This is a genomic window from Paenibacillus gyeongsangnamensis (assembly GCF_027533625.1).
Classification (GTDB): Bacteria; Bacillota; Bacilli; order Paenibacillales; family NBRC-103111; genus Paenibacillus_G; species Paenibacillus_G gyeongsangnamensis.
In genome coordinates, this window is record NZ_JAQAGZ010000030.1 from 1 (window position 1) to 57,671 (window position 57,671).

The following is a 57,671-nucleotide window of genomic DNA, read 5'->3' on the forward strand; positions in this document are numbered from 1 at the left end:
CCTGAAAATGCAGGTCATTCCTGATGTCAAAGGCAGTACGCTCGTTGACTTTGCAACAAAGTACATCGAAGCTGGCTCAACGATAGCAAGCGATAAGTATAGCTCTTATAAAGTCTTGGCCAAGGAAGGCTTCCAGCATGAAGCCCACAAGTACGATCTGAAAGAAAATCCAGATCATCTGAGATGGCTTCACACGATTATTTCAAATGCAAAAGTTTTTATTGGCGGAACTTATCACGGATTAGATTCAAAACATTTACAGGCGTATCTCGATGAATTTTGCTATCGGTTTAACCGACGTGAGGTCAAGAGTGAATTATTCAACCGGCTAGTTCATTGTTGTCTTTCGGCAACGACGATCACCTATCCTGAGCTAGTTGGATAATCAAATTATTTTATTATTTCTCAAGAGCAGAAATGTAAATGGGCAAGCCACTTTTAGTTGATAAACTTTCGTCAATCTTGGGGAAGACAACTTTTTTTACTTTAGGCCATTTTTCTTTAACATATTCTGCAAGCTCAATTTGACGCTCAGGACACTCTTTTATGGATTTAATAACTAACATCTAGCCGCCCCTTCTTGAGTTGGATATTTGAAACCATCAAAAAAACTTGGTAAAATAACCAAAAAGCTTGCAGCCGGATAGTGAATTTTTATAATTAACCGCCTTCCACTATAAAGACCCCTTATTTAAATGAGGGGTCTTCGCTGCTTTTTTATGCGGTTTCAGTTTGCTGCCTGATAGTGTTGTTTCCTTTAGTCGAATAACTCAAGACTATTATTCATTGTATAACCTAGACAATAAGTTAAATGTTGGATTTACTTCCCATGTTTCATATGGAATAAATTCCGTGCTTTTTAGGATGGTTCTTTGCCATGCACTTCTTTAAGTATATCACCTCCTGAACTGATCATTAATAAAAAATATTGACAAGCTATTAGCTGGAATAGCTTAATAACTCTCTGTATTTTTAAGCTTTATATTCGGCCAAATTCCGCCGTGGCAGCCGATTGACAAGAACTTGATGTCATAAATGACAAGAACTTTATTCTATTCCCGTCTGAGAAAATAAAAAACATCGCCTAAGCGGCGATGTAAAAATCTAATATTGTCAGCCTGGATACATATTCATAAACATAATCACGGATTGATTTATTTTCATCGCTAAACCGGCATGACCTACCCTCGAACCTTCTCCAGCTGCGGCCAATCCGCTTTGTCGGCATTGCTTTGCGTGGCACCGGGCGTACTGCGTCCGTTCTCGATATATGAAATGAGCAGTGACCGAAGCCGTTCTACCACCTCAGGGTGCTGATCCCATACATTGCGGCGTTCCCCGATATCCAGCTCAAGATCGTACAGCTGGGTCGGCGGCAGGTCAGCCTCCTCCTTACCCGGTACAGGATCACTCCATCCGCCTGAGCCCGGACAAAGCTCAAGCTTCCAATTCCCTTGCCGTATGGAGAACGAACCGTCTATGGAATGGTGCACAACCGCTTCACGAAGCGGTGCAGCGGGTGGCTCCCCCAGCCATAACGGGAGATTGCTTACACTATCCTCGCCTGCACTATCAGGGAGCTTGTAACCGACCAGTTCCGCTGCCGTACGCATGAAATCGACGAGACATACCGTCTCGTCGCAGACGGCTCCCGCCGGAATGCGTGCCGGCCACTTAATAATTAGCGGAATGCGATGCCCGCCTTCAAATATATCCGCCTTCGTGCCGCGGAATATATAGCTTGGATTGTGCCCGTGCTGCGCGAGCTCCGGATAATTGGCCTTCGGCGAGCAGCCGTTGTCGCTTGTAAAGATGACGATCGTATTATCGCTTAATCCCAGATCTTCCAGCTTGGCATTGATTTGTCCGACAACATCGTCGCACATTAATACAAAATCACCATATATATTGGTGCCTGATTTCCCCTTAAATTCATAGGACGGAAGGATTGGCGTATGCGGAGCCGTGAGCGGAAAGTAGATGTAGAACGGCTCCTCCCGATACGCCTTCAGCGTGTTCAAGACTTTCTGTGTCAATGTCTGCAGCACCTGCTCATGCTTGAAGTCCGGCGCGGTGGGACCTGAACGCCACATCATCATGGAATCGCGGTTCTCCGTCACCTTATCCGGCAATGCCGTCACCCGATCGTTCTCGATATACACATACGGCGCCATATCCAAGGAGGCGCTGATGCCGAAGAAATAATCAAAGCCATATTCCGTCGGTCCTCCGCCTACCGGTTGGGTAAAATCGACATCCTCCTTGTTCTCGCCATTGCGGGCCCAATCCAGACCGAGATGCCATTTGCCGATGCAGGCTGTCCGGTAGCCGGCCTCCTTCAGCATCGAAGCCACAGTCATGCGCCCCCGCTCAATTAGCGGAGCATCATAGCCGAACAGCACGGACCGCTTTAACGTGGAGCGCCAATTGTATCTCCCGGTGAGGATACTGTATCGTGATGGCGTACAGACGGCCGAGGACGAATGCGCATCCGTGAACGCCATCCCCTCGCGGGCCATCCGGTCAAGATATTGCGTATTCAATTTTGATTGTTCATTCAAATAAGAGATATCTCCATATCCCATATCGTCAGCCAAAATGTAGACAATATTCGGCCGGTTTGCGATCGTCATCCGGAACCTCTCCTTCGATTATCAGTGTATACGTGATGCCCCGTACTACCCTTTAACGGAGCCTAACAGCACGCCTTGTGCAAAATGCTTTTGCAAGAACGGATAAACGAGCATGATCGGGACGGTCGATATGACGATAACCGCCATCTTAACCGTTTGACCGGGCGGAACGACATCCGACCCTCCCGTGCTCTCAAAAACGCCGGAGGAAATAATAACAACCTGCCGAAGCAGCACTTGAATCGGCCATTTACCGGAATCGTTAATAAACATAATGGCATGAAAAAAGGTGTTCCAGTGCATCACCGCATAAAACAGCGAGAACGTTGCGATAGCCGGAAGCGATAGTGGAAGCACGATTCGAAACAGGATTTGCAGCTCGTTACAGCCGTCGATTTTCGCAGACTCCTCAATGCCGTCGGGCAGCTGCTGGAAGAAGTTTTTCAAAATGATTAAATAGAACGGACTGATGGCGACGGGAAGCATAAGCGACCAAAGGGAGTTGATCAGCCCCAGACCCTTGATCACCAGAAACAAGGGAATGATGCCGCCGTTGAACAGCATCGTGAAGAGCACCCCCAGCATGATGACGCGGCGGTGACGCAAGTCGCGGCGGGCAAGCGGATACGCCATCGTTACCGTAAAGAATAAATTCACCACCGTACCGACCACGGTAACATAGATGCTGACCAGCAGGCTCGAAACGAACGTACTGGAGGAAAAAATAAACGTATACGCATCAAACGATAACTGGGTCGGAAATAAAAGTAACGTCTTATTCAAATATTCACTGGGAGAAGCGAACGACCCCGCGATAATATACAGAAATGGGATGGCTGTTACCAGGGCGAGAATAAACAGCGTCCCGTAAATCGCCACGTCAATGATCCGGTAGGACAAGGCTTTAGATTCGATCAATCTAATACACTCCTTCCTCTCCGAGCCGTTTCGCGCAATAATTTGCGCCCGCGAGCATGATGAGGCCGATTGCAGATTTGAATAAGCCTATGGCAGTGCTGTAGCTATAGCGGCCCTCCTGCAGGCCAAGCCGGTAGACATAGGTGTCAAACACCTCGCCGACTTCACGGTTCGTTGCATTCAGGCTTAAGAAAATTTGCTCGAAGCCGGTATCCAGGAAGTTGCCCAGTCGCAGAATCAGCAGAATCACGATGGTGCTTCGGATGGCGGGAAGAGTCACATGCCATAGCTGCCGGAACCGGCCCGCGCCATCCATACGCGCAGCTTCATAGAGCTGGGGATCGACGCCGGCGATCGCAGCGAGAAAAATGATCGTGCCCCACCCGCTTTCCTTCCAAACAATTTCCGACAGGATCATGCTTCGAAACCACCCCGTACTCGTGAGGAACGGAATTTTGTCCCCGCCGAGCCAGGCGATCAATTCATTCACTAAGCCGCCTTCCGTAGTAAAGAAAATGTAGGCGATGCCGATGACGATCACCCACGACACAAAATGCGGTACATAGACGACCGTTTGCACGAACCGCTTGTAAAGCGAATGTCTGACCTCATGCAGCAGCAGCGCAACGATAATCGGCAGCGGGAGTAGAACACGATGTTATAAACAGCAAGAATCAGTGTATTGCGAAACAGCATTGAAAATGCCGGATCGGTAAGGAACATTTCAAAATGCTCGAGCCCTACCCAGGGGCTCCCCATTAAACCGACAAAGGGTTGATAATCCTTGAACGCAATAATAATGCCCCACATCGGGACGTATTTGAACAATATGAAGTACAAAATTCCAGGCAGCAGCAACAGGTACAGACAGCGATTCTTCACGTAGTAGCCAAACCGGGATGAACCCGGCTTGACTACCGCCGAAGTGACCGCCGCCTTCAACGTTTGGCTCAAGCAGCTCCCTCCTTTTGTGTGGCTGGACTATCTGTTATTTCCGGTTGGCTTGAGCTGAATCGTACTGCTTCTGGAAATCCTCGATCAATTGGTCGCCGCGGTTCGTGCGCCACTTCTGGATTGCCGCCTTCCAGCCGTTCTCGTCAAGCTCGCCGATAATATATTTCGTCCGGGCATCCTCGATAATTTTGTCGTCCACAATCAGCTTGGAGGTAAACGGAAACGCCGGGTCGGAGACATACGTTATATCCTAGTCCTGCTCTGCTTTTGTAATCCGCTCGTCTAAAGGCGTCAAGCCTACGGCAATGCGGTCGCTGATTCCGTCAGCAACCATAATCCAGCGGAGCGGAATGACCTCGTCGCTGAATTTTTCCGGGTTGATCACGACGGGCTTGCCGTTTTCCATTTTATAATGCTTACCTTCGATGCCCAATTTCACAAGTGTCCGCATCTTGTCGTCCGCCAGCTTCTCGAAGAATGCGAGGATACTCTTCAGCTGAGCCTCGCTCTTCACTCTGCTCTTCGGGAACATGAAGACGCCGTTGTAACCTCCGCCCGCCTGCTTATAATACTTGCCGTCCGCGCTTTTAATTTTATAGATGAAATCCAGATTCGCATTCGGATTAGCCTTCTGCAGCGGCGTATGCCATCCGTTCGAAAACTGCGCGAACGCGCCGGCATATCCGCCGCCACGGCCCTTGCCCAAATAATCGAGCATTTGGTTTTGCTTGGTTACCGGGAAATCTTGGTTAATGAGCTTCTCCTGATACAGCTTACGTGTAAAATCCATCGCTTTCTTATATTCATCGGTCATAAACTCGGGGACGAGCTTACCGTTCTTGACAGCCCATTTGTTGGGACCGCCCATCCAGATCTTAACCCGGTTGAAGATGTTGCTGCTGTCATCCTCAATCAGCCCGAACGTATCGTCCTTGCCGTTCTTATCCGGATCCTTCTGTGTGAAGGCTTTCATCATGTCGTACAGCTCATCGAGCGTAGTCGGGGGCTTCATCCCAAGGCTATCCAGCCAATCCTTGCGGTAAATGAGTGCGGATTCGCTAAGGTCGCGTGCGGAAGGTATGCCGTACACCTTGCCGTTCTGAGATACGTTATAAAAACGAACGTCGCCAACCGCCATGGAAATATTCGGATAGTTTTTCAGGTAGGGACCGATCTCCCAGAACGCGCCTGATTTCACGGCGGAAACGATGTTGTCCGCCCGATCGCCGGAGACAAGGATGACTTGAGGAACATTGCCTGCGGCAAGCGTTGTATTCACTTTCTCGTCATAGGATGGACTTGGCGCCCAACTGATCTCCAGCTTCGTATGGGTGTAATCCTCGATCGCTTTGAAGGCCTCCGCAGCTTTGGTCGGTGGCTCGGTGCTGTAGTACTTGAGCAGCATACTAATTTTGAGTGGCTCGTTCTTCACCTCGGCGGACACAGCCGAATCTTTCCCGGTACCTGAGGAGCCGGTTTGGCAGCCTGCAAGAAGTACCGCTCCCCCAGCCAGTAAAGCCGCCACATTTTTCAGCTTCACATAGTCTTTCAATCGAATTCCCCCTCATTTGAAATTATCAGGCACACGCTCAGATTATCCGGCAGCCCATTTATCCGTCATCAATCTTTGGGGGGTTATCCTATCTTACTTCGTCCATCAATCATTGCAGGACCTCATCAATCATTTCAGACTTGAAACTTCGTACGGTATTCGGAGGGCGTCATCGTCTCCATCTTGCGAAAATATCTGCTGAAATTTTGAATATTGCTGTACTGCAGCTTCTCGGCGATTTCGGACACCGACATCTCCGTGTATGCGAGCCATTCCTTGGCCAGCTTGAGCCGGTAATGGGCGACATAATCACTGAAACTGACTCCCGTCTCCTTGCGGAACACCCTCTTAATATAATCGGGGCTGTAATGAAGTTGAGCGGAGCAAATTTCCAAGCTGATCGGCTTGTCATAATAGGTTTCAATCAATCGGATGACATCGGCTGATATACTCCGATATTGGTTGGTAAGCCTCTCTTCATATTGCCGGCATAGAGGCGTCAGTACTTGGTGCTCGAACCAATATTCCGTCTCCTTGGCCGTCTTGAGCTCCATAATGGTGCCCTGCAGGGACTTGCTATCCGTTGCAAAAGCTAGCGCCGCCTCCGAGGAGCCGAGCACCTCGCGGGCAATATCCATCACGACAAGCAGCAGCGCGAGCCGGTCATCCTGCTGGGTTCGGCTGCCTTCCACCAAATGGCTGAGCAGCAGCCGGAAGGCGGCTTTGGCCGTTGTATCATCGCCCATTTTGATGGCCTGGGTCAGCTCCCGTTTATGCTCCTCCACCCTCGTCGGCGGCCGGCTGCGCGAAGGCTCAAGATCGTCTATGTAAAGTAATGCGCCGCCCCCGACCCTCATCCTATATTTCAATGCCTCCACGCTTTCCCTGTATGCCGCAGCACATCGGGCCATAGCGTAGAAGATTCGGCTCAAGCCGATGCTGACGCTAAGCTGTAAAAACCGCTCCACCTGCTCCTGTATGATCTTGACGTACTCGAACACCAGCTTCAGGAACGTATCCTGCGAGGAATCGTCGAAGCGCAATATCACAACGAGCAAGTGCTGATAGGAGAACTGGTGATACAGCCGGTTTTGAGGGACGATCTCCTGAATCATATTGCTGATGCCATATAGAAGAAGGTGATAATCCTGCTCGTTGTACCTAGTCTCGGCCAGTGTATCGATATCGATCGCCATGACGCACAGCTGCTTCCAATCCGAAGGCAAGCCGTATAATGCGATTTTCTGATCAAGCTCCCGTTCCTGCAGCTTGCCTTGAATCAGCTCAATCAAGAAAAGATCACGCAGCTGTACCGTCTGCGATTGCATCCGATGGCTTAGATGCTCTTCCGTATAACGAAGAGAGTTGAACTCTTGCGCAATCGTCTCCAGCTCATCATAAGTGCGTTTTCGTTCAGGGCGTATCTTCGCCCTTTGGACTGCTTCATATAACTTTCGGACCGGTACATAAAGCGTTCGGGTCATAATTAAGGATACGACTGTCATACAGAGCAATACGGAAATACAAGTATAAAAAGCAAGCCAGCCGATCCCGGCCGATTCCTTAGCCATCTGACTGCGGCTGACCGTTGAAACGTAGGTCCACCGGTTCAGCGCCGATTTTCGGTAAAACAACCATTCTTGGTTAGCCTCCGTACCGGCAATAACGCCGTAAACGTCAGTCTCAGACGTCAGCTTCACTTCCGCCAGCTGATGGAGCTCACTTGTGCCGATCCCTCCGCTTGAGCGAATAATCGGCTGCTGCTTGGCGTCGAGCACCTGGAATTTCCCGAGGCTCGAATGATCGGTCATCCACCGGTTAACATCGTCCGCCAGCATCTCCACCACCAGTAGTCCTTCAGGCTCGCTGAAGGAATCCGGAATCGGGTAAGCGAAGACGATCATTTCGGCGGGCGAGCCATTCGGTAATTCGATTTGGTTTAACGTCCAGGGCTCCACTTCCCGCATGCGTTTATAATCATCAAACCGTCCGCTATTGAGGTTAAAGCCGGTATTATCGATGAGCCAGTTGCCGTTAAATCCGAGCAATAAAGCATTATGAATCGGCAGATCAATCGTCTGCAGCCGATTCAAATCCTGCTCGAGCTCGCGGATAAACGCAAAATCCCGATGCGACAGCGTATCACGTACGGCAAGCAGCACCCGCTGCGATTGTGCAAGCTGAAATACCTGCCTCTCCACGGAGCGAAGCATGCTCTCCGCACGCATCTGGTACTGCTGCAGCACCCGTTCATTGGCAGAACGAGCCTGCTCCTCCGTCATTGAAAGCGATTTCAAATAGGAAAGCCAGCCAAGAATGGCTACAGAAAGCGCAGCAACACAAATATTCGCAAGCACCAGCTTCAGCCAAAAGGAAGGAAAGCTCAGCTTCATCACAATACCCCTTCCATAAGCTTTGTCAAATTCCTACGGATTCTCGTCTACTCTAAATTTTATTAATATTCTGAAAACGAAATAAATATCTAAAGCTCAGTTAAATTTGGACAATCCTAAGGAATACTTTAAATGCCGTATTCCTTATTCATCTAAATACATCATCCAGGATACGATATTTAACTTGCAAAGTTTTAATGAAAACGAATAGGATCATGAAAAAGGTAAAACCCGGCCCGGGTTTTACCTTTTCAAATAAGCGGTATTGACATGACCTATTTATAAATCTCTTGACCAAATTCGGTACCAAGCCATGACGACTTCAGCGGCACCATAGATTCTTCGGGAACGTAATATTTGAAACAATTGCTGCTGATGTCGCCGAGGAGCTGACGCCGGATCGGATCAGCCTTCTCCAACAATTTCTCCGATGCCTTGTGATAATCGATGGGACGCATCCAGATCGGACTGTACCCGATGAAGAGCTGCCTTCTGGTATGATCAGAACGGTTGGGAGCTCCGGCGTGCCAAAGATTTTGCGGAAAAATGAACACGTCCCCCGGATTGCCGCATACTTGAAGCTCCCCTTCGACGGGCACATCCACATTCGTTTGGACCGGGGTAAAGCCGGCCTTCAAGTGGCTTCCGGGGATGATTTTTGTATTTCCACGATCGGGCCCGGACATGTCGCTTAAGATGTAGCAGATTTTCACGTAATACATTGAAGTAAGTCCATTGATGCTAGGAAACTCAGGGTGCGGACCGTCCTGATGCCAATGGATGAAGCTCTGTGAATCGGTCTTGATATCGTTCGGGTTCGGCCTCCGTACGGTTAAATGCGAAATGTGAAGCTGGATATTGTATCCCAAAATATTAACCATTAGAGGCAGCAGCGCCGGTTCATCCATCAGGTCCGCAATTTCCGGATGCCTCTCCACGCTGTTATAAATATTGTAGGAAAGCGCCTCCGGTTCACCGGCCAGGATTTCATCGATGGCCCGATTGAGCCTCGCGACCTTCTCCTCCGGCACGACGTTCCGCAGGATCAAATAACCGTCCTGATGAAATTGCCGGACCAATTCAGCGATTTCAAGCTGCTGTGTCATCGGATCTTCCCCCTCTTATTTGCCGTAACCAAGATCCTGCAGCTGTTTGGTTGCGGAATCAACATAGATTTTGAAATTCATGCTCGATTCAAGCGTCTTAAGGAAATTGTCGTACCCGGTTAGCGGACTTTTCCCATAAACGAATTTCACCAGTTCTTCTTCAATAAAGCGGGAGGCGTCCGCCGGATTATAGCCTTCCGGGTTGGTCAAGAATCCGTTTAATGTTTTGATTCTCGGCTGGTTGTTGGCAAACTCGATATATTTGGATTGCGGCGCAAATTTGGTCTGCAAATAAGACATTTCCGGACGTCCGGTAAATTGGTAAAGCCAAGTGAAGCCGGCTTCTTTGCCCATCAGCTCCGTCGGGACAATCTTGTCGCCTTCCTGGTTGTAGTGTTTTCCTTTAATGCCGAACTGTACCAGCATGGACCCGTCCTTGCCGGAAACGTAGTTTAGCAGGTCGATTACCTTTTGCAATTTATCCTTGTTTTTCTCCAGGGCCTTAGGAATCGCATAAATGCCGGAGGTTCCGCCAATATCAATCGGGCCGTCGTACTGCCCGCCGGGTCCTTTCGGAGGGGCCAGTTGTATCCAATTGGCGTTCGGGTTGACTTTCTTGATCTGCTCGACAAATTGGTCCTTACTCATGTTCGGCCAGTCAATCCAAATGATGCCCGCTTGACCCTTGATCGCCTTTTCCTGGTGCTGCAGTCCGGTATTGGCCATAAGCTCCGGATCTACGGCGCCGGTGTCAACCAGCTTCTTGATAAAAGCAAGCGCGTCCTTCATTGCCGGATCATAGAGGGAATTTATGACCTTGCCGTTTTTTACATAGAAGGTATTCGGATCCCCTACGCCGTAAGCGCCAAAGACAGGAGCGAACGCGGCAAGCTTGCTTCCGGTGAGTCCGAGGGTATCCTTCTTGCCGTTGCCGTCCGGATCCTGTTCGGTAAAAGCCTTCACGACATTCAGAAGCTCGTCGGTTGTGGCCGGCTGCTGAAGACCGAGCTTATCCAGCCAATCCTTACGGATCCAATAAGTGTTATACGGGATGTTAGGAGCTTTCGGAATGGCGTACACTTTGCCGTCCATCGTTGTCTTCTTCAAGCTGTCGGCGCCGATAAAATCTTTAACCGGTTGCAGCTTATCCATATAAGGAGTCAAATCGAGCAGCAATCCCTGCTGTACAAATTGCTTCAGCGCGGCACGGTCCGGCACCTGGAACAAATCGGGGAAATTGCCGGACGCCAAACGAACGTTCAACTGATTTTTATAATCGTCCCCCGATGCGTATACGGTTAGATTCAGATCCGAATGAATTGCTTTGTCAATTTCCTGTTTGATAAAATCTTTGTCAGGCGACGGCAAGTTGTTGCCCGTTTCAATCACATCCAATTTAACGTTCTTAGCCGATTCGTTTGAACCCGCGGCGCCGCTGCCCGAAGTTTTAGCTTCGTTCGTTGGATTGCTGCTAGACGAGCAGCCTGCGAGCATACTGCCGGATAGCACTGCGGTTGCGAAAATCACGGATAACGACTTTTGTTTCATGTTTTAGATCCCCTCCCTAATTTTGCATGTCCATCTATTGAACCGGCATCCGCTGTTCCTGCAGTAAACAGGGTACCGAGCTTCAACCTTTGACAGATCCAAGCAGCATGCCTTTCGTAAAGTGCTTCTGCAAAAATGGATAAACGATGATAATGGGCAGACTGGCCATAATCACGGAAGCCATTTGCAGCGTTTCCGTCGGCGTAATGTTCTCGGCATTTTCTAGAGGCTGCTGGGTTTGAACCAAAATTTCGCGTACGATGACCTGAAGCGGAAACAGCTTGCGATCGGTCACATACATGATCGCTTGGAAAAATTCATTCCAATGGCCTACGGCGTAAAACAACCCGATGGTCAGCGTTACCGGAATGGATAACGGCGCAACGATTTGCCGCAGGATACGGAATTCTTGCGCCCCGTCGATTCTGGCCGATTCGAACAGCTCTTCCGGAAGATTCTCGTAGAAGCTTTTCATAATGAGAACGTTGAAGCTCCAGACGAGATTCGGTAAAATCATCGCCCAAATTGAGTTCAGCAGTCCGAGCGCCTTGACGACTAAATAAGTCGGAATCATCCCGCCGGTAAACAGCAGGGTGAACACCACCATCATCAGAAAAAAGCTTCGGCCGGGCAGCTGCTTACGGCTAAGCGGATAAGCCATTAACGCGGTAATCGCTATATTGAGAAGCGTACCGACAACCGTTACCAGAACCGTGACGCCGAAAGCCCGGGGAATGTTCGATACCGTAAGCAGCTTATGGTAAGCGTCAAACGTTAATGTTCGCGGTATGAGGATGAAGCCGCCGTTTTTAAGCACTTCGCTGAACGGCGTGATGGAAACGGAAAGCACATAGAGCAGCGGGAACACCGCCGCCATCCCGCAAAGCAGCAATACGACAAAGACAACGATGTTTGCGATGCGGTCATCCAAGCTTTTTACCATATGCCTTCCCCCCAACGCTTCGCGATGTTGTTCGATCCGAGCACCAGAATAAAACCGATGGCCGCCTTGAATAACCCCACTGCCGATGCCAAGCTGAAATTAAGCTGCTGCAAGCCGGTACGGAACACCCAGGTATCGAGAATATCCGCTACGGAATAGACTTGAACATTGTACATGATGTAAATTTGCTCGAAGCCGGCATCCAGTATATGGCCCAAGTTCAAGATGAGCAGCATAATAATGACGCCCCGGATACCGGGAAGCGTAATGTTCCAAATCATCCGAAGCCGGCCGGCACCGTCCGCCCGCGCGGCTTCATAAAGGGTGGGATCGATTCCCGCGATGGCCGCTAAATAAATAATGGCGCCCCATCCGAGGTTTTGCCAGATTTCCGAACCGACAAGCAAGGACCGGAAGTAAGTAGTCGAGGTAAGGAACGGGATGGTCTGCCCCCCATACTCCTTGATCCAGTGATTCACTAATCCGGAACTCTGGGACAAGAGGGCCAGCAGAATGCCGTAGATGATGACCCAGGATAGAAAATGCGGCATATAGGTTAACGTTTGGATTAACGATTTAAACCATTTCACGCGGCATTCGTTCAAGAGCAGCGCCATGACAATCGGCGGAATCATACCGAAAACCAACTTGTACACGCTGATCAGAAACGTATTGGCAAGTAGCTGAGAAAAATACGGGGAATGAAAAAATGTTAGAAAATGCTTGTTCCACGGACTTGCCCACGGGCTGGACCAAATGCCGTCCGACATGTTGAAATTCTTGAACGCAATGATGACGCCGTACATCGGGATATATTTAAATAGAAGGTAATAAATGACTCCCGGTAAAAGCATCAGATAAAAGGCCCGAAAGCGCCAAATTTTTTTGCCCAGTGCGGCTAGGACACCTGATTTCGGCTTGGCGTCTTGTACGGAATGGATCGTAATCCGTTGGTCCATGCGCTGTTCACCCCACTTGTTATTGTAAGCGAATTCAAATGATTGACGTACACCTACTATAGCAAGCCGGAAGTGAATTTAACTATGCATAATCCTTGCGAAATGATGAACAAATTCAACAATTCACGCACCCGTGCGGTGAACGGGAATCGTAATCCGGACGACGGTTCCCGCATTCGGCACGCTTCCGATCCGCAGCCCGTAGGTGGCGCCGTAATGAAGCACCAACCGATGATGGACATTGGGCATCCCGATGCCGGAGAAGTGTCCTTTGTGCTCTTCGGCCGTCCGACCGTCAAGAAGCTTGTGAAGCTTTGAAGTCTCGATGCCTATCCCGTTATCGCGGATGAAAAAGCGAATCTTCCCCTTACGAATGGACCCCCTGATAGAGATAACTCCATCTTCGCGGCGGCTGGGCGTAATGCCGTGGAAGATGGCGTTCTCCAGTATGGGCTGCAGCGTCAATTTTAAAATTTTGCACGGCAAAACGTCCTCATCGATCTCTTGGATATATTTGAATTTGTCCCCATAACGTACTTTTTGGATCTGCATATACATGTTAAGCCCATCCAGCTCTTCTTTAACCAATATGAATTCCGATGTTTTATCAAAGCTAAGCGACAACACGCCAACCAATGCTCTAATCGTCTCTTTGACCTCTTCCGTACGGTGCTGTTTAGCCAAGCTGCCGATGCACGCGAGCGTGTTGTAAAGAAAATGAGGCGCAATCTGGCTTTGCAGCACCTTCAGCTCCAGCTGTTTTTTCCGCACTTCCATTTGTTTCGTCTCTTGAAGCAGGTTGCGGATGCGCTCCATCATGGCGTTAAAGCTTTGGGCAAGCCGTCCGATTTCGTCCTCCCTTTTTACATAGAGGCTTGGGACCACCTCCATGTCGTAAACCCTGTCCATCTTGGCGGCGAGCGTGCGGATTGATTTGGTCAAATAGCGCGACATCACAAAGGCCATAAACAAGAGGATCAGGACCCAGATGAATGCGGCGGCTTTATAATTATCAAACAGTCGGGAGACGTTCTGATAAAAATAATGCTCCTTGATCAGGACAATCAAGGTCCAGCCGAGCCGATTTTGCCCGGATTTGATTACCACGAGCTTGCCGGTTGATTCTTGCAGCTCGCTGGCCGTGACCGGCAGGTCCGCCAAACGTCCGACGAAATCTTCGGGGGGCTCTTCATGAAAGCTTCTTGGCTTTTGCGGCAGCATCTCGCTGTCTCTATCGAACGTGACTACCTTGTTTTTATCGGACAGGATGACGAACGTTTTGTCCGAATTGGAAGTGAGCTCACTGATCTTCCGGTTAAGCTTCTCAAGATCCAGCTCAACCACGGCAACCCCTAAAATCTCGCCGCCGTCTCCGATGACAGGCCGGGATATAGCCACCGTCGAGCCGGAAAGAGGGGATACATAAGGTTGGCTTACGACCGACGCTCCGTAATTTTGCTGCGACTTTTCGTAAATCGCCGGAAGCATCGGATTGCCGATGATATCGTAGTTGACCTGGGCGCTTGAATATACTTTTCCGTCATTACGGATCAGATACAGCGTTTTGACGAAGGTGCTGTTATTTTCCGCAATGAAACGGAGCGAATCCGAGAATTTCTTATCGCTCCCTTCAGCGTGCAGCTTAGCGCTTGACGACAGAAGCAGCAGGACATTCTGGCTATTGTCCAGATACGTATCGAGAAACTGGTTCGTACGCGCGATCAATACCTCGGAGTCCGTAACCGTCTGGTTTTTGAACAAATCGGCCGCTCTGTAGTAATTGTTCCAAGCCAATAAGATAAAAAACGTGAAAGTAACGAAAAACAAAAAAAGGAACTGTCTTGTCGCTAAGCTCCAGTTCCTGTACCAACGATACATTCGATTCATTCGAAATCATCCTTTGGCTAATCTTGTTCGGCCAATCGCGATGCTTTGTGCGGAGGATTTTTTCAGTTCCGTAGGCGCCGCTCCCGTCCATTCGCGAAATATGGCGGAGAAATAACGGTAACTGGGAATGCCGACCTCCAGCGCAACCTCATAAACCCTTAGCGACGTATTCTGCAGTAAATAGGCCGCTTTTTCTATCCTTTTTTTCGTAATAAAGTCGTTAAAGGAAATCCCGGTCTCTTCCCGGAACAGCCTGCTCAAATAGTGCGGACTCAGCCCCACCTGCTCGGAAACCGTCGTAAGCGTCATCGGCTTTTCCAGGTTCGCCGCAATGAAAACCTTCGCTTCGGCAATCTCTCTTCGGAGCTTCTTCTTACCGCTGAGAGATTCGATTTCATGGATGAACGCCGCCGCAAGCTCGTTGACCGTGGCAGCGTTTACAATTCGCTGCGCTACCCTCCATCCTTTTACCTGGACGGCATGCTCCCTCTGCCAGTCGCGAAGCCAATTAGTGACGAATTCCCGCAGCTCCTCCGGTACAATCCGGTATTTCATCGCCCATTTGACGAAATCTTCGCGAATCACCTTCGCCAGCTGCTCCCGGTCCCATTGCGCTTTGCGCAGCTTGCCGGATATTTCATTCTCCATCTGTTCCTCAAGCGTTGCCGGTCCGGTCCATTGCTTCGTGAACACCCTGCCTAAGCTCTCGTAAAAGACGGCTGCCGGCTTCTCGCAAACGCTCCGGTAAACGGCGGCGAAATCGGCACTCTTCCGCACGGGTTCGCTAATGACGGAATACAGCCGAAACGTGTCGCTGAGAAAGGAGAGGCTGCGATCCAACGACTTATACAGCTCCTCCATAATCGTTTCCAATTTGCCTCGCAAATACGGCAAATTATCGCTCTCCGTGTGGAACATCAGCAAATAAACGCCGTCCCCGGCCGGGACCCATGTAAAAAAATACGGACGCTCCAACGAGGTTAGCACGTCTTCGATTTCATGGAGAACGAATAAACGGCCCTCCACTCGCGTCTCCACATGAAGCGCGGCGAGACGAAACGGCGGCTTGAGCGGGAGAGAAGCTTGCAGGAAATTTTCCGGATCGCTGTCGACATCCGTTTCATGAACATAGGAATGCTGCTGCTCCATAACCTTCTGAAATCGCTCGAGTAGGCTTTTGGATACTTGCCAGCGCAACCGTTCCGCCTCTCCCCGCTGCAGCGATTTTGCCCGATAGGCGTCCTCTTTTGCTTTCAGCAATGCTTGTTCGAGATCATGGTCGTCCATCGTTACTTTTACAAGATACTCAACCGCACCGAGCTTGAGCGCTTCTTGCGCATAGGCGAATTCCGAATGGCAGGTAAGCAGGATGATTTGGGTATTCGGGAACTCCGACTTCAGGCTTCGTGAAAGCTCGAGACCGTTCATCACCGGCATTGTAATGTCCGTGATCACAATATCCGGGGAGAAGTTGCGGCAAAACCGCAGCGCCTCCTCGCCGTTTTCCGCTTCGCCGATCAATTCCGTATGATGCTCTCCCCAAGAAAACAAACGAAGCTCCTGACGGATAGGCAGCTCATCATCTACAACCAATACGGTTAACGCATCGTGATTCATGCCGCACCCCCCTATGGAAACGCTTTAATTATATCACTTTTTTGACAAGTGAGCATTTGGATCATTTCCTAAAAAGTGTACACGGTTTGATACAGAAACAGAAGATGGCCACGCAAACCGATGCATGAACCATCTTCCGACACGTTAAGGAGCTATTCGTATACCCGGACCTCTACGATTTCAGCTCGCGAGCAGCCGTTGGTCGAATCTGCCACGATGCGAAGCTTATCGGCTGCGATAACGGAATCCAGCGTATGCACCTGTTTGCGCTTATGATTGTTATGTCCCTCGGCTGCCGTGATCCAGTCGCCGTTCGCATGAACCTGCACGCTGTAATTTTTGATTAATTCCGGGATTACCTCGAACGGCGTGCGGTGATGATGGAGGTTAATCAAGTCTTCGTTCACGTCGTCATTAAAGGTGATGTGGACCGTTCGGACATTCACCGGTTTCGGCCAACTCAGCTCCAGCCATTCCGGCGAGCCTTCCCGCACGACTGCGGAAGACCACAGATGCGGGCCTGCATATGGACGCGAGTAACCGTCAACCACTTTCTCCGGAGCGAATGCCTTTGTTTGAGACAGCAGCCGGAAGCAGAAAGGCTTTCGCGCAACCGAACGCATGCTCCACTGGATGACAGGCTGGTGCGGTTGATGATCCTCGAGATCCGCAGATACGATGGGTCTTGGGCCTTTCACGAAGGCGAGGACCCCCGATTGCGGCTGTCCGGACAAATGCAGCGCCAGCGTTTCGTTCGCTTTAATAATAATAAAGGCATTCTGAGGGGCCGCCGGCTTCCAGCTCAAATTCAGCTTCACCCATTGCTTGAGTCCTTTGCCGACTTGAGCTGTTGCTGCCGTCTGCAATGCATGCGGGACATAATTCTCGCCGCGGCCGGTACTCCACAGTTCCGCCTTCAGCATCGAGGCTTCTGCGGCGTCCACCAATAGTTCAATGCCGTCGATCTCCGGGTCTACCGGCAGGAGCAAGCCGACATCGGCCTTAAGCGGATAGGTCTCCGCCGGCGTTTCCACAACCAGCTGTGTATTGGTGCTGGATGCCGTTACATTAGCTTGCAGCGCCAGGTCGGCCGGATCCTCGTTGCGCAAGCCCACGATCGAAGCATCCTGCCGCAGCATGATTTGCTGCAGCTCGCGCAGGTGGCTGTTATGCAGCTCGCGCGGCGTGATGCCCTTCTCTACACACAATGCGGCCCCGGTGCCTGCTGCTTCACCGATTACGGCACAGGTAGCCATCACGCGGGTCGTTCCGAAAGCAACGTGCGAAGCGCTGATATTGCGACCGGCCATGAGCAGATTATTTACATTCACAGAATACAGGGAGCGGAACGGGATATGGTACACGCCATCTATGTGCAGATGCTTGGATCCACTTTCTGCCGAATACATGCCTTGCGGCGGATGAAGATCGATGGACCAGCCTCCGAACGCAATGCGGTCTTCAAATTCGCGTTGCGCGACGATATCGTTCTGATTGAGCACATAATCGCCGATGAAACGGCGAAACTCTCGTTTCCCCGGGATGGAGCCGACCCATTCCAGGGTCATATGATCGGCATCGAATTTGCCTGAGTTTTTGATATAATCCCAAATCCCGTAAATCACGGACCACAGTTCATCGCGAATCCGCTCATTTTCGTGGACCGTATCGATTTCCCCGCCCCATTCGATCCACCAATAAGCGCATCCATTATCACCGCTGCGGATGACCCGCTTCATCGGAATCGTCGTTTGCATAATGTCTTTGGCAAAGCCGGGCGGGATGTATTTAACAGGATGACCCGCATCCTTCGTATAAAAAAGCAGGGTACTGCCCAGTGTGATGTCGTCCGGTACCAATGACGCCCAATCTTCGTTATACTCTTCCTTGGCCTCACGGCCGATTCGATATTTGGCGCCCGCAAGAAATCCGACCAATCCATCGCCGGTGCAGTCGAGGAACATTGCGCTTTCAAAACGGATCCGCCGTTCCGATCCCATCATCCAGCCGGTAACGGAGCGAATGGACCGGTGATTTTCATCTCCTTCCGCCTCGACTTCATGCACATCCGTGTTCAAGAACAAGCTAATATTTTTTTCCGTCCGTACTTTCTCCAGCACAACCAAATCCCAAAAATACGGGTTTCCATCTATATTGCGATACTGGTTCTCGACGAACATTTCTCCCATAATGCCGGTTTCCCTTGCATAACGGTGAGTTCCGTGTGCGGTAGCTCCGCAAACCCATACCCTCACCTCGCTGCTGGAATTACCGCCAAGTACAGGCCGATTCTGAATCAGCGAAACCGTTCTGCCCAGACGGGCCGCAGCCACAGCAGCACAAACTCCGGCCAATCCGCCGCCGACAACCGTAATATCGGATCTAACAACCTCCTGTCTCATGTTCCAACACTCCTTCCATAGGAAATAAATATCTTAAGTTTCATCATATAACACGATCTTTTCAAATGACATGCATCGTATTACGATAAGCTATATACTTTATTTCAATTTCAGGAGTGTCGGAGCGAATGAAACCTGAATCTTTCCTACGGCTGGTTACGCACGTTTACTGGTATCAAAAGGAGTGCTTCTCCCTTGAACGCGACATCTACCCTTACTGGACGATGTTCGCCGTTGAAGACGGCCGGTTTGCTTATTCCATTAGCGATCGCGAAGGGGAAGCGGGGTTTGGCGACTTAGTGGTTTGTCCCCCGAACACCTGGTTTCATAGAAGGACGCTCAGCCCGCTGACTTTTCACTTTCTTCATTTCATTTGGGAGTCAGAGCCGGAGCTCACGATGGAACAAGGATGGACAGAGAAGCTTAGAGTTTCGGATACGGAACGGTTGTCTTCCGATTATCGGTATTTGAAACGGCTGGCATCGGAACGGGACCAGACCTCTCTATCGCATAAACAGCATCTATTAAACGACTTGCTCCGATTAGTGGAGATGGAGCGGGGGCTTCAAAAGGATACTGTACAGGCTGCCCTACATCCCGAGGTACAGCAGGCGCATCAATTCATGCTGGCTCATGCATACGGCCCTATCGATTTGCGCTATTTGGCGCATTCCCTGCGTTTGACTCCGGTTCAGCTGACCCGGCGGTTTCGCTCGGTTTATGGGGTGACGCCCACCGAATTTATTACGGAGCTGAGGCTGAGCCGCGCCTGCCGTTTGCTCGAGGAAACCTTGCTCAGTATCGACAAAATCGCGCAGCGGTGCGGTTACGAGAATGGGTTTTATTTAAGCCGAGTTTTCCGGCAAAAGAGGGGAATGACTCCCTCCTTTTACCGGAAGACTCATCGCGTGTAGAATGGCACAAAGCATGGGAAACCTAAAAATTTTTTATTCCACTCTACTATCCGTTACTTCAACGACCGGGAGCAGGTCGCCTCGGGCATTCTTGCCATGTTGGACCGTAAGGAATGAACCAAAGTGCATTTAACCCTGGTACCGCCGCGTTGTCTGTAACGGCAAGATTCCGAAGATTTAGCCATCCACCCTCAGTACAACCGTTCTTGCTCCTAACAGCACGGTGCGCTGGAAGTGTACAAAAGCCACTTTGAGCTACTCATTGTTGTTTCCCCACTTCATGGCCCATCTCTCCATCTCCTTAAGAGCCATCTGAAAATCCATTCCTTTTTCTGTCAATGAATATTCAACCGTCACCGGTACAGTAGGAAATACTTGACTTAGAACAATCCCATTTTGTTCTAAGTGCCGCAGTGCATCGGTTAAAGATTGCGTCTTGATGATGGCTAAATCTCTATGGAGCTGTTTAAATCGTTTCGGCCCTTTAGATAGTTCAGCGATCACCAGGAATGCCCATTTTGCACCAAGTATTTGCAGCACTGAACAGATGTTGGAGAAACCCTGTACCTCTTCCTGCTTAGGATCCATACGTCTTCACCCACCTACTTAAAGTTAGTAAGTCAAAACATTTGGACAATATCCAAATACTTTGCCTTCTTACATTATTTATGTAACTTAATTATAATTCGATAAAGAGATCTCGAAAAGACCATGAAAGGAAGTAATCGAATGAATCGAATGTCAATATACGTTCTTGCTCTAGGGGTATTTCTAACGGCAACTTCTGAGCTCGTTATCTCTGGAATTCTTCACGTCATTGCCAAAGACTTAAATATTTCCATCGCCCTTGCCGGGCAATTGATCACGGCATATTCTCTTGCTTTTTCGATGGGAACTCCTATCATGGTATCACTCACTTCCCACATAGGACGCAGAAAAGTGTTGGTAGGTTCTTTGGCTGTTTTTATCTTGGGTTGCTTGGCTTCTTTTGGTAGCTCAAATATTTCGATCTTAATGGTTTCTCGAATGATCCTAGGTAAGCGCAGGCGTCTATCTTGTCGTAGCGTTCGCTACGGTTGCACATCGCACTGCCTAGTTTCTCGGCAGGCACTAATTCGGCACGATCGTTCTCGGATTTAGCAGCGCTATGGTCTTAGGCGTTCCAATCGGGATAGCCATTACCAACTGGTTGAGTTGGCATGCGATTTTCATCATTCTAGGCTTAATCAGCCTTTTGATTACATTCGTTATCTTCCGCCATCTGCCGGAGATCGAAGGGGACGCACCGATATCTTTCCAACAACAATTCAAAGTGCTGGGAAGCTTCGTCATCGTAAGTGGTTTGCTTCTTACCTTTTTTAGGGAATCAGGCAATTCGATCCTGTTTACTTATCTAACGCCATTTATTAAAGACATCCTTCATATGAAAGCCACCAATATTAGTATCATCATGCTTGTATTCGGTATTTTCGGTACAATCGGTTCACGTTTGGGCGGTTATGGCGTCGATAGATTGGGAGCCCCACGAATCATTATTTCTAGTATCATCGTTCATGTGGCATCCCTAGCCCTTCTACCCTTGTTTTCTAAATCGTTAGTGATCGGATTAATGTTGATCGCCCTCATGGTGTTCTCTATGTTCATAACGGCTTTAGAGTCATTTCGATACGGCAGTATGGATGAGAGCAAGCTCCACGGCAATAATATCGTGAAAGAAGCGACTACTCCTCGGCGTCGACGAGATCTCGATCAAAGAGTCGAATTTTTTATATAATTTTTCGATCTTATGTGATCAAATTGCCATGTCTCGCATAGAACCAGAAGGTATTTTCCATTTTTTTGTCGAATTACGGTGGAGGTATACACTCTCAATGACTTAGGAGGCAATTCATGAAAAAATGGTTTCTTGGACTCGCAGTATTATTATTCGTCAACAGCTCAGCTATATCAATGGCATATGCCGATTCTGCAGAGCTATTAGAGCAAGATCCGGTTGTTCTACCCATGAAAGACGATCATGGCCAGAACTGGGTATTGAAGAACCAAAATGCTAAGTATCGCCTGAAATGGTCATTTAGCAGTGATAGTCCGTATGATCATTTTGATGCAATGAAAGTCGATAATCAAACAGTCATCTTACATAATTTTAGCGAGGTTTTTGCGGTTAGCAACAACGGTCAAGTTTTGTGGAAGCGGCAAAATAAAAGCCGCGACATCAAGATCGGTGCTGATGGAAGTCTATATACGTTTACTGACGATTTTTCCTATCTTGACAAGAATAAAACTTCTTCAAAAATAACTGCAACCCGTTTCAACATGAATGGTACCGTACTTAGCCAGTATAAAGATTTATCGCTTGCAATAGTTCGGAATACCAATTCCATTTTACCGGAATTGTTCTATACTTTTGACTGGAAAGGTAACTTGATTGCTCTATTGGATAATGGACTGACCTCGCTTCGGACTGACGGAACGGTAAAATGGCAAGCGAAAGAGTTGAAATATAACGATACATCCTACAATGTCTTTGCAATGAATGCACTGCTTGCTTATCCGCAGGGCAATTTGTTGGTGGGCATTGATAACCAGCTCCTTTGCCTGAATGATGACGGGAAGGTGGTGTGGGCAATTCCTACCGTATTATCGAAATCTGGAGCAAAAGTAACAAGGAACTACGTGGTGTTCAATGGGAAAATTTATACGGTTACCTCAACCGGACTTAAAGAAGAGACAGATCCCGATATTGTAGCTTCTCTTAGCGGAAAAACAATAGATCATCATGGAGGTTATTTTCAGGTCGATGGGAAAACGTCCACTTTATCGGACATTGACGCCCAATCGGGCAAAGCTAAATGGAGCTATACCTTAAGTGCTTCTGAACGTTCTGCAGGTTATAATTTGACCGGGAAATTCAAACAAAACCTTGCTTCTGACGATCAAGGAAATGTATACATTTCGACAAATGGCGGTACCATACATTCTTTAGATCCTCAAGGCAATCCGCGGTTTTCGCTGCAGATCACAAATAAAATCATAGGCTATTCACAGATTATTCCTCTCACAAAGAAAACCATTATCATTACTAACAACAGACATGCAATCTGTCTTGAAAGGGTAGATGACATTTCCTTAAGTCTGAACGGGGAAGAGCAATCTCTACAGCATCAGCTTTTCAAGCAGGATGGTCGGGTGATGATCTCACTCCGTGAAATTTTTGAAATGCTTGAAGCCAAAGTTACCTGGATTGCAGATCAAAATGAAATCATTGCCGAGAAAAATGGCAAGAAGATCATCATGCAATTAGGATCAAATGAGGGCACCGTCAACGGAATTGCCACAATTTTTGATACGGCGCCGGTTCTGCTTGATAACGTGACCTACGTGCCAATCCGTTTTGTTAGCGAATCCCTAGGCAGTCAAGTAGAATGGGACGATGTAAATGAGATCGTTCGAATTACGGACACTACCACAAATGGATCGAAGTAAATGCTTTAACTACAAATGCCATTACAAATAAGAGGTGATGGCATTTTTTAATGGCGCAGTTTCTGCAGTTGTAATCGTCAACTTTTGAGAATTATATTTTGGACTGATCCGATAAAACAGTCGTGGCGGACTAGGATAAAAAAACAAAGTCCTAAACTGTCACGACTGTGCTATCATTGAACTCCCTCGGCACCCGTTCAATTCCCTAGAGTAAAATATCTTTGAATTGCATACGGGCATAGTTCCTGAAGGCGAGAAGGTTAGTTTTGTCCCATTCCTTTCCACCTGTTCTTCTTTGCTCCTCATTTACTATATCTGAAGAACGATAAACATCAAGTGCTCGTTGAATCAATTGATAATACTCCTGTGGTAAATGTTCGATTCCCCATTCACCGCCTTCATCTTTACTTGTGGACTTTCTGATTATCTTCTCTAAACAGTTGAAATACACGGCAAATGTTCAAAACACTATAAAAGGGCGTCTCTAGAATATGCTCATCATGAAGTATCCATTTAAAGTCGTCCATAACAGATTCTATAAAATACTGCCATTTTACTTTGCCAAATATATCTGATATGAGTTTACCATATAAACAAATGCCACGCTGCGTTACATAGGTCAAATGAGAGGGTAAGTCAACGTCTGTTTTCTCTTTACTATAGTCTATTTCATCTTTGAGTATCTTCTCTTGCCATCCCGAGCTGTAATGAACTTCAAAGGGTATCGGGACGGGTACTTGCCTTGCTACCTCAGATGTGATAACACTAAGTTCAACGTTACCAGTCGTAGGTCTGTTGACCGTCTCGTTGGCGATGGAGACTCCAACTGTTTTAGCCAAATCGACTGCTAATTTACCGTTAACTACCACAATCAGGTCAATGTCACTTTTGGGACGATAGTAACAGCCCATAGCTAATGAGCCGTGGAGATAGATACCTATCAACTGATTTCCCAGAATAGTTTTCAACCGTTCCACCAGTTTTTCAACGAATTGCTTTATATCTTCATCACAGTAAGACCAGATTTGTGCTCTAATAACCATCGACATCACTCCTTCTGTCATGTGCTGCAACCTTTGGACTTCCACTATTTGAACAACAACCCGTCCTCCGATATTAATATTAATTAAAGACTTGAATCACTTCGCTGGTTAGCGACCAAATTGGATATCTTCAAATGGTATGTACTTGTTTTGTTCCATTTCTTTATATACCCGTAAGTAATTGACGTGAAAGGTCGGAAAAGGAGCTAGGGCGTAAATTGCTGAGAGCTTCATTTCTTCAATCTCAGTTTCGTTCATACCCCAATAGGTTTGCCCCAAGGTCAAATGAGGATGAAAGCGATCCAATTCAAAGTAACGATCGATCAACTCTGGTGACGGAGATACTGTATCCACCAGTCGCTTGTGCAAATCATAAACTTCTTCCGATTCAACACCAAGGAATGTTATGGCATTCCCAAACGTTGCTGGCTCTGACATTGATAAGAGAAAGCTTTTGATTGATGAGCAAGTTTCCCTAACATTATCCAGCCAACGCATATCTTCCGTAAGTCCGCCCTGCGCCTTTACAGTTATGTGGGGCTCCACAACATCTTTTAAACGATTACTAACCCAGCGATTACGAAATACTGCAATTTGCTCTTTATATTCGTCGGGAGGGACAATACCTATGAAATATTGCATATCACACCTCACAATACTTTGAAACGATGTCATTACCACTTCAACCTCTTAATTCTTCAAGCAATTTCCATTATCCTGCCCTTTAGCCATCCATGCAGTGCAAGCACCTCACCACAGATGATGAAAATCGGTAGTGGAATCAATACTGCTACTACGGCTGGGAAAGGAAGGTCGATGAGTTGTAACAGTGAATTTAATTTTCATGGGAGTTCAATAAAACAAAAGGAGCCGCGGTAAAGCAGCTCCTTCACAAACGTATCCGTTTAGCGCAACTGCCAATGTAATGATCGGAACTCACATCTTCAAGAAATGTCATCGTGATCATATCTGACCGGAATTGAAACAACGATTTCGCTTTGATATTTCACTGAGATATAAAAATGGATTGACTGGTGGGGATGAAGGATTCCTTGAAGAGGATCGAAAGTTCCAAGGAGAAACAGATGATCCGTATGGAGAAGCATGGCATGTGCCGAAAGCAGTTATTAAGTCGAATTTTACAGTTATGAATTATGGAACAATTTCAAAAACAGTACCTTGGTTAAACTCACTCACTCTCATAGAGCCATAAACCCCTAAATATAGTCTGGTTTGATCCAGATTCGTTCCCAAAGAAACATAATAAGCTGATTGAGATCCAAAATTATAATCGGTTTCAATAACACTAAAATCATTTAGTTTACAATCTGATCTTACCCTGGTACAAGCTAAAACCCCTCTAACCGGAAGCCCAGATTCTTCTCTCCGGGCAAGATCGGTAAACACAACGCTTCCCGTTAAATCGGGGATTCCATTCCCCATATATGGCTGGACTCCTGTAAGTGCAGTTCCTCCAAACTTATCGGGTCGGGGATCTTTATGAAAATAACTAGTTAAAGGCTGCAGACGCCTCACTGAAGTTTTTATTGCTTCATTGTAATAAGCAATTGTTTTCTCATCCAAGGTCGGATTTGCAGAGCAGTCCCTTATAATCGAAGCAGGAAAAGCACCTTCCCACCCTCGCCAGCCAAAGTTAATAAATCCTTCTTGGTCGGGTTCAGATTTCATTAAAAAAGCTTGAATAAGCTGAGTAACCGGTATTGGTTTATAATGAACGAATGAAAAAATCGATTCTACTAAATCCTGTCCGACATTTCCCACATATTTGATGTACTGATTATAAAACCTTTGGAAAGAAATTCCTGGTATATTACGAACCCCTTTGGCAATTACCGTAAGAGTTTCCTGAATGAGTGCGGGAAGTTCATTTAAACGTGTGACTACAGGTGGATTATCGATAAATGTGTTTTTAACTACATCAATTTCAATTATTTTACCGGCGATTTCCATATCGTCCTGGCTTAAATTAAATGGATCATAGCCTGATCCCCCATCTCCGGTTGTTAAAACAAGTTTTCCTGTTTCAGGTGAAAAGTTTAAGCTATTGACACCATTATGATTTAAAAATGGTCTTCTTAAGTTAAGTAATGTCCGTCGTTTTTGAGTTTGACCATTCGATTGTAAAATCCATTCTTCAACTGTATCAATATGATCATACTGAGTTTCTCTATTTATCCACCTTAAGTTTAAGGTTCTGGGATCACACGGGTTCGGCTTAAAAGGTACTGGAAGAGCACCTGGACCTTGTGTTCCAGCTACTGAATAATGAAGATAAAATAGACCGTTATTATAAAATTGGGGATGAAACGCTAGCCCTAGCAATCCCCGTTCATCATATCCACCACTAGAAGCACCTAGTTTTATGACTCGCGGGCGAATATCTAAAAAAGTTCTTATAACTCCGTTTCCTATGTAAAAGATCTCTCCTACCTGGGTTGCAATAAATAATCTTTCAATTGAGTCACCCGGAAGTATAGTTGTTTTCAAAACAGTGGGTAAATTTATCTTACTTACAATAGGCCGTAAACTAACCTTAACTTTTATCAACTAACTTTACTCCCCTTCTTATTGTTTTCATTTATAAGAATATGATTAGAACTGTTCTAGTAGTACCAAATTAGGGCCGGGGAATCTGACAAAGGAACAGCCTCGTGATGTAGTTTTATTGAACTAGCGTTTCCCTTAAGTTTAGTGGTATTATTAGGAATGAATGTAATTTTAATATAATGAGGCGGTAATAATAATGGAAACAAGTGATAAAGCAACAATAACAGTAGAAACCACAGTTGATGCACCAGTTGAAAAAGTGTGGGAATATTGGACAGAACCACAGCATATAACGAAATGGTCTTTTGCTTCTGATGACTGGCATGCACCAAATGCCGAAAATGATTTAAGGGTTGGCGGAAAATTTCTTACAAGAATGGAAGCAAAGGATGGAAGCTTTGGATTTGATTTTGGTGGAGTTTATGATGAAATAAGAATAAACGAATTTATTTCTTACACTCTTGGGGATGGAAGAAAAGTTACTGTCACTTTTATTAGTCAAGAAAACGACACTAAGGTAATTGAAGCTTTTGAAGCAGAAACCACCCATTCCATTGAGCAGCAAAAAGCAGGCTGGCAGGCGTTTCTAGACAATTTTAAAAAATATAGCGAACTTTCTAAAGATAAATAAAAATAAATCGGACATGCAGTTGAATAATAATTATTGATTGGCTAAGTTTAAACCTTCCTTTTTGGAAGGTTTTTTATGCTATCAAAATTAAAATTTTGAGACTATACGCCAAAGGCAAAAAAATGTTTTACCGGACCTTAAGCGGGCAGCCGTATCCGTAAATAAAATACAATATTGCGTTAGCCTGCCATTTAGCTTAATGAAAATAAAGAGCAGCTGGCAAACTGCTCCTTATTAATTAACTAACGTACCAGTAACACAGGAATGTATGGGAGTTTAAACCTATTCGGAAAGCCTCTTCATGAGCAATCCGAGCCTGTCTAAATTTTGTTCATTCGCCTCTTCGCAAATTGGTTTGAGCTGGGTGTATTCTTTCTCTGTTTCGAAAGTCTGCCGGAAAGTGATCTCTGTTCCACCGTCAACGTCCTCGAATGTAGCAGTCAGAATAAAGTGAGGTCTGGTTTCGTGCCTCAGCACAATACATTCGGGCCCAATTTCATGAAAAACGCTTCGGTTCGGATAGTCGGCTCCGTTAGTGCCATGCATTGTATATTCCCAGACGCCTCCGGGTCTTAAATCGAAAGTGTGGAAAGTATTTGTGAAACCGTTTGGTCCCCACCACTGGGCGAGGAGTTCCGGCTCCGTCCAAGCCCGGTACACCAAATTTCGAGGGGCATCCAACTTACGACGAGACACGAGTTCGAAGGTGTCTGCGTTACTTTCCCCAAGGGATTTCCCGAGAAGGTCCAGCAATACCTTAGTTCCATGCTCACGTTGTTCCGGCGTATCGTGGCCGTCAAAAAACGTTCCCTGTTCTGTAAATACCAGTTTGATGCCATCGCTGGTCTGCTTAAATTCAATGGTCGCGATGGAAACCGATATCCGGACTTCTCCTTGGTCCAAACTATACGTGTAAACCAGACGTTCATTGGGTACGATTTCCTGGTAAAAAGCCTCAAATGTATACACAGGTCCGCCTGAAGGGCCACCCCTGCTAAATTCTCGTCCGCCGACGCGGAAGTCGAATACCTCGGCAGGCTGGAACCAGCGCGCTTTAGCGCTCCGATCCGACCATGCCGCAAACAGCCGTTCCTGAGAGGTATGGTAAATGCGCTCAATTTGGAATGTAGAGTGAGTTGTAAATCGTTGATTCATAATTAAATTCTCCTCCTAGAGAAATTATGTCAATCGTTTAGAAAATCGCCAAGCAGATCGAAACGGCGTTCCCAGTTCAGCCGGTGTTCAATGATATACTTTTCATGGCTCATCTTCATGGTTTCCAGAAGTGAAATAAATGCATCAACGGAAGGCGGCTCCTGATGGTTCATTCGTTCGGCCACGCGTTCGAGTTCAGCCAGAAGCTTCTGCTCAGTCTTTATATTTTTCCGGATCCGTTCAATCTGAATAGCCACGACTTCAGACGGGGTAAACGTATGACCTTTCAGCACCGTCTGAATTTCTTCAAGCGATAAGCCCAAATCTTTAAGAGACAAGATTTGTTGCAGCCGTCTGATATCGGCTTCGTTATACAACCGATGACCGGCTGTGGAATGCCCTGACGGTGAAAATAAGCCGATCTGATCGTAAAACCGCAAAGTACGGACTGTAAGTCCGGTCAATTTGGCAAGATCCCCTACTTTCCAATTCTGCTGCATAATCCACTCCGTTCTTTGGCGCTAGCTGTTTACCGGTATCTTTAGTATAAAACATGACTTTACGTTAGGTGCAAGAGAGATTTGATTATTCCTCTTAATACTTCATCTCTCCATCTTTTTCATAACCTTGCAGTAGCATCCTGTAGGTTACGTTTTCTAACTCTTAGCGATAAGCCGAAACAGATAAGCAGAATAACGCAAGCGAGCGTATACGGATAGTTGATATCCACATCGAACAAAAATCCGGCTACGATAGGTCCAGCAATATTCCCGAGACTGGTAAAGGCCGAGTTAAGGCCGGCAACGTAGCCTTGTTGATCCTTGGCCAGCCGTTGATTCGCAGAGGATGGAAAATCCGATGATGTTTCTTTTGCAGGCAGAGACTCCTGCAGGATAAACAAAGTGATACCGGCTGCGATAATCCCCGCTACTGCTGCAGTATAAAAGGGTGCACGGATACCAAATTCAGCGATATATCCGCCAATGCCAGGCCCGATAATAAAACCTGATGTAATGGCCGCGTTAATATAGCCCATCCCGGTAGCGCGTTCCCCTTTCGTCGTGACGTCTGCCGCGTAAGCCATTACGGCCGGCATGATCAATGCAGCACTAATGCCGCCGAGCATTCTTGAAACAAACAGCAGCACCGGGTCGCCCGCTATCCCGAACAGCCCTTCAGACAAGGCAAAAACGATCATGCCGATGACAATCATCCGTTTTCTTCTGAATGAATCAGCCAATCGGCCGGCTAGCGGCGAAAAAAGAAGCTGTGTCATCGAAAAGACTGCAACCAATAGGCCGATAGTACTCCCGGTAATACCCAAATCCTCCATGAACTTAGGCATAATCGGTATAACAAGGCCGATCCCAGTAAAGACTAGAAAAAGATTTAACATCAGGAGCAGTAAAGCTCCCCGATTTTTTAATAATAACACCATTCTTTGTTCCCCCAAACGCTATCCAAACATACTGAATATTCATTCTAGATAAGAGTATAAAAAAGCTAGCGGGACTGCTTGGCAATACCATGTAAAAACACATCCATAGCCAACCGGTAAGCCGCCAGCGCTTCCTTACGTTCCATTCTTCGAGAATGTTGACTTAAACCAAACAGCAGACTGTCCAAGATAATGGAGGGTCCGATAACATTCGTGATTTCAAATTCACCGTTGTCAATCCCTCTCTGCAGCAACTGCTGGTTAAAGTTAAGATAACCTTTGACCATTTCGTCAATACGCCCTTCCACATCCGAAGCTTTCTCGGAATTGTTGAAAAACTCATCAACGGCCTTGGTCAAAGGATGATTCAATTGATCGAGCGCCAAATGTTCAGCCATTCCGTACAATTTATCGATTGTGGTCGGGTAGAGCGGTTCCTTGGCCAGCCATGTCTCTTCCCATTCCCTATTCCATTCTTCAATTAAATGTAGAAATAGCCCTTCTTTGCTCTTGAAATGATAATAAATGTTGCCGGCGCTGCAGCCGGTTGCTTTCACGATATCTTCAATTGATGTGGCCTTGTAGCCTTTTTGCACAAATAAAGCTCTGGATGCATCGGCTACCTTCTTTTTCGTTTGCTCGCTTTGCAGTTTCTTTTTATTCATTCATACTTCACCTCTTTCTAGCTGGCTGAGTGACGATAATGCTGTCGCGCAAACCCTAACGGACCGGAAACAATTTATTTAGGGAAAAATCGGTCTGTAATACTGAACATTTATTCAGTATTATATGCGATAAGACAGACTTGCGTAAATTTAATCTAAAATGAAAGCACAATCCTTATAGATTGTGCTTCAGAAGTCATGCTTGTTAGATTACGTTTACCCATGCATCGCCCAGCCAAGTGTGAATATGATACCAATAGTCTCCCCATTTTAACAAGGCTGCCAATCATCATTCGCGGCAGGCTTATTAGCATTCATTATTTTACCGTTAATTGCGCCTATATGAAACTTCACACTTGAATAATTAAAAAGCCTCCTTCACAGTGGTTCAATTTTATTATCCCTTCGACAGACCAAATTATTTATTTGTTTTTTTTGTTGACTTAAACCATGGTTTAAGTCGTATCATATTCGTGTCGACATGAAAGATCAAACCTTGGAGGCCTCCAAATGAAGTATTGTTCAATTAGCGAAACATCAACCAAATTCAATATTCCAGAGTCAACGATACGTTATTATGAAAAAAAAGGACTATTACCACTAATCGAGCGTGATGAAGCTGGGAGGCGGTTATTTTCAGAAGATCAAATTACGCTCCTTGAAATTGTTATTTATTTAAAAAATACGCACATGCCAATAAGTGGTATCAAGCAATATGTTGATTGGGTAGTAGAAGGAGATAACACCATTAAACTCCGACTTGAAATGTTGAAGAATCACAAGCAAGCTGTTCTAGCTGATATTTCGCAAATGACAGAATCCTTAAAAGAAATTGACGTAAAAATTACACGTTATACCAAACGCATTCAAGAAAGAAAAGAACAAAAATAAGATGAAAAAAAAATGGAGAAGAGGAAATATTATGAAACTTTCAGGAAATACAATACTTATTACTGGCGGAAGTTCTGGAATAGGATTAGCTTTTGCAGAACGCTATATAAAAGCTGGAAATACAGTCATTGTTAGTGGACGACGTGAAAATGTTCTTCAGAATGCGAAAGAAAAATTCCCTAGCCTTATTACTCGTGTAAGTGATTTGAATATTGAATCCGAGCGTGCGGCATTGTTTGATTGGGTAACAGCGAACTATCCAGAAGTGAATGTGTTAGTTAACAACGCAGGGATTCAACAACGCTTTAATGTGTTAAAAGCGGATGCGAAAAACAATTGGAGTTATTTCAGTAAAGAAATCACAACCAACATTGAAGCACCTTTCCATCTCTCTATGCTGTTCGCTCCATTTTTTGCAACAAAAGAAGAGGCAACGATCATTAACGTGACATCTGGGTTAGCTTTTACACCGTTTGCGATTGCTCCGATTTATTCAGCAACAAAAGCGGCGCTTCATTCATTTACAATGAGCCTAAGACACCAACTTTCTGAAACGTCTGTAGAAGTAATTGAAGTTGCTCCTCCGGCAGTGAATACAGATTTAGGTGGAGCGGGGTTGCATACCCAGGGAGAACCATTAGATGCCTTCGCAGATGGAATTTTCAAAGGATTAGAAGAGGGTAAAGTGGAAATTGGATATGGTACTTCTGTGAATCGCTTACGCATGTCACGAGATGAAGTCGACGTATACGTAGAAAACATGTATAAGGCAACTAAAAACACAATTGAATAAGTTATCCATTCCTTTGAAAACAGGGAGCAGATCCACGCTATCTGTTCCCTGTAACCTGATGTTTGGTCCAATGGAGGCAACACTGAATAGCTTTATTTAGTTTCTTTCGTCATATCCCCATAGTTCCAATAACCATATCAGTGTACGCGAAATCCTTGTAGATCTCCTGGTTCTTCTTATGGAATAGATGGATTAGTTCAGTCAGTTCGAAATACGGCAACGACCCTGATTTCCATTCCAAAAAAGATTGATACAAAGGTTCCAGAGCCTCTTCAGTTACCAATTTGTGATACTCATCAATAATTTTACGCTCTTGCTCTCGTTTTTGTTGTTTAGGAGTTAATCTGCTCTCCAAGTACTTTTTCTCCTTTTTTATATTGCTAAAAGAATCTACGATAAAAGTGCATTAAACTTCCGAGTATTTTGTTACGTAAAGCCTCCAAATGTATATAATTATCCTGCCTTTAGTAGACAAAAGGCAACCGATCCACTTTGGCCGGTCGCCCTTCCTGTTGTAATTTAAACTTCCTTACAATAATTTCCTATGTACATCTGGATTAGGCATTTACATCGGGTACACAAGGGACTAGTGTATCTTACACTGATAGATCAGGACAGCATTAGAGTGGAAGCAAAAAACTTATTGCTGCGCCCGAGCTGCCCGCATGGCCGCGGTTTCTTCTTCGTTAGGGCCGTAGAGACCTGGCGCTACGAGTCCGGCCTGGCGCATCAGAATCGTCATCTGGCCACGGTGATGAATTTGATGGCGGAGCATGATGTTGAGCACGCCTCCATAAGTCGTATCGATGAAGTTGAACAAGCGAAGAGATTCCTGCAGCTTGGCATCAGACCACTGCTGAGCCAAAGCCGTTACTGCAGCGTCATTAACGCGGCGATAGGCGGCTGCGATAGCCTCTGCGGAAGTCGGCTGGTCTTTGTAGTCCGGTACTTCCATTTGCAGACCTGCCGAATTCAGAAAAGCGCCGAAGCTGCCCACCAAGTGCCAAGCAAGATCACCGAGGGAACGCTGTTGAGCCTCTGAAACCGGTTGCTTCAGTGAAACGTCAGTGAGGTTGTCCAACACTTGCAGAGTAAGAGAGGCTTCATGCTTCCAGTCTTCCAGAAATCCTTTTACACTTGTGTACATTGGCTCATCTCTCCTTAGTTCATGTTATGAGTGCTGCGGGCTATTTCAATCATAACCAATTATATCGTACAAACGTTCGATAGTACAGTACTGTTTTTTTAGTTCAGTACCCTCACCTGTATATTTTCAGTATTGGCACTTGATGGCTCGTACACTAAAAGAACCGACGATACAGCTCTCGTCTTCGTGCAGCGGCAAAATGCCCCTAATTATTTCAACTAACGTACCCGTTAGTCGAATTATCATTCTCATTCAATTGGTCAAGCTTAAAAGTTCATCACGAAGTGAAAAATAAGCATCATTCCATCCCATCTTCGCATAGAAGCGTAATCCGATCAATCCATTGTAATACTTAGCCCCAATTAATCTTTCCTTAAAATTAGGTATGGTAATACCCTGTTGATGCTGATAATTCTGGTATACCTCGATAACATTGAGTTTCTTTAAGTGCCAATCTAGAGTCGCAAGGTCGACTAGAAAATCTCCATATTTACCATTACTGTCAATGATGCCGGTTATCTTTTGCCCATCAGATAAAATATTCCACTGGTGGAAATCCCCATGAATAAAATAACGATGTGATTCATTATATTTGGAGTAAGATATTAAACGGTTATAGCATTCAAAAAAGACATCTTTCTCCAGACAGGAAGTTTCAAATAAGCTGTACCACCCCTCCCAGAATGTCCCCTCTTGATCCTCTGCATTAGTAGCAATTACATACTCATTCCAAGAATTATATGTACCATTTCCACTCGCATTTATCGTTCCATAGCCGCTTGTCTTTCCTAACTCAACTTGGTTCATTAGCTTTAGAATATGAATGACCTCCGGAAGCATTCGGCGCTGTTGCTCGAGAGAACTGCTTGCCAGATTGTGACCATTGATCTTTTCAGAAATCAGATAGTTCAATAATTTGTATTTACCTAGCCCGACACATTGAGGAAAAGAGATACCCTTGGAAGTTAAGAGGGTTGAAATAAATTTTTCAGTTTCAAAACTCCCTTCTAAATCGCTAAATTTAATAACGTATTCGTTATCAAAAACCGAGAAGGAGAATACAGCACTTAAATTACCCCCTTTTAATGGCGTTATCTCGGTCACATTCGAACCAAAATATTTACTCAATACAACGTCGACTTCCGTAATTTCCACAGTAGGTTTTTCGTATGCTGTCATCTATTCCTATCCTTTCCCTTTTTCGTCTTCTAGACCTTTGTTTAGGTAACATTTTAGCATTTTGTTCCTGTAGAAAAGGAGGGAAAGATAAATTTAGATTTTATTTAACCTACCCGTTTGTTGAATAAAAAATTTTTTATATTTAGATATGATATTGACTTTTAAATTCGAAAATCTCATCAACAGCTTGATGATACCCGCCTGATTTTCGAAAGGATTCCCTAATATTTGCAACAGCTTTCTTGAAAGATGAGTGGCTTAACACATGATCTACGGCTTCACATAGATGATTTGCAGTCAAGCTTTGCATTTGTAAATTAATACCTGCTCCGATATTGGCGACTTGCCCGGCAATTATCGGCTGATCCGCGCTTTGTGGGATTACAATTAACGGAACCCCGTAATAGAGACCTTCATTGGTACTGTTCATTCCACCATGTGTAATAAATAATTTAGTGTATTGCAGTACATCCGTTTGTGGAACATAATTTTTTACGATAAAATTTTTAGGAATATCCCCTAAATCAGATATTTGGACTTTATTCCCAATAGACATGACAATAGTATGATCCGTGTTCCCAAATGCCTCAAAACAAAGCTTATAGAAATCAATTGCTTGGTTAAAGACTGTACCCAGTGAAATGTAAATTGGGTTTTTCTCCTTGATTGCAGTAATGTCGAAGTTTTCTTGAGTTAATCGTGAAGAGATGGATGGACCTACAAATTTATAAGTTTGGTCGAATGCTTCTCCATAAGGTTGAAACTCCCTTGTTGTATAAACGATTGTAAGTGGTGCAGGATTACAAAACACTTCGTAAGTTGAATGAATCTCCACATCATATTTTTCCTTCACCATTGCCGTCAGGCTTTGAAATTTATCGTTTATAGGCTTAATTATTTCTGTAGGGACTTTTATAGAAAATTGTTCCAACATCTTATCGAATGAACCTTTTGTCTGCGCAAAAGAAGTACAAGAGTTGATTGCAGGAAGCTTAAGAATTTGAGCAAGTAAACGTCCACAACCAAACATGGAATCATGGATGATGTAATCAAAATGCTCTCCTTTGATCTGTTCAAGAACGCTTGGTATGACTATATCTGCCGTAAGTAAAAGACCGTTAATTCTTTCGAGTAAATAATCTCTTCCACCTGAGATAAAGGCTTTTATAAATTTTTGATCGTCAAATGTTCGTACTGAAGCTCCCGTCTTCTCAATACGCTCCCGAAAAGCTTCTATAGAAAAGTACACTACCTCTTCTCCACGCGAAATAAGCTCTTGCACAACTCCAATAGTTGGATTGATATGTCCCTCTGATCCACCATTAATAAATAAAACACGCGCCATTTCTACCACTCCTTAGGTATACTGTTCTCTAAATTGGGTAAGAGTAAGGGGCACTGTCCCATACCATCGCTCGAATCAAATAATGGAATCAAGTTTATCATAGTACAACACTTGAAAATCTCAAAACTTTAATCACCATAATTGCGCACGACGAATGTCATGTTTGATGTTTTTCCGTTGGCTCGGCATATTCGGAACCGAATGCGTATGAATTTGATACAAAAGTCGTGCCGTAATTCGGGAGTCGATATATTCGTCGAACACATTTAGCTGTTGCTGCGGCTTAGACTGCTCTATTGCTCTGTCAATAAAACGCTTCATGATCAACTCGCCATAAATGCGTTCGAACACAATACCTGATCGGCCTTCTATATTTACCATTTCAAACGGCTGGGGTACAGGAAACCCGCAATCCCAGGCGATTCGCACTCCATCCAACTCCCTTAGTTTTTTCCCAATCGAATTAACGCGCATTATTATCCATATTATACCAGATGATAATCTCCTCTGAGGAGGAGATTCCAGTATCCTGTTCGTTAGCACAGCGAGGCTGCCGATCATCTCCGCTGCAGCCTCATGGTGTGGGTTATTAAGCACTCGTACCCGTTCAATTTAGTAATTCACATCAAATCCAATAGTACTACTCCTGCCATTATCGATAAGAAAGAAAGTATTTTTCTTCGATTATGTGTCCACTGAATCAGGAATTTGGCCGGTTCTATCTTTGAACGCGCAGACCAAATATCTAGCGGAGAGCCTAGGGCACGTGATAGACTAGACGTTAGAACCGCTTACATTCCCCTTCTTCCCTCCTGACGCCGTTTACAGTTAATTGAGGGGATGTAAGCGATCGAAACTGTTCATGGATGGAATGGTACGGTCGCAACGGGTGAAGGAGAGAAAGTTCTTTAGGATGAGTAATTATGTAAGCAGACTGTCATTGGGTGGTGAACGTAGATGAAACCCGGCGATCAGAATTATTTTTCGGGTGAGGTAGGCCCCATCTTGGAGGCGGTCGCAGATCGGATGATTCCGAAAGATGCATGGCCATCTGCAACCGAAGGGGGAGTTCTGGGGTACCTGAAACGTCGCGCAAGCGAGGATGTCGCTACCTGGATGGATTTGATTGAACCCGGACTTCGCGCACTGGATGCAGAAGCTATAGCTCTCCATCGTCAACCGTTTTCGGAACTTTCGGTTAACGAGCAAGATAGGCTGTTACAGTACCTTGAGCAAGATCGTATTCGGAACTGGCCCTTTTCGCCTAAACTTTTCTTTGCCACCTTATTGAGTTTGGTTATAGAAGGTTACTTTGGAAGTCCTGAAGCTGGCGGGAATCGTGAGGGTAAGTCGTGGGACATGATTGGATTTCGCCCGGGGCCCGTCTCTGAAATCCAGGCACCAGTCCCGGAAACCGATCTACCGCAACGGACCTTCGATCAGCTCCGAGACCAATATGATGTTATCGTCGTGGGAGCCGGTGCAGGGGGCTCGGTAGCGGCGGCGGTGCTAGCCGAATCGGGGCTTCGTGTTCTCGTTGTAGAGCGCGGAAGCTGGCTTCGCTACAATCAAGTAGGCAGCGATCATGTTCGCAATCATCGTTTTAGCAAATATGGCCACAACACAGGACCAGGTTTGGAAGGCAATCCACGCACGATTCTTTTGGCCAACGGAGACGAGCGGGTTACTGCCCCCTTTGAAGGCAACTATCATAATAACGCGATGACGTTAGGCGGCGGCACACGGGTCTACGGAGCACAGGCATGGAGATTTCATCCGGATGACTTTCGTATGGCGACTCGCTATGGGATTCCGGACGGGAGTTCGCTCAGCGATTGGCCGATTACCTATGATGAACTTGAACCTTATTACGAGCGAGCGGAGTGGGAAGTCGGTGTCTCTGGTGACGGTAACGCCCACCCTGGACGTGGGAGGCGATATCGCCCTTATCCAATGCCGGCAATGCCAAGGACGCTGGAAGCAGAACGATTAGCTCGGGCGGCAGCGAAACTCGGATGGGACGTCGGACCTGTTCCTCTCCTCATCAACTCAGTCGAACGTGACGGTCGACCTGCCTGTGGGCGGTGCGGCCAGTGTGTCGGGTTTGCCTGCCCGACCAATAGTAAGAACGGCGGCCACAATACGATGTTATTGAGGGCCATCGCTACCGGTAACTGCGACCTGATTTGCGATACCATGGTGGAGCGCATCGAAACCGAGGCAGGAAGGCTCGCCACTGGGGTTCGCCTTGTGCAGGCGGCGGGCTCGGTCCAACGTTTGCAGGTGCGAGCAAGGCATGTGGTGGTTGCAGCCGGAGCCATTGAAAGTGCGCGCCTACTTCACAATTCAGCAAGCGATGCAGAACCACACGGGATAGGCAATCGGTACGGACAAGTAGGAAAGAACCTTCAGGGTCATGTCTATTCGGGTGCCTACGCCCTCTTTGACGATCCGGTTCAAGACGGTCTTGGACCTGGGGTGAGTATTGCCACCTGTCGCTTTGCCCACGGTAACGGGGGCGGGATAATCGGGGGTGGGATGCTCGCCAACGAATTCACCCGGCTGCCGCTCATTCATTGGTATCGAGCGCTTGCGCCGGATGCGGCGCGATGGGGGAGCGCAGGCAAGGAAACGATGCGCGAGAGCTACTTGCGTACTAGTCATATTCAGGGACCGATCCAGGATATCCCGACCCCCAAGTCGAGAGTGCGGCTCTCTCCTACGGTTAAAGATCGCTTCGGTATGCCAGTGGCTCAACTCTCGGGAAGTGTCCATCCCGAGTCTCTTAGAGCCGCGGCCATGCTTTCCGAGCAAGCGGAGGCCTGGCTTTGGGCTGCCGGAGCACGGCGGGTTTGGCGAACCCGGCCAGGTGGAGAGCTTAGTGCTGGGCAGCATCAGGCGGGTACACTGCGCATGGGTAATGACCCTTCAACATCAGTTACCGACCCCTTCGGTCGTGTACACGGATACAACAATCTCTGGGTGAGTGACGGCTCCGTTCATGTGACCAATGGCGGCGTTAACCCGGTGTTAACGATTCTTGCCTTGGCTTTCCGCACAGCAGAAAACCTTGTTAAACAAGGTTAGCGAATTGTGGGAACGGATACGTGGAAGTAATATCCCCTGCATTAGAGAGGAATCCATAATCGATATCTGACAAGTAGTTCAATAAAACAAGGAGCAGCTGCTCTTAGGTAAATGCTCCTTGTTTTGCATAGATTATCTCATTTCATTAAAACTATCCTGCCTGTTCATATTATGAGGTCACCAGATCTTTCTGGTCGGCCTCAATTTGTTCGGATATTCCTCATAATCCAGATCATTTGGGACACGATTGGACATACCCAATAATGGGCGCATAAATCCGTTGTATTTGTTTCGGTAGTTTTTGCTTTATCGTAAACTAAGCCCATTCTCTTCAAAAACTTTTCCCTGTCCAACGTTCTGTTCCTCCTTTACCGATATATGTATCGTTTTTTTCAATATAAAAAGCCCCTCACATGGAGGAGCTTTGCTTGCAGTTGACGGTGATGCCTTTCGATGTAGCCCATTCTATAAAGACCAAACCCGCTTTTTGCTTTTATCGTGGCACGTCTTTGTTTGGTTGCTTGGGATCAGTTTTACCATTTATTCCTTATTATGCGGACAATACTTTAGAATTTCGGCAACAATTTGTTCCGGGTTTTGAACTTCAAAAATGACATAGTGGTAATGCTCGTGTTTATCAAGTTCTATGATGATCAACGGGCCCCGATGCTCGTAAGAAAGAAAATACCATTCTCCATTATAGCGGAAGCTTCCCTCATAAATATCAAATCCAGGTAAAGCTGTCCCTGGCATCTTGAGCATCCAAAATGGAGCATCGAATGAACCGACATGAACCTTGGTGATCGAACGGTAAGGAATTATAATTTGCCGTTTTAACGCTGCTAAACTGAGTAATCCTGATAAATGGAGAACCAATTCATTTTCATGAAATTCAACCTGTCTGCTCATGAGACCCATCTCCTTATTTTCTCATTGAATATACAAAACATTTTGTTTAGTATCGTGGACGGAAAAACAAACGGCGTAACACGGCAAACATCAGTAAAATGATAATCAGGTCAATAATGATCGCTAACGGAGAGAATACATGGCCTCCCCACGAATACCCCCACATAGGTCCCCAACCAAATCCATAGCCGCCGAACGGATGGAACAAGGATCCGAGCAGCACACCGGTCCAGAAATGACTGTGGTATGGATAATACTTATTCCCAACATATCCGCCGTTATAACCGCTTCTCGGGGTCACGTAGGTTGTGCCGCGGTAACCTGTCGAGTAGGATCCCGATGGGCCGCCCGAATAACTGCCGGAAGCCGAATTACCGGTTCCTGACCAACTTTTGGATGAAGAGGAATAGCCGCTGGAAGCAGAAGAATTAGACGCTGTGGACCAACCTGTACCCGAGCTATCTTTTCCGGCACTGCCAGGTGTCGTAAACGAGCCACTGCGAGCTGATGTCGACGGCGCGGTTGAAAAAGAACTGCTGCCGGAGTACCCGCCGCGACTACTCGAAAAACCGTGGCCTCCGGAATACCCTTTTGCAAAAGCATCAGTTGCTCCAAACAAGGTAAACGTAAGCATCAAAGCGATGAAAACCGAGCTGATTGAAACTAAACGTTTCATACCGTTTCTCCCCCTTTTATTGTCCTATCTGGACATTTGCCGAAAAGCCTTCCTGGTGAGAAAAAGCCAATTCAACGTCCATCAGATGAATGTTCATGTTATGGACATCAGCCAAAAACTCACAAACCGCATCAATCAAATTTTGCTCGTTCATGAAGTGTTCCCGGTCACGAAACATTCCGTTCTCCAGAACATCGGCCGATATTCCTTGACCCTGATCGTACCGGAGATTGATTTGAAAATGATGCGCCGCCCGTCCTTCCCTCTTGCTGCAAAAGTGACAGGCGCAGTCGATGATTTCCTGGGTATTTAAACGAATGAACATGAGCAATTTCCTCCCGAGAGATTGTTTATTACGAAAATAAAGTTCAACTGATTTTCAGCACAGCAAAAAACCACAGAGGCGCCGAAGGCTCTGTGGTCGATTATGTACGATCACATGCTTACACTTCCTCTCTCAAGCAACGCTTACGAGGTTAGCTGTCGGATTCGGGCGGTGAGATCGCCCTACTCGAAATACAGACGGCCTATAAAAGTTCAGGATCTGTATTCCGAGATTCACCCCATGCGGTCCGAAGGCCATAAAAATGCTTTTCGGTTCGCGTTTGGTTCCCCCGATCCCTTGACCAGCAAGGGATTCAGCGTTTCAGCATGATGTTATATTGAATTAATGATTGAATCATACTCCCGTTTAAGATTTATGTAAAACGCTATGTTAGAAGAAATTGTTTCACGGCAATGAATAACAGTAAATGTGAGCGTTTACTTATTAATAGATCTTTGATTTTCGCTTGATACCTCACTCATACGCATTAAATCTTAAAAAACATAGATATTTGAAGCAAATTAAGTCTTAGACTTGAATTGTTAATTTGGGCCATGTTGAGATGAAGTATCCGTCAGTTTTTGAGAAATAAGTGTTAAACTTTTGGGACAGCCCCCTCCGGTTACTTTTCATCTTGAGATGCACATATGCCCAATACTCTGCATATCGTAGAGCAGCAAACATTTCAGCTTTTTTATATAATCTGAAAGGGGAATGAACAGTTTGACCACTCAAAGCGAACATGCTATCGAATCGCGGCAGGCCACTTTTACAGCCGGATGCCTCAACCAATGGACAAGGCTCAGGCTGCTGATATCGGGTGAAGGAATCTGGTTCTGGCCCACTGATATAACTAAACCAGGGTACAGGTTATAGAACAGTGAAGGGTTATATACGCCCGACTTTGTTACTTCAATTGACTGTTGTGCTCCCAGGTGGAACAAAGTAGGTTTAAAATCCGGCGCTACAATAGATTTTTGGCCGCTTTCAAGGCTTGGGAGCAATTTTGTACTCGGTTATGTCACTATGACGGACTACGATAGCGTAAGATGCCAGCCGTTGCCGACTGCACCCAAAGTAGCAGGATGTTGGGATACTGATTTGGGAAGAATGCATTTAAATCAACCAGGAGACGGCTACAATGTAACCGGCACATATGAATATACACTATACCAATACCCAGGTGAAACGATAAAAGGTGAAATTTTCGGTTCATTTTGGGTAAATCGTTTGATGGGGCAATTTAGAGAAAAGTTAAGTAGTACCGGAGCAAACTATAGTAACGGATTATTCAGTTTGAATTTTGAAGGAAACTCATTCACTGGGCAGAAAGCCAGGGGCCATTGGAGTGGCAAAAGATGTTAGAAATTTTATGGTTAGTAGAGAAACAGCCGAATGTTGCCGGCTGTTTTTTCGTATGTCTGGAAGCGTCAGGGGGTTACTTTGGCACCCCTTCACCTCACGCAGCGTATTTTAATGGCTCTTTTAAAAACTTGCCGCTACAGTCAGCGCGGAGAACCGTATCATTATTTAAAGCCATGATTACGTTATCTGCCCGTTTAATAAAACAATGAGCAGCTGCCGCGGCAAACTGCTCATTGTTGTCGTTTAACTAACGTTACCCGTTAGCCATCCATGCCGCTCAAAGCGCGGCACCACAGAGAATGAAAGTTAATCCGTTCTTTCATGGTAGTTGAATAGTCACTATAAAAAAACAACGTGTTTCTTACAAGGTTTTGACAGGATCTCTGGAGCTCGAAAAGGATACGTGAAGCCATCTACTCTAACATCGTCTGTATCGCTCCACCGTGGGAGCTCCTATAAACAACCTTACTATGGCTGGTTTGCGAAGGGCTTGTGGGATGAGTTGAAATGCTGCATGTCGATGCCGCTCCATATATTGGGCACTTTTACTTTGTCCGGTTTCTCGAATACGAGGAACGCCGTCGGCAGATACCTCATGCCGTAGCTGCTGGAAGGACGATTGACCACCTCGTTGTTCTTGACAAGCAAGGACGAGGAGCCGCCATCCAGATTGGCCGCTGTCAAGGCTCCTTTCTCAAGCAACAGCTTCTGGGCATCATAAAGCGTGGCGCCTATGGAGTAACCGGGTTGTCTTCCATCGATCACCAGGAACAGAATGGACCCGTCCCTCGTTTGGGCCATACAAGTACGGGGAGCGATGCCCCATCCTTCGGCCTCGTTCTTAATCAGCCCTTTACCGTTAACAATAAACTTCGGCGAAAACGATACCGCTTCTGTGACGCCCATCTTGAGCAGTTCAGAAGGTTTATATTTACCGGCGATCATAACCCCGTTGCGGTCGAGTCCGACGACATTCACCGGATCCTCCATACCGCTGTCGTTGTACAGCAGTTTGCCGCCGGACATGACGATGCCGGACGGCTTAAATCCGTTGCCGTCATAATTGGGATCATCGAATGCGCCACCGTTCACTCCGGCAATCGCCCCGGTACGTTTGACCATGCTCAAAATCTGCTCGCCTTGACCGACGATACCAGTGGTCACCACCCGTATCATCTTCGGATTGTGTACGGTGAGCAGGTAGCCCTTAAATTTATTACCGCTGACAGGCTCAACCGACACGGTGTTATTAGGCTGAGTCGCAGGAAAGACATTATGATTATCTTTCTCCGAGCCCATCGCATCGAATTGCGCGAGATAGTCTTCTACGCGGCGGTTCATTTCGTCCTGACCGATTAAAAATTTCGCATAATCACGATGCTGCGTTGTAATTAGCGTATCGGCTATCATATAACGCAGCTCGGTGCCGGAAGCAGTGAAATAGAACCACATCGCAAAGCCGGACATGAATAATAATACGAGCAATAAAGCATAGCAAAATAACCTTAAGCGTTTGCGCCGCTTTCGCTTCGGTGCTGGATCAACTTCCGTACGGTCATACGAATAGCTTGGATTCAACAGGCTCACCTCAATTTTTGAAACATAACCTAGAGTCTAATGCGCCAACCTTAAAGAATGCTTAAGATTGGGAGTTGTTGGTGACTCAGGAAAAAAGTATTGACGCCCATGCCATCAGATGATGAAATAAAGTTATTTCAGGATAGACTGATCCCAAAAATAAAAACAGCGGCAGCCATGGACGAGAAAATAAAGTCCTAGACTTCCGCTGTTTTTATTTAACTCGTAATCGTTAACTGAAATTTTTTCATCCTGAGAGTCTCTCTATTTATTGTTAATCGCATATTTCATACGGCATCTCTTCATGAACTTAAAAATAATGATTCCTCTAACTATTCATAAAGATATCTAAATTTGTTTCTTCTTTTATTTGTTGAGTTAGTTTATCTCGCATTTGTGACATGTTTGTCTTTACCCATGGTGCCCATAATTTATCTGCAATTTCTGTCCTTAATTTTTCAACTTTGTCTTTCATTTTTTTGTATTTTTTCGTGGCATCGATTGAAATAAAAACAGATACTAACGATATGATAAGTAATATATGCAAAATAAATGTTTTAGGGAGTATTTCTAGCATTAACCTAACATTGCCGTTCGTTGGTTTTAATATAAGTTTATCAAAACCGAAAAAGTATATTAATAAAAAAAAGACTGCTCCGACGGAGTATACAATTGCCTTCGATTGTAAATCATCCATTTTTCTTTTCCTATTTCTAAGTTCATTCAATATACTCTTTGCATCTTGAGAGATCTCGAGCGAGTTCCAAGGCATTCAGGCCACACCCCTATCACTAATCGGATGACTTACATTAAAAATATATGAAAAGCTTGCCTCAAACATTCAACGTCACGGACGGTTCTTTATTGGTACGAACATTAGATTAAGTTAGAGGATTGTTCTAAAAAATGAAAGGACAAAAAAAGCGGATGGTGACCATCCACTTCGGTAGCGATCAAATTGGCGTTCTAACTCCAAATAACTTCAACAAAGCCATGTAGCGAAAACGAAAATGGCTCCACCGTCGTTAACGCGGGTGGAGCCATTTTATATCGGCGCATGTTCAGTCCCAACGGAACGTGAAGCTTGCGACTATGAAGGCGACGATCGCCCAGCCGCCGAGTAACGCCACCTGCGGCCACAGCTCGCCGAAGCCGGCGCCGATGTTCATCACTTGGCGGAGTGCCGTCGACAGATGCGAAATCGGCAGCAGATTGACGACCGCCTGGAACGCCGTCGGCATCGAGTTGATCGGGAAAAATACCCCACCAAGGAACATGAGCGGGAATGAGATCACGCCGGCGATCGGACCCGCCGATTCCGGCGTTTTCGCTAGCCCTGCGATAATAAAGCCGATCGCCATGAAGGCGAGTGTGCCTAGCACCACAAACAGAATGAGCAGCCACCACGAACCGTTCACTTGCGTGTGGAAAATCAAGCTGCCGATCACAATCACGATGAGCGCTTGAACGCCGTTCAGCAGCAGACGCGCCGTAATTTGGCCAGCGATGAACGTTGAGGCCCGCAGCGTCGTACTCTGCATCCGGCGCAGCACGCCGCGCTCGCGCCAGGAAGAGATTTGGCCGGCGACGCCGTTCAGGTTGTTGGACATGATCATCATCGCGACGATGCCGGGCACGAGGAAATCGATGTATTTCAAATTGAGCGAGCGGACGCCTTTGCCTTCGATCGTGACTGCCGGCTTGTACTGCGTGATCTTCTTGCTGACGCCGTCGACGAGTTGCCCGATGACCGCAAGGCCTACGTTCGCTCTGGCCGCGTCCGTCTCGTCGTAGTACACATCAAGCTTTCCGGCGTTCGCACCGGTTAAAGCAGACGGGGCAGAGACGGCGGCAATTTGCTCGCCGTAGCCTTTCGGAATGACGATGACAAACTGCTTATCGCCTTTTTTAAGCAGGTCGAGCGCCTGTGTCTCGTCGGAGCTGACGACCGCCTTCAGCGGCGATACGGATTGCGCTTCCAACGCGGCAATCAGAGACTTTGATTGCGGTGTGCTGTCATGATCGACGATGATGGTGTCGAGCGACACACCGCCCCCTTTGCCAACGAACGAACCGAGCATGAGCATGAGTAGAAGCGGGAACAGCAAAGTGAAGAACAGCATTTGACGGTTGCGGGCGAAGATGCGGAGCTGAGCGAGCGTCAGCTGGACGTATGCGGCGAAATTCATTCTTCTCTCAAGCTCCTCCCCGTCATGTGGATAAACACGTCTTCGAGCGTCGCCGTCCTCGTTTGAAGCTCGGCGTAAGATAAGCCCGCCGCTCCTGCCTTGCCAATGAAATCTATGAGCGAGGCTTGTAGATTGTCGGTATAAAGAATGAAGACGTCTTTACGCATATCGACCTGCTTCGTTTCGGCGACAGATTGGACGAGCTGCAATATACTCGTACGTTCCGCCTCAGGCAAACTCTCGTAGCCGGATGCCCGGAATTCGATGGCGCTGTCGGAGTGAAGGCTGCGAACGAGCCGCTGAGGGGTGTCAAGGGCGATCACCTTGCCTTGATCCATAAGACAGATGCGGTCGCAAAGGACGTGCGCTTCATCCATATAATGCGTACTTAATACAATAGTCTTGCCTTGTTCCTTAAGCTTGAGGATAATGTCCCAAAGCGTGCGCCGAGCTTGGGGGTCAAGGCCGGTCGTCGGCTCGTCGAGGAACACGACTTGTGGGTCGTTGACAAGTGCGAGAGCGATTGCGAGCCGCTGCTTCTGGCCTCCGGACAAATGCTTCACGCGGTCGTTCATTTTCTCCTTCAAGATCATCGCTTCGAGCAGCGATTCGACAGGAAGAGATTTCGGGTAGAAGCTCGCGTACATGCGCATGATTTCCTTCACTTTCAGCAGGTCGAACATCGACGTTGATTGCAGCTGTACACCAATCACTTCCTTAACCTTCCGCAAATCCTTTTGCGTATCGAAGCCGGCCACCTTGGCCGAGCCTCCGTCGGGGCGACGGAGCCCTTCAATCATCTCCATCGTCGTCGTCTTGCCGGCACCGTTCGGTCCGAGCAGTCCGAACACTTCGCCTCGCATGACAGTAAAGCGGACGCCGTTCACGGCGGTATGGGCACCGTACCACTTCACGAGGCCGTCTACAACGATGACCGGTTCACCGGTATCGCCGGCAACTTGTATCGCTTCAGCAGCGCTTCTCATTTACACTCTCCTCTTGTTTAGTTCCGTTATTCCGATTTCAGATAAAACTCGATCTTGACCCATCTCCGCAATATTGCCGTGTTCTGACTTGGTCAAGCTAGACCTCTTCAATTTGCTATCCATATTATAACACTTTTTCACTAATTGGCAGGAAGGTTTGTCAAACTAAACTGTCCATTGGATAATTTTCCGCTGATTGTAACGTTGCATGCAACGCTTTCCTGGCAAGGGAATACAGCAGAAATTACAGCGTTTTCCGCATAAATTCCATAAGACGAAGGAGACCCTCAAAAAAATTAAGGGTTTATTATGATAAGAAGCGTTGCTCAGAGTAAACTGTTTAAAGTACAGGTAATTGCCTGTGTAAACAAACTTCCATTGGATTTTTGCCATCTTGACTAATAAAGAAGCATTCCGTTTAGAGTAAACAGCATGATATAGAAATATATGGAATACCTTCAGTCATCATTGTCTGCTGTTGTTCAGATAATGCGGGTAGACGCAGAAAAAAAGACCGAGGCACAGTTCTTCACTGTATCCGCCGGTCTATACTGAAAATTTTAATCGTCTTTGCCGTCCTTGCCCTTGTGCTTGCCGTTGTCCTGATGCTCTTTCTCTTTGATCTTTAATTCGACTTTCTTGTGGTCGTCCTTCCTTTGCTTGTCGTGCTCTTGTTTGTCCTCGTTGTCGTCGTGATTTTCATCGCCGTCGTCGTCGTCATTTTCATCGTCGCCGTTATTGTTATTATGGCTGATTGTGATTTGCGCATTCACAGTTGCAGCGGCAGCGTCTGAGGCAGTCAAAGGTGAGGCCGGGGGACTTTCAGGGGCTTCCGGCGTGATCGAAGGTGCCTCTGGAGTGCTTGCAGGTGCTGCAGGAGTACCCGAAGCTGCAGCCGGAGCGCTCGAAGTAGCTGCCGCGGCAGCCGCAGGCTTCGCTTCAACCTCGATGTTGACATTCAGCGTGGTGCCGTTCAGCTCAAACCAATTTGTGAACGCCGTGTTGATTTGCTGCTGTACGTTCGGCGCCTTCAGATCGATGCCGGCGAGCAGCGTACGGATCCAATGCTCCGCGTCGTCGCCTTTGAGGAATAGCCCGTCGCGGCCTTTCGGCTTCATTTTGATCATCGACATGCCGTTATTGTGATCGCCTTTATCTTGGATATCCATGGTAAAGCCGTTGCCCTCGATCTTGATATGTAGCGTATTCCAAGATGCAGCGGCATCCGCCGATGCCGTTGGCGACACGGTTTGCACCGGAGCTGACGATGTAGTTGGGCTCGTGCCGGCTGCCGGTGCTGATGAAGCTGTGGTCGCTGGAGCTGTCATCCCGGACGGTGCCTGGGCGCTGCCCGATTTGTCCGTCATTGTAATCGAGATAGCTTTTATGTAAGCAGCCTGCTTCTTTCCATTCAGGATCAGATCGACCTTAAACCCCTTACCGAGATCGCTCGTTTGTGCTTTGTGGTCATCCAGGAATACCCACACCTTCTTTGATAGCGGGACTGTTTTTTCAGCGCCATCGTCTGTCGAAACCGTTACTTCGCCATGGGCTGCGTCGATCGTTTTCACCGTTCCGGTCACGGTCTGCGATGCTTCGTCGGCATTCGAAACGCCTGAAAGCGAGCGTACTCCGAACGTAACCAAGGTTGCGCACAAGAGGCCGATCCCCAACTTTGTCCATTTTTTCATTACTGTACCCCTTCCGCGTTGTTTGATCAGCTACTTTCTTTGATACCATTCGCGGAGGAGGCGGGATTTCCGGGGGGAGGAATAAACTAGAGAGATCTGCGGGGGAGATGCTCGATAAAATTCTGCCTGCCATGACGAAAAAAAAGGGCCTGCTACACCTTGAAGGGGTGCAGTTCAATCTGCGGCAGCCTCGTGATGTTGTTTTATTGAACTAGCGTACCCGTTCAGCTCCGCCGCACGAGTCTAATACCTTATTTTCACAAGTCAGCAGCAAATCCGAAACCTGCTCGCGCCCCTAACTAAGGGCTATTCGACGTTTACCCTGATGGCGGAAAAAAAGATGGACGAACTCCAACGCTACTGCGCGTTGTCCGTTCGTCCATCCTTTCCAAGAACAGCTTTCTACAATATTCAATTGAACCCGCCGTTTACGCGAATCGTCTGTCCCGTTATCCAACGGGCTTTGTCGCTGACGAGCAGCTCGATCGCATTCGCGATGTCCTCCGGTTCGCCAAGGCGTCCAAACGCGTTCATTCGGCGGTACGAATCAATCAACTCCTGAGGTTTACCGCTCAAGAATAACTCAGTCGACACTTGTCCGGGCGCTATGCAATTGATGACGATGTCCTTGGGACCGAATTCCTTTGCCAATTGACGGGTAAACTGCTCGATCGCACCTTTCGTTGCAGCATAGACGCTGTACGTCGGGAGCATCGCGCCCGACACGGAGGTCGAGAAGTTAATGATTGTCCCGCCTTTTTCCATGTGCTTCATTGCTTGTTGACAAGCGAAATAAGTCCCTTTCACGTTGATCGCGAAATGCCGATCAAATATCTCCTCCGTCACGTCCGCGATAGCCGTACATTCCATGATGCCGGCATTATTCACCAGAATGTCCAAGCGTCCGAATCGCTCGAGCGTCTCCGAGAACAATCCTTCGACTTCGCTTACCTTGCTCACATCGGCGCGGATTGCAATCGCTTCGCCGCCGGATTGCTCGATCGTCTTTACGACCTCGCCCGCTTTCCCCTGATTCGAGGAATAATTGACGACCAAATTCGCGCCGGATTGCGCCAATTGGATGGCTGCTTGCCGTCCGATCCCCCGCGACGCCCCAGTGACGATCGCGACTTTTCCATTCAAGCTCATTTCCGTTCTCTCCTTTATCTTCTTTTGGCCGATCTGTATTCCTATGTGTTCGACCTTGTAAATTCATTATATTGAATGTTTGTCTTAACCCGTTAGATCATACCTGTTCAATCCTTGCCTAATTCTCTTCTATCTGGCTATTATAAAAGTAAACTACACCGTTTCTGGAAAGGAACTCACAAACATGGACGAATCACTGCGCATGGAGCAAGCCTTACAACAATTGGCGCTCTTGATACGCCGCCATGCTCCGTCGAACGGCACGCATCGGACGTCCGTGCCTTCTTTGACGCTGATGCATGCCACACAGTTGTCAGAACCGCTGGAATCTGTATATAAGCCTTCCATTTGCGTCGTGGCGCAAGGGGCGAAAACGGCCACGCTAGCCGACGAAACCTACCGATACGATCCTTCGACTTTCCTGGTCACTTCCGTGGAATTGCCGATCATCGGCAGAATCATCGAGGCTTCGCCCGAGATCCCGTATTTAAGCTTGAAACTGAGCTTCGACGCCGACGTCATCCTGGACATCGTGCAAGAGATGAATCGCCCCGTTTTCGTTCCCGCGGAAGCCAGTCGTGGCATAACCGTGAACCGAACGTCTACCGCATTACTCGAGGCCATCGTGCGGCTCATGCAGCTGCTAAACATACCAGAGGACGTTCCGATTCTGGCGCCGCTCGTCATCCGCGAAATTCTGTATCGAATGCTTCAAGGCGAACAAGGCGCGCTCATTCATCCATTCGCGATCATCGGCAGCCATGCGCACAGCATTGCTCAAGCGATCCAGTTGATAAACCGGCAATACGACCGTCCGCTCGTGATCGAGCAGCTTGCTAAGTCCGTAAACATGAGCACATCGGCGTTTCATAAGCATTTCAAGCGCGTCACGGCGATGAGCCCGTTGCAATACCAGAAAACGGTGCGTTTGCAAGAAGCCCGCCGCTTAATGTTGACGGAAACAGTGCAAGCCTCCGATGCGGCCTTCCGCGTAGGCTACGAGAGCCCGTCCCAGTTCAGCCGGGAATATGCCCGTATGTACGGACGACCACCGATGCTGGATATTCAGGAGCTTCGCGATTCGATCAAGGGCTCCAATGTGCTTGGCTGAGTTTTATGAATGGTAGCAAGAGAAAGTTTGGCATCGACAAGAACAGGGCCCTGACGATAGATCGTCAAGGCCCTGTTGTCCATCGATAGTCCGAATACGCGGGCGAGTTTCACCTGTTCTTCCTCGGGCAACTATCTCCATAACGATTTGCTTCATCGGGATGAATTCGGAGGTAATCTCTTACCGCTAAATGGCGAGAAATATCTTCCTTGTTATCCCCTTGAAACACATGCACATGATGCGTGCGATTATCTCCGCCTTTTCGGAAATATCTTCTTCCTTTCATGCCAAGCTCTCCCATGCATTCGTAACCAAGACCTGTCATTTGTTTATTAAACGAATCAATTTTTTTAATATCTTTTACTACTGGCATGATATCAATGATTGGTTTGGCTTTTAACCCTGGAACAGAAGTGCTACCGATGTGATGAATGTCAATTAACTCATTACCTAATATATCTTTTATTTTTTGAGACTCCTCGCTAAACTTTTGTCTCCAATTATCACTATATTCTGTAACCACAACTTTCACCTAATCAACCTCCTCAGGGGAAATATCATTGCGATCAGTTTTGGCATTACATCATCATATAAAAGCGAGGGAAGGTGTCAATGAGATATTGAACAACTCAAAGTTATAACCGGCAGCCTAATGTTACGAATACACAATTAAGCTAACTCCACTTAAAACTGCCCGTTACTTCAATCCAGGATAAACGGCTACGCCGTCCTTGTCTTACAAGGACCAGCGCGTTTACCAAGGTTGATGCGAAGCTATATGCTACGAAAACTTATAAAGTCTTATCAATTAAAAAGAACGCTCCCACGATTTCACTTGGGCTACGTCCTCCTCGCAATATTTCCAATTATTAATTAAAGCACCTAGTTAGACGGCAGCTCGGAAGGTACCCAAAGGTTAGTCACATCGATTCCTTTTTCATCGCGCGCTTTGAGGTCACGGAGGAAGTCAAGAAATCCGACTGCGGGTTTCCAGCCGAGAATGCGTTCCGCATCCTTAAGGTCGTGCTGCTCCACCTTCTCGGGTAGCGGTATTTCATACTTTTCAATAAGTCTTCTTGCTCCAGGCACATTTTCCTCGCACCAGCCGATACCAAGATTGTTGAAATTATTTAATACTTCTTGAGGCATCCCATGATCGGTGTGAACAACAGTTCGGAAAAGACCAACTCTATGCTCCAATGCCGCTTGCACAGATGCTAAAGTGGCTGCTGCGATATCCCGCCGATCCACCCCGTTTCGCAATAGGCGTGCCCCAAACTCCAAGTATGGCCTAGGAATAAATTCATGATAGCGCAGCATGACGATGGATGCGCCTGTCATTCCGTTATAGGCCTTACATAGGTCCTCGCCGATTACTTTGGTCACCCCATAGACGGACCCCCATCCGTATGCCATGGAGGACGCGTAAACAATAGACTTAATCCCTTCCTGCCGACAGGCCTCCAAAAGATGAAACGTCCCGTCGACGTTAACGGAAAAAATCGTGTCGTCGCTCACCGGAGGATTGTGGGCACAATGCCAGGCAGCCAGATGAACGACGGCATCCATACCCGCCACTGCACGTCTTACGTCAGAAGGAGTCCGCGTATCACAACGTACAAATTCCGCTTTTTTTAAATCATCCGCAAAGGCTGGAACGACATCAGCCATACGTACGTCATATCCCGCATTCAAAAGAGCCCTGCTGACAGCTTGACCACCATTGCCGGAAGCGCCGGTAACAGGAATAATATCATTAACTGGTTATCTTTATATATTCCATCAAACAAATCTCTTTCAGTGAGCGAAGAGACCGCCGATCATACAGCAGCCTCGTTCTGGTTGAAGATTCATCTATCATATCCATTAGCGGAACAATGTGCTAAACTATCCGTCGCTTAAGATCAGTCAGCGAACGATAGTCCTTTGGCGGCGAGTGCTTGACGGATCAGACCTAATGCTTTTGGTCCCATACCATGCAACTTTAGTACCTCGGCCTCGCTGATCATCGTGAACTGCTCAAGCCGCAAATATCCCGCCCTAGCGAGTGCTCGTTGTACCGGCTTGCTTATTCCGGTCGGAAGATCACTTTCAAGTTTTGGTTCATTGATATTTGTCAACGCTATTTCTCCTTTCTCCGGAATAGTTCAAAGTTGTTCAGCCATTAGAGCTCAATGAGTTACTTTGTGATGCCGATACTTGTTGTGTGCTTCGGGACCATAAAACGACTGGTATCAGTAAAAGAGCAAGGCCACCTCCAATAAGCGATAACGTTGAGTAACTGGAATGTGCTAATACCATACCGGATAGTGCTCCACCCGATGCCCCAGCTAGTGCAATTAATACATCAATCGTTCCTTGAGTTTTTGCACGAGTTGATGGATCAGTTGCATCTACAATAAGTGCCGTCCCACTGATCAAACCAAAGTTCCAGCCAAGTCCCAACAATGCAAGAGCAATTATGATTACCAACATAGAATCAGCAGGCGCTACAGCTGCAACAATACCAGCAGTCAATAGAACACCACCCGAAGCTATTGACATAGCTGTGCGACCGATCTTATCAACAAGAATACCTGTTATGAGCGAAGGAAGATACATCGAACCAATATGGATGCCTATTACTAATCCAACATCACCCAAACTATGCCCGTGGTGCTTCATGTGTATTGGTGTCATGGTCATAATTGCGATCATCACGATTTGAGTTAAGATCATTACTGCTGCCCCTACAATTAGGCCCCTGTTGTTAATTTTTGGTGCGTTCGTTTGCGCGTCAACGGATTGGCTCAGGTCTGATTGTGCTTTAATTATAGCTTTCGCGACAACGAATGGGTCTGGGCGGAGGAAAGTCAAAAATACTAATCCAGCAAGGATGTAAGCTGCGGCAGCTAAAATGAAAGGTCCCGCAAGGGCCGGAACACCAATTGACGTTGCAAATTGGCCCATAAGATCCATCATGTTAGGACCTGCAACTGCACCGAAAGTAGTCGAAACCATTGCAATACTAATCGCTATTGCCCGCTGAGTAGGATTAGCTATATCTGTTCCTGCATAACGAGCTTGTAAGTTTGTAGCCGTGCCTGCGCCGTAAATAAGCAGTGAAGCGAATAGAAGTATAATACTATGATTTACTACAGCCAATATTACCCCTACAGCACCAAAACCGCCTGCCAAGAAACCTGCCGCAAGCCCCAAACGGCGCCCGTATCGTTGTGAAAGACTTCCAACAAGCAATGCGGCCACAGCAGATCCAAGAGTGAAGAATGCGGCGGGGACACCTGCAAAACTTTCCGTTCCCAACATATCCTGTGCAAGGAGTGCGCCAACCGTCACTCCTGCAGCAAGCCCTGCACCGCCAAAAATTTGTGATATGACCACAATTAGCAAGGAACGTCTATACAGTTGTCTCCTCATATTTGGTGAATTGATGTAACCTCGTATATGAGTGTCTTTTATACTACGGGGTTCATGCGTCATCGCTTAGAACACCTTTCAAGTGGTTTGGTTAATAGTAGTGCCTTTAAAAAGTCAGCACTTTGTCGCTCCATTCTACGAGGTCAACACAATCATTCATTGTTGAGATTGGGCAAGCGGTTTGTTCTTCTAATTTCCTTGATTTAAGGCAAGTTCCACAGGCATACAAAGTTCCACCTAAGTCAGTAAGCTTTTGCATTTCTTCATGCACATTAAATTTTTGATCACGTATTTCTTCGCATTTAACAGCTTCTCCCATCAGAAATAATTTGACGGAGTGCTGGCGTTTTAGCGACGTATTAGCGAAACGAAAGGCATTCCATGCTTTTTCAGGTTCTTTTGTTTCTAAAATGATGCCAATTTTCATACTAAAGCATCTCCTTGAGATGAAATATTAGAATGCTCCACATAACGCGTCCATTCATGTACGCCTTCTTCTAAACGAGATGCTTTAATACCTTTGCTTTTCAAGATTTCAACCGCTTGAGCAGACATTAGACAATAAGGACCTCGGCAATACGCCACAATTTCCATATTGACTGGTAAAGACGCTAGTTTTTTCTCTAGTTCTTCAATAGGGATCGAAATAGCACCTGGAATATGGCCCATTACATATTCATCCTCTGGTCGTACGTCTAGCAACAAAACTTCTCCTTTTTCCATCCTTTCGATAAGCTCTTCTAAAGCTATGGGTTCCATACTCGCATGATGTTGCAAAATTTCAGTCTTAAGCCGCTGAATCTCCACTAATTGCTTTTCACTAAGACGATGTAAGGACACCATAAAATCAGCGACAGATAGTTCAGCAATTTCATAAATCACATAATTACCCTTTTTATTGAATCGAACCAATTTGGATTCATGCAACGTTTGCAAGTGTTGCGATACATTTGCAACGCTCATTCCGGTAATCTTAGCAAGTTGATCTACAGATTTGGGGCCTTGAGCAAGTAAGTCGATCAGCTCCAAGCGTTTAGGACTAGACAGGCACTTTCCGATACGAGCAAATTCCTGATAAAGTTGATCTTTCCATTTGCGTTCTAAGCTCACAAAAAACACCTCAACTATTCAATTGTTTTATTGAATAGTTATTATGGTAAACCCAGTTCAACAAAGTGTCAACCATTAGTTTATTTTCGCTACACAGTTAAATTTCGCATTTAATTTCCGAATAGAGTAAAAAGATCGCCGATCGTTCCCACGGCAACCTCGTGTGGTTGGTTAAAACGGTATTCTTCCATATAGCCATAAAAATTTAGCCAAAACCCTTCGATGGTTCTCTTCTCAATCTGGTGTTTGATTGTCCATTCTGATATTTTGTTTATCACTTCTTCCCCCCTTACAGACAGGCTGTAGCGCGGTACTATCTTTTCCTTTAATTATATAGTGTTTGAGTGAACAGAATATATTCGCAAATGAAGTTGTTGCCAAAATATATTTCCAAATCGCATGAAATACATCGCTACGATGGATTATAAAGGTAAAAGGAGGTGATCTTATGAACATTATGGACGGAATGGATGCAGCTCGGTTCACATCTGGCAACCCTGATAATAAAAAAAAGAAAAAACAAGCAAAAAAGGATGCAGAGACAATACAAGACCAGGTTCTGAGAAATCTCAATAACAAATAATGTTTCTCTGAAATTGACCTTTGAACAGGGTAACTAATTCTTTGTTACGGACAAAAAAAGAAGGCTGTCGATTTCAATCGGCAGCCGGCTGAATATATTTTATGGACCTATCGTTTCCGTTAGCACAAAGCTTATTCTTCAGCTAAATCCACATTATGATAAACCTGTTGAACATCCTCCAGATCTTCGAGAGCATCGACCAATTTCTCAAACTGCGCCAGCTCGTCTTCCGAAAGAGTTACGTAATTTTGCGCAAGCATGGTCAGCTCTGCGACGATAAATTCAGTAATGCCCTTCTGCTTCAACGCGGTTTGAACGGCATAAAGCTGTTCCGGTTCGGCATAGATGATAATCGAATCCTCTTCCTCAATAATATCTCGAACGTCTAAATCTGCCTCCATCAATAGCTCCAAAACTTCGTCGGATGTTTTCCCTTCGATTCCGATGACGGCCGTCGGACTGAACATATAAGTTACGGAACCACTAACTCCCATGCTTCCGCCGTTTTTATTAAAGGCCGAACGTACGTCCGCGGCAGTACGGTTTACGTTATTGGTGAGCGTATCGACGATGATCATGGCGCCATTCGTACCGAATCCCTCATAGCGGAGTTCCGAATAACTCTCTTCCGAGTTTCCTTTGGCCTTCTCAATCGCGCGGTCAATGATTGCTTTCGGTACATTGTACGTTTTGGCTCGTTCGAGCACAAATTTTAAAGCTTGATTGGATTCCGGATCGGGTTCACCCTTCTTCGCCGCGACATAAATCTCGACTCCGAACTTGGCATAGATCCGACTCGTGCTCGCGTCCTTCGATGCTTTTTTTTCTTTAATATTATTCCACTTACGCCCCATGCTGTACCTGCTTTCTTATTATTTATTCCAACTTGCAGCAAACGCAAGTCATGACGATCCTTATACTATTATATTCAATAAAGCGGTACTTGGACAAGTTTGCTACATATAGTTTATCTACGCCTCTGGTTCAAGGTCTGCTGTCTCTTGCTTTTTTTCCCATAAGCAAAAAAGAAGACACGAAATCTAATTTCACGTACCTTCTTTTTTAGATCTATTTTTAAACAATCCCAGGTGCGTATTGATTTTTTTCAAAGTAAATCTGCAAGGAACCGAAAAAGATACGTCCTTGATTATAATGAATTTTACAAGTGTATCCGTAAGACTTTAAATTACTCTGAAGTACTTTGAATCCTGGCAATTCGCTGACTAACATCGTAATTCGGCGAACAACGTAATTGGGTAATTTTGAAAAAGGTGTAGGATTAATTCCATCAGCTACTGAAATAAAAGTCGGAAATGAGGTTTTCTTAT

Annotated in this window: 57 protein-coding genes, 2 pseudogenes and 1 riboswitch (1 of these 60 running past the window's edge); of the genes and pseudogenes, 12 read left to right on the forward strand and 47 right to left on the reverse strand. The window is 46.5% G+C overall.

The window, feature by feature from the left end; genetic code table 11:
* Window positions 1-385: IS1595 family transposase (locus tag O9H85_RS32425; RefSeq protein ID WP_269885515.1), on the forward strand; the 385-nt coding region annotated here is incomplete at its 5' end.
* A 13-nt stretch (window positions 386-398) separates the two neighbouring features.
* On the opposite strand, the gene O9H85_RS32430 is transcribed toward O9H85_RS32425, so the two are convergent.
* From O9H85_RS32430 to O9H85_RS32495, 15 genes and pseudogenes are all read right to left on the reverse strand, one after another.
* Window positions 399-566 (reverse strand): hypothetical protein, encoded by a 168-nt coding sequence (locus tag O9H85_RS32430; protein WP_269885516.1) that lies wholly within the window; start codon window positions 564-566, stop codon window positions 399-401.
* A gap of 615 nt (window positions 567-1,181) precedes the next feature.
* Complete coding sequence (locus tag O9H85_RS32435) at window positions 1,182-2,633, reverse strand: sulfatase family protein (protein WP_269885517.1); 1,452 nt, start codon at window positions 2,631-2,633, stop codon at window positions 1,182-1,184.
* Window positions 2,634-2,678: 45 nt separating this feature from the next.
* On the reverse strand, window positions 2,679-3,551 hold the full coding sequence (locus tag O9H85_RS32440; protein ID WP_409348237.1) for a carbohydrate ABC transporter permease: 873 nt from the start codon (window positions 3,549-3,551) through the stop codon (window positions 2,679-2,681).
* A gap of 1 nt (window position 3,552) precedes the next feature.
* A pseudogene (locus tag O9H85_RS32445) lies at window positions 3,553-4,493 on the reverse strand (ABC transporter permease).
* 46 nt (window positions 4,494-4,539) lie between these two features.
* The gene (locus tag O9H85_RS32450; RefSeq protein WP_269885518.1) at window positions 4,540-4,704 is read right to left on the reverse strand and encodes a hypothetical protein; all 165 of its coding nucleotides are present in this window, start codon (window positions 4,702-4,704) and stop codon (window positions 4,540-4,542) included.
* Between the two features lie 51 nt (window positions 4,705-4,755).
* Window positions 4,756-6,057 (reverse strand): extracellular solute-binding protein, encoded by a 1,302-nt coding sequence (locus O9H85_RS32455; protein ID WP_269885519.1) that lies wholly within the window; start codon window positions 6,055-6,057, stop codon window positions 4,756-4,758.
* A 134-nt stretch (window positions 6,058-6,191) separates the two neighbouring features.
* A complete protein-coding gene (locus O9H85_RS32460) occupies window positions 6,192-8,450 on the reverse strand; it encodes a helix-turn-helix domain-containing protein (protein ID WP_269885520.1) in 2,259 nt (752 codons plus the stop codon).
* Between the two features lie 275 nt (window positions 8,451-8,725).
* Window positions 8,726-9,556: a phytanoyl-CoA dioxygenase family protein gene (locus tag O9H85_RS32465; RefSeq protein WP_269885521.1), complete on the reverse strand. Its 831-nt coding sequence runs from the start codon at window positions 9,554-9,556 to the stop codon at window positions 8,726-8,728.
* Window positions 9,557-9,571: 15 nt separating this feature from the next.
* The gene (locus O9H85_RS32470; protein ID WP_269885522.1) at window positions 9,572-11,104 is read right to left on the reverse strand and encodes an extracellular solute-binding protein; all 1,533 of its coding nucleotides are present in this window, start codon (window positions 11,102-11,104) and stop codon (window positions 9,572-9,574) included.
* A gap of 82 nt (window positions 11,105-11,186) precedes the next feature.
* Complete coding sequence (locus O9H85_RS32475; RefSeq protein ID WP_269885523.1) at window positions 11,187-12,047, reverse strand: carbohydrate ABC transporter permease; 861 nt, start codon at window positions 12,045-12,047, stop codon at window positions 11,187-11,189.
* Window positions 12,041-13,006 (reverse strand): ABC transporter permease, encoded by a 966-nt coding sequence (locus O9H85_RS32480; RefSeq protein ID WP_269885524.1) that lies wholly within the window; start codon window positions 13,004-13,006, stop codon window positions 12,041-12,043. Before O9H85_RS32480 ends, O9H85_RS32475 begins: the two co-directional genes overlap by 7 nt.
* 123 nt (window positions 13,007-13,129) lie before the next feature.
* Complete coding sequence (locus O9H85_RS32485) at window positions 13,130-14,893, reverse strand: sensor histidine kinase (protein WP_269885525.1); 1,764 nt, start codon at window positions 14,891-14,893, stop codon at window positions 13,130-13,132.
* A gap of 6 nt (window positions 14,894-14,899) precedes the next feature.
* Window positions 14,900-15,541 carry a helix-turn-helix domain-containing protein gene (locus O9H85_RS38045; protein WP_409348242.1) on the reverse strand — a complete coding sequence of 214 codons (642 nt, stop codon included), beginning with the start codon at window positions 15,539-15,541 and terminating at the stop codon, window positions 14,900-14,902.
* A gap of 624 nt (window positions 15,542-16,165) precedes the next feature.
* Window positions 16,166-16,510, reverse strand: a pseudogene (locus tag O9H85_RS38050) (response regulator); the annotation flags it as partial.
* A gap of 152 nt (window positions 16,511-16,662) precedes the next feature.
* A complete protein-coding gene (locus O9H85_RS32495) occupies window positions 16,663-18,912 on the reverse strand; it encodes an FAD-dependent oxidoreductase (RefSeq protein ID WP_269885527.1) in 2,250 nt (749 codons plus the stop codon).
* Between the two features lie 128 nt (window positions 18,913-19,040).
* Here O9H85_RS32495 and O9H85_RS32500 point away from each other — a divergent pair, with 128 nt between their 5' ends.
* Complete coding sequence (locus O9H85_RS32500) at window positions 19,041-19,826, forward strand: AraC family transcriptional regulator (protein WP_269885528.1); 786 nt, start codon at window positions 19,041-19,043, stop codon at window positions 19,824-19,826.
* Window positions 19,827-20,081: 255 nt separating this feature from the next.
* Here O9H85_RS32500 and O9H85_RS32505 read toward each other — a convergent pair whose 3' ends face one another.
* Window positions 20,082-20,414 (reverse strand): winged helix-turn-helix transcriptional regulator, encoded by a 333-nt coding sequence (locus tag O9H85_RS32505; protein WP_269885529.1) that lies wholly within the window; start codon window positions 20,412-20,414, stop codon window positions 20,082-20,084.
* Between the two features lie 150 nt (window positions 20,415-20,564).
* On the opposite strand from O9H85_RS32505, the gene O9H85_RS32510 reads away from it, so the two are divergent.
* The 3 genes from O9H85_RS32510 to O9H85_RS32520 all read left to right on the forward strand — a co-directional run bounded on the left by O9H85_RS32510 (window position 20,565) and on the right by O9H85_RS32520 (window position 23,312).
* Window positions 20,565-20,966 (forward strand): MFS transporter, encoded by a 402-nt coding sequence (locus O9H85_RS32510; protein ID WP_269885578.1) that lies wholly within the window; start codon window positions 20,565-20,567, stop codon window positions 20,964-20,966.
* 7 nt (window positions 20,967-20,973) lie between these two features.
* Window positions 20,974-21,600: an MFS transporter gene (locus O9H85_RS32515; protein ID WP_269885530.1), complete on the forward strand. Its 627-nt coding sequence runs from the start codon at window positions 20,974-20,976 to the stop codon at window positions 21,598-21,600.
* A 116-nt stretch (window positions 21,601-21,716) separates the two neighbouring features.
* Window positions 21,717-23,312 carry a stalk domain-containing protein gene (locus O9H85_RS32520; protein ID WP_269885531.1) on the forward strand — a complete coding sequence of 532 codons (1,596 nt, stop codon included), beginning with the start codon at window positions 21,717-21,719 and terminating at the stop codon, window positions 23,310-23,312.
* A 205-nt stretch (window positions 23,313-23,517) separates the two neighbouring features.
* On the opposite strand, the gene O9H85_RS38055 is transcribed toward O9H85_RS32520, so the two are convergent.
* From O9H85_RS38055 to O9H85_RS32540, 4 genes are all read right to left on the reverse strand, one after another.
* Window positions 23,518-23,763, reverse strand: a complete 246-nt coding sequence (locus O9H85_RS38055; protein WP_409348238.1) for an aminoglycoside adenylyltransferase domain-containing protein — start codon at window positions 23,761-23,763, stop codon at window positions 23,518-23,520.
* Window positions 23,717-24,355: a nucleotidyltransferase domain-containing protein gene (locus O9H85_RS32530; protein WP_269885533.1), complete on the reverse strand. Its 639-nt coding sequence runs from the start codon at window positions 24,353-24,355 to the stop codon at window positions 23,717-23,719. The genes O9H85_RS38055 and O9H85_RS32530 overlap by 47 nt, the downstream gene beginning before the upstream one ends.
* A gap of 108 nt (window positions 24,356-24,463) precedes the next feature.
* On the reverse strand, window positions 24,464-24,997 hold the full coding sequence (locus tag O9H85_RS32535) for a 2'-5' RNA ligase family protein (RefSeq protein WP_269885534.1): 534 nt from the start codon (window positions 24,995-24,997) through the stop codon (window positions 24,464-24,466).
* A 510-nt stretch (window positions 24,998-25,507) separates the two neighbouring features.
* Window positions 25,508-26,923, reverse strand: coding sequence for a PQQ-dependent sugar dehydrogenase (locus O9H85_RS32540; protein WP_269885535.1), 1,416 nt, complete (start codon window positions 26,921-26,923; stop codon window positions 25,508-25,510).
* Between the two features lie 196 nt (window positions 26,924-27,119).
* Between O9H85_RS32540 and O9H85_RS32545 the strand changes: the two genes are divergently transcribed.
* On the forward strand, window positions 27,120-27,554 hold the full coding sequence (locus tag O9H85_RS32545; protein ID WP_269885536.1) for an SRPBCC family protein: 435 nt from the start codon (window positions 27,120-27,122) through the stop codon (window positions 27,552-27,554).
* A gap of 282 nt (window positions 27,555-27,836) precedes the next feature.
* On the opposite strand, the gene O9H85_RS37590 is transcribed toward O9H85_RS32545, so the two are convergent.
* The 4 genes from O9H85_RS37590 to O9H85_RS32570 all read right to left on the reverse strand — a co-directional run bounded on the left by O9H85_RS37590 (window position 27,837) and on the right by O9H85_RS32570 (window position 30,812).
* Window positions 27,837-28,709: an SRPBCC family protein gene (locus O9H85_RS37590; RefSeq protein WP_333474294.1), complete on the reverse strand. Its 873-nt coding sequence runs from the start codon at window positions 28,707-28,709 to the stop codon at window positions 27,837-27,839.
* 29 nt (window positions 28,710-28,738) lie between these two features.
* Window positions 28,739-29,209 carry a MerR family transcriptional regulator gene (locus tag O9H85_RS32560; protein WP_269885537.1) on the reverse strand — a complete coding sequence of 157 codons (471 nt, stop codon included), beginning with the start codon at window positions 29,207-29,209 and terminating at the stop codon, window positions 28,739-28,741.
* A gap of 119 nt (window positions 29,210-29,328) precedes the next feature.
* Entirely contained in the window at window positions 29,329-30,147 is an 819-nt protein-coding gene (locus tag O9H85_RS32565; RefSeq protein WP_269885538.1) for an MFS transporter, read from the reverse strand.
* A 65-nt stretch (window positions 30,148-30,212) separates the two neighbouring features.
* Complete coding sequence (locus tag O9H85_RS32570; RefSeq protein ID WP_269885539.1) at window positions 30,213-30,812, reverse strand: TetR/AcrR family transcriptional regulator; 600 nt, start codon at window positions 30,810-30,812, stop codon at window positions 30,213-30,215.
* A 510-nt stretch (window positions 30,813-31,322) separates the two neighbouring features.
* On the opposite strand from O9H85_RS32570, the gene O9H85_RS32575 reads away from it, so the two are divergent.
* Window positions 31,323-31,703: a MerR family transcriptional regulator gene (locus O9H85_RS32575; protein ID WP_269885540.1), complete on the forward strand. Its 381-nt coding sequence runs from the start codon at window positions 31,323-31,325 to the stop codon at window positions 31,701-31,703.
* A gap of 31 nt (window positions 31,704-31,734) precedes the next feature.
* Complete coding sequence (locus O9H85_RS32580) at window positions 31,735-32,496, forward strand: SDR family oxidoreductase (RefSeq protein WP_269885580.1); 762 nt, start codon at window positions 31,735-31,737, stop codon at window positions 32,494-32,496.
* Between the two features lie 109 nt (window positions 32,497-32,605).
* On the opposite strand, the gene O9H85_RS32585 is transcribed toward O9H85_RS32580, so the two are convergent.
* The 5 genes from O9H85_RS32585 to O9H85_RS32605 all read right to left on the reverse strand — a co-directional run bounded on the left by O9H85_RS32585 (window position 32,606) and on the right by O9H85_RS32605 (window position 36,596).
* Window positions 32,606-32,851 carry a hypothetical protein gene (locus O9H85_RS32585; protein WP_269885541.1) on the reverse strand — a complete coding sequence of 82 codons (246 nt, stop codon included), beginning with the start codon at window positions 32,849-32,851 and terminating at the stop codon, window positions 32,606-32,608.
* Window positions 32,852-33,136: 285 nt separating this feature from the next.
* Window positions 33,137-33,643 carry a DinB family protein gene (locus O9H85_RS32590; RefSeq protein WP_269885542.1) on the reverse strand — a complete coding sequence of 169 codons (507 nt, stop codon included), beginning with the start codon at window positions 33,641-33,643 and terminating at the stop codon, window positions 33,137-33,139.
* Between the two features lie 252 nt (window positions 33,644-33,895).
* Window positions 33,896-34,822: an aminoglycoside phosphotransferase family protein gene (locus O9H85_RS32595; protein WP_269885543.1), complete on the reverse strand. Its 927-nt coding sequence runs from the start codon at window positions 34,820-34,822 to the stop codon at window positions 33,896-33,898.
* A gap of 142 nt (window positions 34,823-34,964) precedes the next feature.
* Entirely contained in the window at window positions 34,965-36,167 is a 1,203-nt protein-coding gene (locus O9H85_RS32600) for a macrolide family glycosyltransferase (protein ID WP_269885544.1), read from the reverse strand.
* Window positions 36,168-36,299: 132 nt separating this feature from the next.
* Window positions 36,300-36,596 (reverse strand): hypothetical protein, encoded by a 297-nt coding sequence (locus tag O9H85_RS32605; RefSeq protein WP_269885545.1) that lies wholly within the window; start codon window positions 36,594-36,596, stop codon window positions 36,300-36,302.
* Window positions 36,597-37,124: 528 nt separating this feature from the next.
* Between O9H85_RS32605 and O9H85_RS32610 the strand changes: the two genes are divergently transcribed.
* The gene (locus tag O9H85_RS32610) at window positions 37,125-39,254 is read left to right on the forward strand and encodes a GMC family oxidoreductase (protein WP_269885546.1); all 2,130 of its coding nucleotides are present in this window, start codon (window positions 37,125-37,127) and stop codon (window positions 39,252-39,254) included.
* A gap of 540 nt (window positions 39,255-39,794) precedes the next feature.
* Here the strand turns inward: O9H85_RS32610 and O9H85_RS32615 are convergent.
* From O9H85_RS32615 to O9H85_RS38065, 3 genes are read right to left on the reverse strand one after another with little or no spacing between them, the layout of a single operon-like run.
* The gene (locus O9H85_RS32615) at window positions 39,795-40,163 is read right to left on the reverse strand and encodes a hypothetical protein (protein WP_269885547.1); all 369 of its coding nucleotides are present in this window, start codon (window positions 40,161-40,163) and stop codon (window positions 39,795-39,797) included.
* A 46-nt stretch (window positions 40,164-40,209) separates the two neighbouring features.
* Window positions 40,210-40,839 (reverse strand): hypothetical protein, encoded by a 630-nt coding sequence (locus O9H85_RS38060; protein ID WP_409348239.1) that lies wholly within the window; start codon window positions 40,837-40,839, stop codon window positions 40,210-40,212.
* A gap of 16 nt (window positions 40,840-40,855) precedes the next feature.
* A complete protein-coding gene (locus tag O9H85_RS38065) occupies window positions 40,856-41,164 on the reverse strand; it encodes a DUF2653 family protein (RefSeq protein WP_409348240.1) in 309 nt (102 codons plus the stop codon).
* 124 nt (window positions 41,165-41,288) lie between these two features.
* Window positions 41,289-41,493: riboswitch (cyclic di-AMP (ydaO/yuaA leader) on the reverse strand.
* 1,029 nt (window positions 41,494-42,522) lie between these two features.
* On the opposite strand from O9H85_RS38065, the gene O9H85_RS32625 reads away from it, so the two are divergent.
* On the forward strand, window positions 42,523-42,738 hold the full coding sequence (locus O9H85_RS32625) for a hypothetical protein (RefSeq protein ID WP_269885549.1): 216 nt from the start codon (window positions 42,523-42,525) through the stop codon (window positions 42,736-42,738).
* A gap of 259 nt (window positions 42,739-42,997) precedes the next feature.
* Here the strand turns inward: O9H85_RS32625 and O9H85_RS32630 are convergent, their stop codons facing one another.
* The 6 genes from O9H85_RS32630 to O9H85_RS32655 all read right to left on the reverse strand — a co-directional run bounded on the left by O9H85_RS32630 (window position 42,998) and on the right by O9H85_RS32655 (window position 50,122).
* The gene (locus O9H85_RS32630) at window positions 42,998-44,107 is read right to left on the reverse strand and encodes a phosphodiester glycosidase family protein (protein WP_333474295.1); all 1,110 of its coding nucleotides are present in this window, start codon (window positions 44,105-44,107) and stop codon (window positions 42,998-43,000) included.
* 328 nt (window positions 44,108-44,435) lie between these two features.
* On the reverse strand, window positions 44,436-44,879 hold the full coding sequence (locus tag O9H85_RS32635) for a DUF2663 family protein (RefSeq protein WP_269885550.1): 444 nt from the start codon (window positions 44,877-44,879) through the stop codon (window positions 44,436-44,438).
* A gap of 289 nt (window positions 44,880-45,168) precedes the next feature.
* Window positions 45,169-46,296, reverse strand: a complete 1,128-nt coding sequence (locus O9H85_RS32640; RefSeq protein ID WP_269885551.1) for an ABC transporter permease — start codon at window positions 46,294-46,296, stop codon at window positions 45,169-45,171.
* A complete protein-coding gene (locus O9H85_RS32645) occupies window positions 46,293-47,282 on the reverse strand; it encodes an ABC transporter ATP-binding protein (RefSeq protein WP_269885552.1) in 990 nt (329 codons plus the stop codon). Before O9H85_RS32645 ends, O9H85_RS32640 begins: the two co-directional genes overlap by 4 nt.
* A 560-nt stretch (window positions 47,283-47,842) precedes the next feature.
* Window positions 47,843-48,973 (reverse strand): hypothetical protein, encoded by a 1,131-nt coding sequence (locus tag O9H85_RS32650; RefSeq protein WP_269885553.1) that lies wholly within the window; start codon window positions 48,971-48,973, stop codon window positions 47,843-47,845.
* A gap of 411 nt (window positions 48,974-49,384) precedes the next feature.
* Window positions 49,385-50,122: an SDR family oxidoreductase gene (locus tag O9H85_RS32655; protein ID WP_269885554.1), complete on the reverse strand. Its 738-nt coding sequence runs from the start codon at window positions 50,120-50,122 to the stop codon at window positions 49,385-49,387.
* A gap of 184 nt (window positions 50,123-50,306) precedes the next feature.
* Between O9H85_RS32655 and O9H85_RS32660 the strand changes: the two genes are divergently transcribed.
* Complete coding sequence (locus O9H85_RS32660; protein WP_269885555.1) at window positions 50,307-51,233, forward strand: AraC family transcriptional regulator; 927 nt, start codon at window positions 50,307-50,309, stop codon at window positions 51,231-51,233.
* A gap of 109 nt (window positions 51,234-51,342) precedes the next feature.
* On the opposite strand, the gene O9H85_RS32665 is transcribed toward O9H85_RS32660, so the two are convergent.
* The 7 genes from O9H85_RS32665 to O9H85_RS32695 all read right to left on the reverse strand — a co-directional run bounded on the left by O9H85_RS32665 (window position 51,343) and on the right by O9H85_RS32695 (window position 56,038).
* The gene (locus O9H85_RS32665; RefSeq protein ID WP_269885556.1) at window positions 51,343-51,765 is read right to left on the reverse strand and encodes a GrpB family protein; all 423 of its coding nucleotides are present in this window, start codon (window positions 51,763-51,765) and stop codon (window positions 51,343-51,345) included.
* 350 nt (window positions 51,766-52,115) lie between these two features.
* Window positions 52,116-52,985, reverse strand: a complete 870-nt coding sequence (locus tag O9H85_RS32670) for an NAD-dependent epimerase/dehydratase family protein (RefSeq protein WP_333474296.1) — start codon at window positions 52,983-52,985, stop codon at window positions 52,116-52,118.
* Window positions 52,986-53,137: 152 nt separating this feature from the next.
* Window positions 53,138-53,353, reverse strand: coding sequence for a helix-hairpin-helix domain-containing protein (locus O9H85_RS32675; protein WP_269885557.1), 216 nt, complete (start codon window positions 53,351-53,353; stop codon window positions 53,138-53,140).
* Between the two features lie 37 nt (window positions 53,354-53,390).
* Window positions 53,391-54,713, reverse strand: coding sequence for an MFS transporter (locus O9H85_RS32680; RefSeq protein ID WP_269885558.1), 1,323 nt, complete (start codon window positions 54,711-54,713; stop codon window positions 53,391-53,393).
* Between the two features lie 43 nt (window positions 54,714-54,756).
* Window positions 54,757-55,077, reverse strand: a complete 321-nt coding sequence (locus O9H85_RS32685) for a DsrE/DsrF/TusD sulfur relay family protein (protein ID WP_269885559.1) — start codon at window positions 55,075-55,077, stop codon at window positions 54,757-54,759.
* Window positions 55,074-55,760 (reverse strand): ArsR/SmtB family transcription factor, encoded by a 687-nt coding sequence (locus O9H85_RS32690; protein ID WP_269885560.1) that lies wholly within the window; start codon window positions 55,758-55,760, stop codon window positions 55,074-55,076. Before O9H85_RS32690 ends, O9H85_RS32685 begins: the two co-directional genes overlap by 4 nt.
* A gap of 110 nt (window positions 55,761-55,870) precedes the next feature.
* Entirely contained in the window at window positions 55,871-56,038 is a 168-nt protein-coding gene (locus O9H85_RS32695; RefSeq protein WP_269885561.1) for a hypothetical protein, read from the reverse strand.
* A gap of 170 nt (window positions 56,039-56,208) precedes the next feature.
* Here O9H85_RS32695 and O9H85_RS32700 point away from each other — a divergent pair, with 170 nt between their 5' ends.
* The gene (locus tag O9H85_RS32700; RefSeq protein WP_269885562.1) at window positions 56,209-56,343 is read left to right on the forward strand and encodes a hypothetical protein; all 135 of its coding nucleotides are present in this window, start codon (window positions 56,209-56,211) and stop codon (window positions 56,341-56,343) included.
* A 131-nt stretch (window positions 56,344-56,474) separates the two neighbouring features.
* Here the strand turns inward: O9H85_RS32700 and O9H85_RS32705 are convergent, their stop codons facing one another.
* Both O9H85_RS32705 and O9H85_RS32710 read right to left on the reverse strand, forming a co-directional pair.
* Window positions 56,475-57,197 carry a YebC/PmpR family DNA-binding transcriptional regulator gene (locus O9H85_RS32705; RefSeq protein ID WP_269885563.1) on the reverse strand — a complete coding sequence of 241 codons (723 nt, stop codon included), beginning with the start codon at window positions 57,195-57,197 and terminating at the stop codon, window positions 56,475-56,477.
* Window positions 57,198-57,417: 220 nt separating this feature from the next.
* Window positions 57,418-57,671, reverse strand: the 3' portion of a protein-coding gene (locus O9H85_RS32710) for a hypothetical protein (protein WP_269885564.1). The gene runs 220 nt beyond the window's last position; 254 of the gene's 474 nt are visible here — the last part of the coding sequence; its start codon lies off the right edge, out of view; the stop codon is at window positions 57,418-57,420.

What these genes read in the sequence shown, in the direction of transcription:
- O9H85_RS32580 (WP_269885580.1), top strand. Translation starts at nt 31,735, where the DNA reads ATGAAACTTTCAGGAAATACAATACTTATTACTGGCGGAAGTTCTGGA.
- O9H85_RS32535 (WP_269885534.1), bottom strand. Translation starts at nt 24,997, where the DNA reads ATGCAATATTTCATAGGTATTGTCCCTCCCGACGAATATAAAGAGCAA.
- O9H85_RS32570 (WP_269885539.1), bottom strand. Translation starts at nt 30,812, where the DNA reads ATGAATAAAAAGAAACTGCAAAGCGAGCAAACGAAAAAGAAGGTAGCC.
- O9H85_RS37590 (WP_333474294.1), bottom strand. Translation starts at nt 28,709, where the DNA reads ATGAATCAACGATTTACAACTCACTCTACATTCCAAATTGAGCGCATT.
- O9H85_RS32700 (WP_269885562.1), top strand. Translation starts at nt 56,209, where the DNA reads ATGAACATTATGGACGGAATGGATGCAGCTCGGTTCACATCTGGCAAC.
- O9H85_RS32500 (WP_269885528.1), top strand. Translation starts at nt 19,041, where the DNA reads ATGAAACCTGAATCTTTCCTACGGCTGGTTACGCACGTTTACTGGTAT.
- O9H85_RS32655 (WP_269885554.1), bottom strand. Translation starts at nt 50,122, where the DNA reads ATGAGCTTGAATGGAAAAGTCGCGATCGTCACTGGGGCGTCGCGGGGG.
- O9H85_RS32680 (WP_269885558.1), bottom strand. Translation starts at nt 54,713, where the DNA reads ATGACGCATGAACCCCGTAGTATAAAAGACACTCATATACGAGGTTAC.
- O9H85_RS32660 (WP_269885555.1), top strand. Translation starts at nt 50,307, where the DNA reads ATGGACGAATCACTGCGCATGGAGCAAGCCTTACAACAATTGGCGCTC.
- O9H85_RS32575 (WP_269885540.1), top strand. Translation starts at nt 31,323, where the DNA reads ATGAAGTATTGTTCAATTAGCGAAACATCAACCAAATTCAATATTCCA.
- O9H85_RS32495 (WP_269885527.1), bottom strand. Translation starts at nt 18,912, where the DNA reads ATGAGACAGGAGGTTGTTAGATCCGATATTACGGTTGTCGGCGGCGGA.
- O9H85_RS32640 (WP_269885551.1), bottom strand. Translation starts at nt 46,296, where the DNA reads ATGAATTTCGCCGCATACGTCCAGCTGACGCTCGCTCAGCTCCGCATC.
- O9H85_RS32635 (WP_269885550.1), bottom strand. Translation starts at nt 44,879, where the DNA reads ATGCCTTGGAACTCGCTCGAGATCTCTCAAGATGCAAAGAGTATATTG.
- O9H85_RS32625 (WP_269885549.1), top strand. Translation starts at nt 42,523, where the DNA reads ATGTTAGAAATTTTATGGTTAGTAGAGAAACAGCCGAATGTTGCCGGC.
- O9H85_RS32430 (WP_269885516.1), bottom strand. Translation starts at nt 566, where the DNA reads ATGTTAGTTATTAAATCCATAAAAGAGTGTCCTGAGCGTCAAATTGAG.
- O9H85_RS32515 (WP_269885530.1), top strand. Translation starts at nt 20,974, where the DNA reads ATGGTCTTAGGCGTTCCAATCGGGATAGCCATTACCAACTGGTTGAGT.
- O9H85_RS32610 (WP_269885546.1), top strand. Translation starts at nt 37,125, where the DNA reads ATGAAACCCGGCGATCAGAATTATTTTTCGGGTGAGGTAGGCCCCATC.
- O9H85_RS32475 (WP_269885523.1), bottom strand. Translation starts at nt 12,047, where the DNA reads ATGGTAAAAAGCTTGGATGACCGCATCGCAAACATCGTTGTCTTTGTC.
- O9H85_RS32530 (WP_269885533.1), bottom strand. Translation starts at nt 24,355, where the DNA reads ATGGTTATTAGAGCACAAATCTGGTCTTACTGTGATGAAGATATAAAG.
- O9H85_RS32460 (WP_269885520.1), bottom strand. Translation starts at nt 8,450, where the DNA reads ATGAAGCTGAGCTTTCCTTCCTTTTGGCTGAAGCTGGTGCTTGCGAAT.
- O9H85_RS32485 (WP_269885525.1), bottom strand. Translation starts at nt 14,893, where the DNA reads ATGAATCGAATGTATCGTTGGTACAGGAACTGGAGCTTAGCGACAAGA.
- O9H85_RS32595 (WP_269885543.1), bottom strand. Translation starts at nt 34,822, where the DNA reads ATGACAGCATACGAAAAACCTACTGTGGAAATTACGGAAGTCGACGTT.
- O9H85_RS32645 (WP_269885552.1), bottom strand. Translation starts at nt 47,282, where the DNA reads ATGAGAAGCGCTGCTGAAGCGATACAAGTTGCCGGCGATACCGGTGAA.
- O9H85_RS32600 (WP_269885544.1), bottom strand. Translation starts at nt 36,167, where the DNA reads ATGGCGCGTGTTTTATTTATTAATGGTGGATCAGAGGGACATATCAAT.
- O9H85_RS32435 (WP_269885517.1), bottom strand. Translation starts at nt 2,633, where the DNA reads ATGACGATCGCAAACCGGCCGAATATTGTCTACATTTTGGCTGACGAT.
- O9H85_RS38060 (WP_409348239.1), bottom strand. Translation starts at nt 40,839, where the DNA reads ATGAAACGTTTAGTTTCAATCAGCTCGGTTTTCATCGCTTTGATGCTT.
- O9H85_RS32560 (WP_269885537.1), bottom strand. Translation starts at nt 29,209, where the DNA reads ATGCAGCAGAATTGGAAAGTAGGGGATCTTGCCAAATTGACCGGACTT.
- O9H85_RS38045 (WP_409348242.1), bottom strand. Translation starts at nt 15,541, where the DNA reads ATGGAGAATGAAATATCCGGCAAGCTGCGCAAAGCGCAATGGGACCGG.
- O9H85_RS32480 (WP_269885524.1), bottom strand. Translation starts at nt 13,006, where the DNA reads ATGGACCAACGGATTACGATCCATTCCGTACAAGACGCCAAGCCGAAA.
- O9H85_RS32505 (WP_269885529.1), bottom strand. Translation starts at nt 20,414, where the DNA reads ATGGATCCTAAGCAGGAAGAGGTACAGGGTTTCTCCAACATCTGTTCA.
- O9H85_RS32615 (WP_269885547.1), bottom strand. Translation starts at nt 40,163, where the DNA reads ATGAGCAGACAGGTTGAATTTCATGAAAATGAATTGGTTCTCCATTTA.
- O9H85_RS32465 (WP_269885521.1), bottom strand. Translation starts at nt 9,556, where the DNA reads ATGACACAGCAGCTTGAAATCGCTGAATTGGTCCGGCAATTTCATCAG.
- O9H85_RS38065 (WP_409348240.1), bottom strand. Translation starts at nt 41,164, where the DNA reads ATGTTCATTCGTTTAAATACCCAGGAAATCATCGACTGCGCCTGTCAC.
- O9H85_RS32685 (WP_269885559.1), bottom strand. Translation starts at nt 55,077, where the DNA reads ATGAAAATTGGCATCATTTTAGAAACAAAAGAACCTGAAAAAGCATGG.
- O9H85_RS32590 (WP_269885542.1), bottom strand. Translation starts at nt 33,643, where the DNA reads ATGTACACAAGTGTAAAAGGATTTCTGGAAGACTGGAAGCATGAAGCC.
- O9H85_RS32650 (WP_269885553.1), bottom strand. Translation starts at nt 48,973, where the DNA reads ATGAAAAAATGGACAAAGTTGGGGATCGGCCTCTTGTGCGCAACCTTG.
- O9H85_RS32510 (WP_269885578.1), top strand. Translation starts at nt 20,565, where the DNA reads ATGTCAATATACGTTCTTGCTCTAGGGGTATTTCTAACGGCAACTTCT.
- O9H85_RS32520 (WP_269885531.1), top strand. Translation starts at nt 21,717, where the DNA reads ATGAAAAAATGGTTTCTTGGACTCGCAGTATTATTATTCGTCAACAGC.
- O9H85_RS32705 (WP_269885563.1), bottom strand. Translation starts at nt 57,197, where the DNA reads ATGGGGCGTAAGTGGAATAATATTAAAGAAAAAAAAGCATCGAAGGAC.
- O9H85_RS32470 (WP_269885522.1), bottom strand. Translation starts at nt 11,104, where the DNA reads ATGAAACAAAAGTCGTTATCCGTGATTTTCGCAACCGCAGTGCTATCC.
- O9H85_RS32565 (WP_269885538.1), bottom strand. Translation starts at nt 30,147, where the DNA reads ATGGTGTTATTATTAAAAAATCGGGGAGCTTTACTGCTCCTGATGTTA.
- O9H85_RS32545 (WP_269885536.1), top strand. Translation starts at nt 27,120, where the DNA reads ATGGAAACAAGTGATAAAGCAACAATAACAGTAGAAACCACAGTTGAT.